The sequence below is a fragment of the Candidatus Taylorbacteria bacterium genome (genome assembly GCA_039934295.1).
Taxonomy (GTDB): domain Bacteria; phylum Patescibacteriota; class Minisyncoccia; order Phycocordibacterales; family HO2-43-120; genus HO2-43-120.
This window is the reverse complement of the sequence record JBDTMN010000002.1, coordinates 1-57,082: the sequence shown is the minus strand read 5'-3', so window position 1 is coordinate 57,082 and position 57,082 is coordinate 1. Positions and strand designations below refer to the sequence as shown.

Below are 57,082 nucleotides of genomic sequence, written 5' to 3'. Positions count from 1 at the left end.
GGAAGTGGAGAGGGTGGCGGAGGCTCGGCTGAAGTTGTTTAATAAGATGTAAATTAGTTTATTTTCCTCCTCCCATCCTCGGATGAGGAGGGGTGCCGTCCGCGGCGGGGTGGTGTGAAAATTTTTATATGCGAACTGTTCATAATCTTAATATCCTTAAAGATATGCGAAAATCTTTGCGAAGTAGCGCGACACCTCAAGAAATTATTCTCTGGTCAAGGTTGAAAAATGGACAACTCGGATATAAATTCAGAAGACAACACAGTGTCGGTCAATACATCGTGGATTTTTATTGTTCACAAAAGAAACTTGTCATTGAAATCGACGGTAGTCAGCATGATGACGATAACAATAAAGAATATGATTTTAGGAGGACAAAGTTTTTTAATAGCATAGGATGTGACGTTCTAAGGTTCTGGAATAATGAAGTAAATACAAACCTAAACGGAGTTTTGATAAAGATGCAAGAAGTTTTGGGCAGCACCACCCCTAACCCCTCCTCAACTGAGGAGGGGAGGGAAGGAATAAGAAAAACCGTCAAAGATATACTCTGACGGTCTTTCTTATTTTTCTCCCTCGTGAGAGGGCGAGCCCGAAGGCATTTGTATTACTATAATAGCTAATCAAAGAAAAAAGTCAAGCTCATACATTTCCATTGAATATCATGAAAGAAGAAATAAAACAATTTGTGAAAGGCGATGTGGCGGACGATGAGGAATCGCTCAAAAAATACAGCCACGACGCGAGTCTCCTTGAAGTGACGCCGGAGCTAGTCGTCTTTCCAAAAGATGTCGAGGATATAAAAAATCTTGTCAGATTTGTTCGAGACCGCAAAAAAGAAAATCCGACGCTCTCGATAACGCCGAGGGCGGCTGGCACGTGCATGTCGGGAGGACCTTTGAATGACTCAATTATTCTCGATGTCAACAAATACATGCAGGGGACTCTTTCTGTTTCTGCCGAAGCCGGCCACGAAGAAGCTGTTGTTCTCCCCGGAACATTCTATAGGGATTTTGAAAAGAAGACGTTGGAGAAAGGCGTGTTTCTGCCTTCCTATACCGCCTCGAAAGAATTGTGCGCCGTAGGAGGAATGGTAGGCAATAATTCGGGAGGGGAAAAAACGCTCGCTTATGGAAAAACGGAAGATTACATTAATAAGCTCAAAGTGATTTTTTCTGACGGCAACGAGTATGTTGTTAAACCACTTGCAAAACCCGAACTCGACATCAAAATGTCGCAGAACGATTTTGAAGGTAGTATCTACAAACGCGTTTTTGAACTCGTCGAAAAAAACAAAGACTTGCTTGCGAGCGCGAAGCCCAAAGTTTCCAAGAATTCCGCCGGATACTTTCTTTGGAATGTCTGGGATGGAGTGACGTTTGATTTGAATAAGCTTTTGGTCGGCTCGCAGGGGACTTTGGCGATTACGACCGAAATTACTTTCAAGCTCGTGCCGGTGAAGAAATATTCAAAACTATACGTCATCTTCCTAAAAAGCCTCGACCCTGTCGCGAAGCTTGTGAATGAAATTTTACCCTTTAAGCCGGAGAGTTTCGAATCATACGATGACCACACTCTAATGCTAGCTATCAAATTTATGCCGGACATGGTGCGCACGATGAAAACCAGTTTCTTGAAGCTTATGTGGAGTTTTCTTCCTGAAGCGTGGATGATGGTGACAGGCGGGATGCCCAAGCTCGTGGTGCTCGTCGAATTTGCGGACGATTCCGAGTCTGCCGTGAACGACAAGATGCAGAAACTTGACGCACATCTTGCGCCATTTCATTTAAAAACTCGCGTGACTGCGTCGGAGGAAGAATCAAAAAAGTATTGGACGATCCGCCGTGAGAGTTTCAATCTCCTTCGCAAACATGTGAAGAATCGCAGAACGGCGCCCTTCATCGACGACATTATTGTTCGACCCGAACACCTGCCCGAATTCATGCCGAAGCTAACGGAAATTTTGGACAGATACAAACTCGTCTATACCATTGCGGGGCATGTAGGCAACGGCAACTTCCATATTATTCCCCTTATGGACATGCGCGACCCGCGTGAAAAGGGGATTATTATGAACGTCTCAAGCGAAGTCTATAAGTTGGTCTTAGAATACAAGGGCTCGATCACGGCCGAGCATGGAGACGGCATTGTGCGGACACCCTATCTTCCAAAGATGTATGGAGAAGAAATCATGGCGCTTTTCAAGGAGGTAAAAAACATTTTTGACCCGCAAAACATTCTGAACCCAGGCAAGAAAGTCGGTAGTACCCTCCGCTATTTCAAAGACCATATCGTTGCGGAATAAGAACCAGAGTGGTAAAATAGATTATTAATCGCTATTTACATTTTTTATGTCAAACGTAGAATTCGATGAAAATAATGGAGCGCAGTCTTACCCCTCAAACCAGGTGCCTCCTATGACTGCGTGGCTTCTTAAAAAAGGAATCATCAAAGAAGAAAGTCAGGCTAAAGGCATCTTGCTCACAGTTGTGGTTGTGAACTTTATTTTGGCGATTGCGATTTTCTTCTTTTTTGTCTAGTGCTTGCCACGCATTTTCAATGGTCTCGAAGTATATAATAGGCATCGATGAAGTAGGGCGTGGTCCTATCGCTGGACCTTTGACGTTCTGCGCTCTTAAAGCGCCGGCATCAGAGAAGTTTTTTCAATTTCGAGGTTCAAAAGATTCAAAAAAACTTTCTCCCTTGAGGCGCGAGGAATGGTTTAAGAAAATAATGCGGGAGAGAAAAAATGGGGCGCTTGATTTTTCGATATCGCATATTGCTCCGAATGTTTTGGATACGATAGGGCTTTCGAAAGCCATCAAGGTTGCGGTCAAAAGATGTCTCGACAAGCTCGAAGTAAATCCCTGCGAGTGCGAAGTTCTCCTTGACGGCGGACTCAAGGCGCCAAAAGAATTTACAAATCAGAAGACGATTGTAAGGGGAGACGAAAAAATCAAAATAATCGGTCTCGCTTCGATTGTGGCAAAAGTGTCCCGAGACAGGATTATGGTTCGTTTGTCGAAGAAATATGAGAACTACGCTTTTGAGAGTCATAAAGGATATGGCACGAAAGAGCACTATAAGCTCCTGCGAAAATGGGGTCTCTCTAAGATACATAGGAGGAGCTTTCTGAAAAATGTGTAGCGTGTAGCGTATAACGTGTAACGGAAGAAAAAGGGATATTTTTTCAGGCGTTATACGTTACACGTTTTGCGTTACACATTCTTGCCTTTTCTTCCTACTTAGGTATACTATTGCCCATGGTAGTTCGAATGAGGCACACGCGATCTCACACGGCAAATCGCCGTAGCCACCACGCGCTCGGGGAGCCGCGTCTTTCGACGTGTAAGGATTGCGGACAATTGCATCTTCGCCACCGTGTTTGCGCGAACTGTGGAAAATACCGAGGCGTGCAGATCATCGATATGGAAGCAAAAACCGCAAGAAAAGAACAAAGGATGAAAGACAAGAATAAAGCATTGGGGGTAGAACCCAAGAAGTAGAACACACAACACGCAACACGCAACTTGTAACACAAGAGGATACGATCTTAAATGTTATATGTTACGCGTTACATGTTCTATGTAAAATGGCCAACAGGCACCTTTCAAGATCAATAGTTCTCCAATCGCTCTTCGAGTGGGATTTTGCCCAAAGAAAAGAGAGCGATATTGATGAGATATTAGCGAGAAATGCCAAGGAATTCGCTCCAGGCATCGGTGATTTGTCTTTCGTGGTCTCGCTTGCAAAAGATATATTAAAAAAGAGAGCAGATTTGGATCAGGTAATCGAAAAAGCCGCTCCCGAATGGCCGATCGCCAAAATTTCATACGTGGATCGCAATGTCCTTCGCATCGGGCTTTTTGAGCTACTGTTTTCGGACCGAGCTGAAGTGCCTGCCAAAGTTGCAATTAATGAGGCAATTGAGCTCGCAAAAAAATTTGGCGGAGAAAATAGTGGCAAATTTGTAAACGGCGTGCTCGGCTCTGTGTATAAGGAAATGGGGGAGCCGGGGAAAGATGAGGTTTCAAAGAAGAAAATTCGTCCCGAAATCGCTTACGAGGACATGACGATAATCAAATTGGGCGGGGCTGTTGTTTTCGCTAAAAGCAAAAAAACCATCTATCTTGCTTTTGTCCACGATATTTTCGGACATTGGACCCTTTCCAAAGGCAAGCTCGAAGGGGATGAAGACGTAAAATTGGGGACAATACGAGAGATTAAAGAAGAGCTCAGCCTCGACATTGAGATAAAAGAAGATTTGGGCAAGAATGAATATATCGCATCGGACCCCGAGAAAGGCAAAATCAGAAAAGAGGTCCACTATTTTCTGGGAGAATCGAAGTATACGCCGATTACTCTTGGGGAGTCGGGGGGTCTCAACGACGCCCGATGGTTTAAAATTGACGAGATCATCGAGCTTAACCTATATAACGACATTTTGCCGATTGTGACGAAGGCAGTCAGTATTTTACTAAAAAAATAAGCGATGCCAATCTACAAATGCATGCGAATCAACAAATGGAAGAAGTTGAATCATTTATTCGTAGCATTCGCTGATTTATTCGTAAATTCGCATCGTGTATATGGATTTCGAACAATTTGAAAAAAAAATAGGAGTCTCTTTTAAAAACAAGGGCCTTTTGAAGCAGGCTTTTACTCATCGCTCTTTCATCAATGAAAACAAGAGGATGACTCTGGAGCATAATGAACGGCTGGAATTTCTGGGAGACGCAGTTCTGGAGCTTGTTTCTACGGTTTATTTGTATAAGAAATACCCAAACAAAAACGAAGGCGACCTTACCTCCTACCGCTCGGCTTTGGTAAACGCCATTATTCTTTCTTCCATCGCAGTAGAGCTCAACATGGACGACTTTCTCCTTCTTTCGAAAGGCGAGAGCAAAGATAAGGGCAAAGCAAGACAGATTATCTTAGCGAATACGATGGAGGCCTTGATCGGCGCGATATTTTTGGATCAGGGATATAAGGAGGCGGAAAATTTTATCAACAAATATATTACCCCCCATATCGATGATATCGTGGTCAAGGGAACATGGATTGACGCGAAGAGTCTTTTTCAGGAAAAATCCCAGGAGATTGAGGGAATCACACCCATGTACAAAGTATCGAAAGAGCTCGGTCCAGACCACGACAAGTTTTTTACAGTCGGCGTTTACTTGCGCGACGCTCTGATTGCAAGTGGCGATGGAAAGTCAAAACAGGAAGCGGAACAAAAAGCGGCCGAGAATGGGTTGAAGAAGAAGGGGTGGTAGGACTGATGACTGAATAACTAATAACTGAATAACTCATAACAAAAATCTAAATTTTGTTCTGGTTATTCTGTCATTCAGTTATGGGTTATAAGTTACGTATTACATGAGTCTCATCTCTCCCATCGTCTCCTTAATCATCTCCTTGATTTCCATCACAGAGAGAAGGGTGTTTGCCTTGTGAATCGGCATCGCAAGAGTTGCGAGCAGGTCTTCCCGGCTCAGGGGCTCTCGCAAAATTTCGATAACTTTAAGCTCATCACTCGAGCAGTCCTTGTATTTTAATTCCAAAGATTGCTCTTTGTTTTCATCTGAAAATCCGAGCGCTTCAAGGAGGTCGGCTTCCTTTGTAATGGGAGTGGCGCCGAGGCGAAGTAGCATGTGGGGGCCTTCTGAATTTTTGGAAAAAATAGATCCGGGAATAGTGAACACGTCGCGGTTGTATTCCGTGGCGAACTTTGAGGTGATTAATGTGCCGGATTTTATTTCCGCTTCGACGATGAGAACTGCGTTTGACATTCCTGCCATGAGCCTGTTTCGGCGGGGAAAACTGTAGGGGGTCGCTTTGAAATTGGGCTCAAATTCTGATAGCAATGCTCCGCCCGATTCTAAAATGTCCTGGGCGAGCCTGGAATTCGTCGCGGGGTACAAAACTTTCGGGTCAAGGCCGGAACCGGGGAAAGCAAGAGTGGTGAGTCCCGCTTCGAGCGCAGTCTGGTGGGCGATCGCGTCCATGCCGAGGGCCAGTCCGGAGACTATTGCAACGGGGTATCCTCGGAGTCCCCAAATGAGCTTTTCGCAGGCTTCTCGGCCGTAGTTTGTGAACTTTCGTGAGCCCACAACGGTGAGAAATTTGAGCGAATTCCAATCGGGAAGCGCCCCTCTCACATAAAGTTTTTTTGGAGGGTCGGGAATTTCTTTCAAAAGTGGCGGAAAATGATCGGGAGCAAGTTCGAATATTGGGTGTTCCATTCCCAAATTGTAGCAATTCTGTTATGATTTAGAAAATCAAGCACGATGCGAATATACGAATAAGTCAGCGAATGAAACGAATAAAGATTTTTATTCGTAGATTCGCGTGCATTCGATGATTTGTATCGCACTATTATGTTAGACATTAAATTCATCCAAGAAAACAAAGATATTGTCGCTTCCGCGATCAAAAACAAGAATCGTGAAGTGGATCTTGACCAATTGCTGCAATTGTATGCAGACCGGAAAGCTAAAAGGCAGAAGATTGATGAAATAAACCAAAAGCGTAACGAGGCCGCGCGTTTTCGCGATATCGAAAAGGGTCTTGCGCTCAAAAGGGAAGTGGAATCCGTTGAGGCGGAGTTTGCCGATGTGGACAAAAAATATCTTGCATTAATGCTCAAAATTCCGAATATTCCCTCGGTGGATACTCCAGTAGGCGCTGATGCAAGCCAAAACAAAGTCGTGAGGCAATGGGGAGAGAAACCACAATTCGCTTTTACTCCGAAGGACCATCACGAGCTTGGCGTCGCCTTAGGGATAATTGATACGGAAACCGCGGGCACTGTATCCGGTTCTCGTTTTGCATACCTAAAAGGTGACGCGGTTCTACTCCAGTTCGGACTTTTGCAGTTTTGTCTCGGGGTGCTCACCGATAAAGCGAAGTTAGAGGAGATTGCCAAAGATGCCAAACTTTCGGTTGTCGTCACGGCATTCACTCCGGTTCTTCCGCCCGTTTTTGTGAAGCCTGCGGTCCAAAACAGAATGGCGCGCTTTTTGACGCCCGAGGAACATTACCTTTTTCCGAATGATGACCTGATGCTGGTGGGGAGCGCAGAGCACACTTTGGGACCAATGTACATGGACGCAACAGTGAATGAGCAGGATTTGCCCATACGCCTCGCGGGCTATTCATCGGCATTTCGGAGAGAAGCGGGAGCTGCAGGCAAGGACACAAAGGGCATCTTGCGCCAGCACCAGTTCGACAAACTCGAAATGGAAACGTTTTGCCTGCCGGAACATTCTCTCGCTGAACAGGATTTTCTCGTCGCTATCCAGGAATATATTTTGCGTTCTCTCAAACTGCCGTACCGTGTTGTTGCTGTCTGCACTGGCGACATGGCTTTTCCCGACTATCGCCAGATTGATATCGAGACGTGGATGCCGGGGGAAAACAACTATCGCGAAACACATTCTGCTGATTTGACGGCAAGTTTTCAGTCTCGAAGATTGAATGCCAAAGTGAAGCGAAAGGACGGCAAGAGCGAACCCTTACACATGAATGATGCAACGCTTGTTGCTATGGGGAGGATGCTCGCAGTAATTATTGAAAACTATCAGCAGGAAGACGGCTCAATTAAAATTCCCGAGGCACTCACGCCCTATATGAACGGCAAAAAGCTGATACAGAAATAATACAGATAACTCATGACTCTAAACTCTATGACTGAATAACCAAAAATGAATTTTTGCTTCGAGTCATTCAGCTATTTGTTATTCAGTGATAAGTTATAAGTCATTTGTATGTCTATCTTCAAACGATCCAGACTAAGGTCAAAAAAATACGCTAAAAAAAAGAGGAAATTTTTTTGGATTAAAATAATATTTCTGATTATCCTGTGCGCCCTTTTGATTTACTCGCTTTCATACCTTTCGAAACTTCAACAAGTTGCCATTTCGGATATCACGGTTGAGGGCAATTCTGCGGTAACCGAGGATGACATTCTTTCTCTCGTGGAGGGCGAACTTGACGGAAGCTACTATGAAATTTTTTCCAAAAGAAATATTTTTATCTATCCCAAAAGGCTCATTGAAGAGAAGATGAAGGATACGTGGAAACGGATCGATTCGGTGAAAATTGAGAGAGTCGGTCTCTCGGCGCTCGCCATTTCCGTGACTGAAAAAAAGGCGATGTTTCTCTGGTGCGGTGAAAAAATGTCTGCGGAGGTCAAAGTTTCGGATTGCTTTTTCATGGATGACACCGGGTATGTGTTTTCGAAAGCTCCTCTTTTTTCCGAAAATGTCTATTTTCGTTTCTTCGGAGCTATTGCGGAGTCTGACCCAATCGGGTCGCAGTATCTTCCTCTAGCTGATTTTCAAAAGGTGTCCGGCTTCATTAAGGAACTTGAAAACAATAGAATTTCAGCCACACGGCTTCTTTCCAAAGGTGGAGGGGAGTACGAAGTTGTTCTTTCGGATAACAACCGCGTGTTAGTAAATGAAAGAGAAGCATTTGCAAAAACTGTCGAGCACCTCAAGACACTTCTCGAGTCGGACTCGTTTAAAAAAGATGTAAAAAATTCTCCCACGAATATAGACTACATTGATTTGCGCTTTGGCAACAGGGTCTTCTACAAATTCAAATAAAAGGTAAGTATGGGAAATGCTTTTTTAAAGTATAATAAAGTTTGGCCTCGTCCTACCCCCGCAGCAAGCTGTCCCCTCGGAGTACCTCGGCAGGGTATTAGGCGAGGCATCAGGGAAACATAGTTCAAGAAGAGCGAGCTCCCCGCCCGTACCGAAACGTTACGTTCGGGCGGGCGCTCGCTCTCATTCCACTGCGGCCATTCATCCTCGTCGCAGGAGGGACGCGAGGTATTCTGTCCGCTTCCAATAAACATATTCGCTAAAAATGTATTCCAAGCGCTCAATTTTTTATTATATTTTTTGGATATTTTCGCCTCTCCTTTTTGGGGGGGCTTTGGCGTGGGGGGCAGTTACGGGAGCAAAAATTGCGTATGAGAATTTTTTTGAACATGGGCGGACTTACGTGATGAACTCGGGAGAAGACAGGGAAGCGGTTACTGGAATAGCTTCCGCTGTTACTTCTCTCGCGGAGAAAGGAAATGAGAACAAAGAATCCGACAGAGCAGAATCTTCCGCCATCGAGCTTCAGGACACTTTTGATACTAATGAGGCGGTGGCGGGAGCGGACGAGAAAAATCTTATCAAAAAAATTGAAGAGAGCCTGCCTAAGAAAATCGAACTGAAAACGACCGCCTTCTCATACGTCGCGGCCGATTTGGATTCGGGGGAAATCTTTCTCGAGAAGAACAAGGACGAGGTGCTCCCGATAGCTTCTGTCACAAAACTCGTTACCGCTTATGTTTCTCTCCAGAATCTTAAACAGGACGAAATCATAACGATTCCAAAAAGCGCCACTGACACGTATGGCGAGACAGGCGAGCTTAAGTCAGGCGAGAAAATTCGAGTAGGCGATCTCCTATACCCTCTTCTATTTGAATCATCAAATGATGCGGCAGAGACTCTGGCAAGAATCCATGGTCGAGTGGCATTTCTTGATGCCATGAATGAGGCCGTGCTCGCGATGGGTGCTACCCACACTGCATTTTCCGACGCGTCCGGGCTCTCTCCTCGCAATACTTCAACCTCTCTCGACCTTTTTAAAATCGCGGAGTTTATCTATAAAAAAGAGAAAATTATTTTCGATATTACGAAGTTGTCGTCTTACACTACTAAGACTCACACCTGGACAAATTCCGCGCTTTTCTTGAGAGTGCCTTCCTATCTTGGGGGGAAGAATGGTTACACCGACGAGGCGGATAGAACCGCGGTATCTCTATGGAACATTCCGCAAAAAAATGGGGTGAACAGAAATGTGGTGGTGGTAGTGCTTAAAAGCGAGGATCGAAACACAGACATTGCCGCCATTGTAAATTATCTTGCGGAGAATTTTACCTTTCCGGATATTCCTGCACCGACAACTTCCGACCGAGAAATGGACATCTATTAAAGGTTTGCTCAGCATAGTTTTCCAATGCTCGCAAGGCGTTTTTTCGTGCTATTCTCTAAGTCATGATAAATTTAGGATTCTGGGAAAAACTAGAGAAGCCCGTAATTGCTTTGGCACCCATGGCTAACGTTACCGATGCGGCGTTTCGGAGGGTTATTGCAACGCACGGGAAACCGGATGTAATGTGGACAGAGTTCGTCTCTGCTGACGGGCTTATTCGGGCACCAAAAGAAGGTAGGGAAAAACTCCTGCTCGACTTTATGTACACTGAAGCAGAGAGGCCGATTGTCGCGCAGATTTTTGGGGGCAACCCTGACACGATTCGTGAAGCTTCAAAATTAGTCGCGACATTAGGCTTTGATGGGCTTGATATCAATATGGGCTGTCCCGACAGAGCCATCGAGAAACAGTGTGCTGGAGCTGCCCTGATGAAAAACCCGTCGCTTGCGAGAGCCATTGTTCGTGCGGCAAGAGAAGGTCTCGAATCTGCAGGTAGCAAAATTCCCATATCGATAAAGACTCGCTTGGGCTACAACAAAAATGAGCTTCTGACATGGCTTCCAGAGCTTCTCGCCGAAGAGCCCGCAGTTATAACTCTTCACGCACGCACTCGGAAAGAGATGTCCAAAGTTCCCGCGCGGTGGGAGGACGTTCGAGAAGCAGTCGACATCCGCAATCGTCTTAAATCCAAAACGCTCATTTTCGGCAATGGCGATGTTGCGACAATTGCCGATGCTTTCGCTAAGGCGGAAGAGAGCGGGGCAGATGGAGTGATGCTCGGCCGAGCAATTTTCGGGAATCCGTTCCTTTTCTCGAATCTGGAACAGATTCGAGAAAAGGAACGTCCTGAACAGGGTGAAGGGCAGAAACGTCCCGAGGCATCCGAGGGACAAAGTTTCTTAAACGAAATCTCACTTTCCCAAAAGCTCCGCGCCCTTGTTGAGCACACCAGGCTTTTTGAAAAGCTTTTTCATGGAAAGAAAAATTTCGCCATCATGAAGAAACATTACAAAGCATATGTGCAAGGCTTCGACGGCGCGGCCGAACTCCGAGCACGCTTGATGGAAGCAAAGGACGCAGATGAGGTCTCTAGAATTGTAGAGGCTTTTACGATAAAATAATGTTCGGCTGTTGTTTCTTGGCCAAACTGACTCGAGGTGATTGTCCATAAAAAATAATGAAATCAAACTTGATTATGCAAACCACTTCGAATCGGTCATTCGCAAAGGGAGGTGATCAGGCGTAAGTTCGGATAAACGAGCCCGAATGAGCCAATCAAAAAAGGCGGATTCGTCTCACGAATCCGCCTTTCAACTATTCATCCAAAATCTGCTATACTTTTTACATGGGAGAGGAAAAAAAGGGCAAATTAGCCCTCTATCGCAAATACCGCCCTCAATCATTCCGAGATGTCTTGGGGCAGGACCATATCGTGAAGGTGTTGAAGGGCTCTATTGAAGCAGGCAAAATTTCTCATGCCTATCTTTTCGAGGGCTCTCGGGGGACCGGAAAAACTTCGATTGCGAGGATTTTTGCGCGAGAAATCGGCACCTCCGACAACGACCTCTATGAAATTGATGCCGCGTCGAATCGCGGGATTGACGACGTGCGCGAACTTCGCGAAGGGGTGAGCACTCTGCCCTTTGATTCAAAGCACAAAGTATACATAGTGGACGAATGTCTAACATCTGATCATTTAATCCAGCTTGCAGACGGAGCAGTTAAATCTATCGCTGAAATAAAAAATGGGGATGAAGTCGCCTCAGTCGATTTAAATTCGGGAACGATTGTATTTAAAAAAATCTCTAATTGGTTTTCACGCAAAACCAAAGAACTAATCAGTATTCGTACACCTCAATCAACATTAAAATGTACTCCAACGCATAAATTATGGGTGATGAGAAAGGGAGCATTTTCTCTTGTTAAGGCAGAAGATATAAATTTTTCAGATTTTCTTATAAGTCCTGCAAGTTTGCCTCATAAAGCGAAAAATCTATTGACAAAAGATCAAGCTGCTTTTCTCGCACTGATACAATGTGATGGTCATATTTCGAAAGATTCTTGCACAATTCAAGTTGAGATCTCAAAAGATGTCCAATATTTCATTTCCTCTTTTACAAATGGATGCAAAGCATGGAATTGTGGTGGGGAAGTGACTATTACGAAGACGAAACGGGGTACTACATTGCTAAGGTCGTATTCACCGCAACTAAAAAAGGAACTCATCAAATTACTCTGTCCTTCGGGAAAAAAAAGTAATTCTATCGATATTCCTGATGCGATTTTCCAAGCACCTCTTGAAAGCATAAGAGCTTATATTGATACATGTTTTTGCTGCGAGGGTGATGCAACATTTACAAAATCGACAAGACTTTTTAAATTAAGTTTTAACTCTTGCTCTCCTATTTTTTCCAAAAAACTTCAACTTCTGTTAAAAAAATTCGGCATCGGAAGCGGTGCAATGGAAATCAAGCGAAAAAATATAAAGCATCAGACAGTATATCGCTTGAACATTACGGGATATGATCTAAGAATTTTTCAAAATTCTATTGGGTTGTCTATTCAAAGAAAAGCAGATGTACTTAAAAATCAATTTGACCATGCAGAGAAGCAAGATAGTATTCCTCTCCAAGTCCCTTTTCTTGCGAGACGAAAAGAATTACGCCTTAGCCATATGATATTGAATCAACATGGTATATACCTCGATCAATTTCAGGGTCTTATGCGTGAGACCGTGAAAGAATTTATAAAGGTAGCTGAAGCACCGGAATTTAATCCGTATTTACAATTTCGATACGAAAAAATACTTACTATTGAAAGATTAGAGGAGAATGCAAGAGTATACGATTTTACCGTCGAAGATACGCATACTTTTATTGCAAATGGAATATGTTCTTCTAACTGCCATATGCTTACAAAGGAAGCTAATAATGCTCTTTTAAAAACTTTGGAAGAGCCACCGGAGCATGTTGTTTTTATTCTAGCCACAACCGAAATGGAGAAATTGCCCGAGACCATTATCTCTCGCTGTCAGGTTTTTAATTTCAAAAAGCCATCGCTCGAAGTTTTACGGGACGTGGTGTCCGTCATCTCCAAAAAGGAAGGCTATTCGCTCGAGGCGCCTTCGCTCGAGCTCATCGCACTTTTGGGCGAAGGGTCATTTCGGGACACGCAGGGGATTTTGCAGAAGGTGTTGAGTTTCTCGAAGGACAAAAAAATCACTCATGACGAGGTGGAAATGGTCACCGGCGCGCCTCGCGCGGAGCTTGTGAACGAATGTATCGAGGCCATAGAGGAGCAAAATATAGAGCGAGGCTTGAGCGCCGTTCGAAATGCCGCTGAGGCAAATATCGACATGAAAACCTATGTGAAGCTCGTCCTTTTCAAAGTCCGTCTCATCCTGCTTTTGAAATACGCCAAGGAGATGGAAGAGGAAATCAAGGAGGAGACAGGGCAGAACGATTTTAATTTTCTCAAAAAAATGAGCGCAAACCCGACCTTGAAAATTTCATCCAAAACGGTCATTGTGCTTCTCAATGCTCTGGACAAAGTGGGCTTCTCGTACCTTCCCCAGCTCCCGCTCGAGCTCGCTCTTATCAAGCTTTGCGGTAAAGAAGAATAGATACAGATGGATTTTATAACATGGATTTCAGATTTCAGATGTCGGTTTTGGATTCGGTTTCGGATTTGGTTTTGTTTTGGAATACAGATTTTACTTCTTGATACAGTCTGGTATAATTCGCTTATTCGTGAGAATAGGAGAATAGATTAAAGAGGAATGAAGAGATCAAAATGTAATGATTAAAAGGAACGACTTGGAAAAAACATTAAAAGCATTAGCGAACCGAAGGAGGCTCGCAATTCTCAAGTTGCTTCGGGACAATAAAGAACTAACGGTTGGAGAATTGGCCGAACGGATCAACTTGTCGTTCAAGTCTACGTCGCGACATTTGTCTGTATTATCGTACTCGGAGATTGTCCAAAAAGAACAAAGGGGATTGGAAATGTATTTTTCGCTTTCTCAAACACAGAAACTCGCATCAAAACATATACTTTCTATTCTCTAATTATTGCTTTCTTCTCTCACCCCTCTCACTCTTCTCTCCTGGGATCTTTTTAGCGTAAAAGTGTGAGGATGAGTCTATTCTCCTATTCGTGAGAATAAGCGAATAGATTCTTAGCTTACCTCGCTCGCTTGTGACGGGGTAGTTGATTGGGTGGTAAAAGTTTTGGGGAAACTTGGCGGGGTTACCTATAAGAAAATTTGATAAAGTCTATTATAAAAGGCATAATACAAAGACTCATCGGCGTAATAAAGGTGCCTTATATTATGGCTGTTTAAAGATTAATGTCAGAAAAAGCTCGACACTACTCCGAAGAATTTCAGGATGGATTAGAGCTATTTCCGAACAATTAAATACTTTGGGGAGTGGTGTAATTGGTAACACGTCTGCCTTTGGAGCAGAAGACTCTAGGTTCGACCCCTAGCTCCCCAGCACTTCTTTACCTCCGCGAGGCCGAAGGTTCATCCCGTTCGGGTCTGAAAGATCCTCAGGGTCTTGAAAGACAGTGTCTTTGTCCGGCTCAAAGAGAAGAAGTCCCCGAGACCATTCGGCTCTAAGCTTCAGGCTCGAAGAGAATCTTTGACGAAGGATCTAGAATTTCTATGAGTTATTTTGCATATATACTGGAATGTGCCGATACGTCTTTGTATGTCGGTTGCACAAACAATCTGGAAAGGCGTTTGAAACAGCATAATTATTCTAAAAGGGGAGCTCATTACACGAAAATTCGCAGACCGGTGAAGTTGCTTTATTCGGAACGGTTCTTAACGCTTAAGAAAGCTCGCAGACGAGAATTAGAAATACAGGGCTGGCGTAGAGAAAAGAAATTAGATTTAATAGATACGAAAGTCAGTATCACTATAAAGACAAAGAAAAATTGAAATTTCTGTCAAGGTTAAACCTTGCCGAAATGAGCTTTTTTTCGAATTCGGGCTTTAGACTCTCAAAAAGAAAGTTATTTGCAATTTTACCTCTGTGACCTATAATAGGGTTAATGATAAAACTCAACGAGGTTACTTGGTATTCGAAATTGGCTGCGATACTATTTTTCTTGGGAGTATTTCCTTTGCTCACTTTTTACATTGGTGTTCAGTATCAAAAAGCTCAAGAATCCATCTCTCTTTCAATTTCTGAACCGATTGCAGTCCCCGTCGTCAAAGTGAAAAAAGATGCGCAAAAGAATGTAATGGATAGCGCAAAAGAAGTCTTGGTAGCTTTCAAAAATAAGGATTATCAAAAACTTGAAAATCTCACAAGTTCCGACGGGTTATCGTGGAATGAAGTACCGAATCTTGATTTGACAAAAAATGACATTTTAACAAGCGAGATATCAAACATACCGAACAACCCGCAAAAATATTTATTTGGCTACACCGATGGCAAGGGCGACCCAATTTATTTGACAATTTCCGAATATTTAAGCATCTGGATTTACAACCATGATTACGCGAGCGCTCCCGAAGTTGGAGTAAATAAAATATTGGACGGGGGATCAAACAGTGTAAACACAATCCTCCAAGATTCTGGCAACCGCACTGTTGTCGCTTATCATTTCAAGGGGTTTGACCCGAAATTTGGGGGGATGGACTGGACCACCCTTTATTTGGTCTTTGACCTCCAAAATGGTGAATACAAGCTTCGGGGAATTGCAAAAAATAATTGGACAATATAGAGTATCTGACACTTACAAGTCGCGTTAATAAAAAGTATATGAAAAAAACAATCATCGCAATCGTCGTTATTATTCTTCTCGGTGCCGGAATTTATTTTATAACATGGAGTTCTAACACCAAACTGATGCAGAAAGAGAATGTGTCAACTGTTACTCCGACTCCATCGCCGACAGTCGCGATACCAGTGCCCGCAAACAAAGACATGACAGTCATCGGCAAGTCTGTCGAAGGTCGCGATATTCTCGCATACCACTTCGGCACGGGCGACACGAAGCTTCTCTTTATAGGTGGTATACATGGAGGATACGAATGGAACACAGCGCTCGTGGCATATGAGCTTAGGGATTTTCTCAAGGAAAATCCTGACGTCATACCTCAAAATGTGGAAGTGACAGTTATTCCGGTTTTGAATCCGGACGGTTTGAGCAAGGTTGTGGGCACCACCACAAGCCCTTTCGCTAAAGCGGATGTGTCCACCTCACAAACAACTCTCGTCTCCGGACGCTTCAACGCGCATACCGTTGACCTCAATCGCAACTTCGACTGCGACTGGCAGGCGAGCGCAAAATGGCAAAACAAAACGGTAAGCGGAGGAAGCGAAGCATTCTCCGAGCCGGAGAGCCAGGCAATCCGAGATTATGTGGAATTATACAAGCCGAATGCGGTTGTTGTTTGGTACAGCGCCGCGGGCGGTGTATATGCTTCGAGCTGTCACAACGGTGTTTCGTCCGACACGAGCGCTCTTACCGATATGTACTCGAAAGCTTCCGGCTATCCTGCTCACGAGAATTTTGATTTCTATGAAATTACCGGCGATATGGTAAATTGGCTTGCAAAGAAAAACATTCCAGCAATAAGTGTGCTTCTCACGAACCATGAAGATGTAGAATGGATTGATAACAAAGCGGGTATCTTAGCGGTGCTAAAAAGTTATTCTAAATAATGGGAACGTTCTCGAAGCGGGTCATTGCGGTCTGTATTGTTCTCGTCTTGCTTGGCGTAGGTGTGTTTGCATTTGTTAAACTGCGCAAAGTGGAAACAGTCTCGACTCCGGTGGTCGTGTTACAGCCGAAAGAATCTGGGACAAAACACGCGGTAATCGGCACATCAGTCGAAGGTCGCTCCATCGAGGCATTCACGTTTGGAAGCGGGGCGACGCACCTCGTATTTGTGGGCGGTATCCATGGAGGGTATGAATGGAACAGCGTGCTTCTTTCGTATCAATTCATCGACTATCTCTCGCAGAATCCGGGGGCACTGCCCGCGAGTCTCACTGTTTCGGTAATTCCTTCCGCGAATCCCGACGGAGTGTTCAAGGTAATCGGGAAAGTTGGTCGCTTTGTCCTCGCGGATGTGCCGACCACGACTCCGCAAACCACGCCCGGATTAGGGAGATTTAACGCGCACGATATCGATCTCAATCGCAACTTTGACTGCAACTGGAAGCCCACAAGCACATGGCGAGAAAAAACGGTAAGCGCTGGGACACAGGCTTTCTCCGAGCCGGAAGCGAAAGCACTCCGCGATTTTGTTCTCAAAGATAAACCGGTTGGAGTCGTTTTTTGGCATAGCCAGTCTAATGCCGTGTACGCGTCGGAGTGCAATGCAGGTATTTTGCCGAGGACTCTCGACATCATGAACGTCTACTCCAAAGCGTCCGGCTATCCTGCGGTTAAATCATTTGATGCGTACTCCATTACCGGAGACGCCGAAGGTTGGCTCGCGTCCATAAACATTCCAGCGATTACGGTAGAGCTCTCCACTCACGGCACTGTCGAATGGGAGAGGAATCTTGCCGGGGCGAAAGCACTTTTTGAATATTATAGGAATCTGAAATAGCTATCGAAAAGGCCTCTGCATTCTGCAACTCTTGCACAACATCCTTACAAACTGGAGTTTGTAAGGGTGTTGTGCTTAGGAAATTTAAGAAATAAAGTTTGGCCTCGTCCTATCCCCGCGGCAAGCCGTCCCCTCGCAAAACCTCGGCGGGGTATTAGGCGAGGCATCGGGGCAAACTTTGTTGGAGAAGAGCGAGCTCCCCGCCCGTACCGAAACGCCCGCCCGAACGTAACGTTTCGGTACAGGCGGGTTACGTTCGGGCGGGCGCTCGCTCTCATTCAACTGCGGCCATTTCCGCCTCAGGACGGATCTGCCTCAGGCATGACATCCCCGCCGCAGGAGGGACGCGAGGTATTCTGTCCGCTTCCAATAAAAAAGCCCCGTGCAACGCAAGTCGGGGCTCATACTCAACAGGCTTCGAAGACCCTTTTGAAAAACCGACCGACAAACTAAAGGGCCGCATCACCCCTTTCCTCTGTGCGAATTCGAATGGCTTCTTCCACGGAGGAGGAGAAGATCTTCCCGTCGCCAATCCTGCCGGTTTTGGCGTGCAAAATGATCTTGTCAATGGCGAGCTCGAGCTTGTCATCTGGAACGAAAAGTTCGATTTTGATTTTGGGCAAAAAGTCCACTGTGTACTCGCTTCCGCGGTAGATCTCGGTGTGGCCCTTTTGCCGGCCGAATCCTTTGACTTCGGTGACCGTCATGCCTCCACAGCCCATATCATTGAGGGCATCTTTGACTTCTTCAAGTTTGAAGGGCTTGATGATTGCTTCGATTTTTTTCATAGGACGACGTCGTTGTTGTGGTTGAGAACAGTTCAAAACTGATATTACGGATAATGGTACTTTTGTCAACTTTGGCGCGTCGACTTTGAAAACCCCAAAATCGGGATTATAATGATTCAATGAAACTCATTCTCGAAGACGATAATTATTTTGTCTGTCGGTTTGATAAAGGAGAAGAGGTGATGCAAGGGATTGCAGATTTTTGTCGTGAACGAGAGATAGGAGCCGGATTTTTTTCTGCCATTGGTTCTGTCGGTGAGTTAGTGTTGTCGTATTATAATCTTGAGAATAAAAAATATGAGGATAGGGACTTCCGGGAAAAGCTTGAAGTAACGGGCGTTATCGGTAATGTGTCTCTCATGAAAGATTTGCCGTTGATTCATGCTCACGGCACATTTTCGGATAAAGACATGCAGGTGTACGGCGGTCACGTAAAAAAACTGGTCGTTTCCGCTACCGTTGAAGTCATGTTTACAAAATTGAATGGTAAGATTATGAGAGAATTTAACGAAGAAACTGGTTTGAATCTCTTGCAATAATTTTTTACTCTTGGACGGAGCTCTAGATATCCCTATGCAATTTTTTACGAATCTCGACACAAGTGCTTTTTTTCTACTCCACAATTTTGCGGGGATAGCGGGGTGGGGGGATTTGTTAATTACCTTTTTGGCCGTGTATTTGCCTTTTATCCTGCCCATAGTATTTCTCGTGTTGCTTTTTCGTTCCGGGTATTCTCGGAGGGAGAAAACACGCATTGCCTGCGTTGCTTTCTTTTCAGCTCTTGTTTCCAGTTTTATCATTGCAACTCTTATCCATACATTCTACTTTCATCCTCGACCTTTCATTAGCTACGGGTTGGAGCCGCTATTTTTGGAGACCTCGAATTCATTTCCTTCGCTTCACGCTACTTTCTTTTTTGCCTTCTCAACGGCAATATATTTTTACAATAAAAAATGGGGTATTTCACTATTTTTTGTTACACTATTGATGACCATTGCCCGGGTGATGGCCGGCGTGCATTACCCATCCGATATTTTGGGCGGGTTCGCAATCGGTGTCGTGGTGGCATATCTATCTGTAAAATATCTTGTCCCAAAAATTAGAAAAATTACTTACTAAAAATTATTAACTATCAACTAATAGCTATCTTTATGACCAAATCAATAAAAATTCCTCTTTTTTTACTCCGAATATCCTTGGGCTGGATGTTTTTCTACGCGGGGATAACAAAGCTCGTCGACCCGAGTTGTTCGGCGGGAGGGTATTTGAAGGGCGCGAAAACTTTTGCCGGATTCTATCTATGGCTCACGAGTCCGCAGATTTTGCCCGTAATTAATTTTGTCAACGAATGGGGATTGACGCTTCTCGGTGTCGCGCTTATTCTCGGCGTTTTTGTCCGCTTGAGTTCCGTGTGCGGAGCGCTTTTGATGCTCCTCTACTATCTTCCCCTTCTCGATTTCCCCTATCCGAACGAGCACGCATTTATAGTTGATGAGCACATTATCTATATAACTGCTCTTTTACTTCTCGCTAGCCTTCGCGCCGGACGTTTTTGGGGGCTTGAAAATTGGTGCGCCAGTCTTCCCATCTGCAAAAAATTCCCCAAATTACGAAACTGGCTTGGATAAATCTTCCGCTATGAGTAATGTCATTTGGGTAGATGAAAATGATGCCGTGCTTGGGGAAGTGGATCGAGAAAAAGCGCATAAAGAAGGACTGCTCCATAGAGTGGCGGCGATTTACCTTGTAAACGATAGAGGCGAGATTTTGGTAAATGAACGAGCAAAGGATGGCTACCTTGATCACTCTTCTGCCGGGCATGTGGATGTCGGGGAAAGTTATCTTGAGGCGGCAAAGAGGGAATTGGAGGAAGAGCTGGGTGTTCTTGGTGTCGACCTTCAAGATATTGGTTTAGCAGGGTCTCAAGGTGAGGGGGAAATTTTTAAAAGATTGCATATGTTTAGAGTGTATGTTTGCAAGGCAACTCCCGTAAAGCTCAAGGAGGATGAGGTGAAAAGGGTCTTTTGGGCGAATCCAAAAGACATAGCAGAAGATATGAAGGTAAATCCAAAAAAATATACGGGAGGGTTTATGAAGACTCTGAAATTGTTTCTTTCTGCCACGTAGTCCCACGATGTGGGGAAGCAAATTACCTGATATAATTAACCCATTAGTAGCTTTCAAAAAATTATATGTCAAATGAAAATGAAAAAATTGAAGGTAAAACTTCAATTGGTATAAATTTCTCTTCACAAGATGGTCGACGCACGTGGAGAGAACGATACCAAGACGGGTCTCTCGGTCCGGTGATTCAGACGGACATAGAGACTAATGATAAGGCAGGTCTTGAGGCACTTAATGACAGGCTTCTAAGAGAACGAGGTCTCGATGACCGGTCTTCCGAGCAGTAATGTAATTGAGTATGCTCAAAGAATACATCGCATATTTGAAAGATAATCCGAAGGGATACTGGTTCAAAGCCAAGCTCTACGGTTGGGGTTGGACGCCTGCCACGTGGCAGGGCTGGCTGGTCCTGGCGGTTTTTCTTGCTCTCATTACGCTCAATTTCTTTCGCACTGATTCTACGCAAAATTCAATAAGCGATTTTCTCATAAGTTTTGTTCCCCAAACCGCAATTCTCGTTCTCGCGCTAATTGGAATCTGCTATCTTACGGGCGAAAAGCCGAAGTGGCAATGGGGATTGAATAAGCAAGAAAAGAACGATTAATAAGTGAGTTTTTTTTCGGTTTAGAATACGAGTATGGATAATGTTGCTTCGGACGAAGAACTTGCAAGACAAGTGCAGAAAGGGGATGAACGGGCGTTCGCTATTCTCATGGAACGCTATACAGGAAAGTTGCTTCGGTATGGAAGCAGGGTTCTCTCAAAGGAAAATAATGTGGGCGATGTTGTGCAGGATGTTTTTGTGACGGTGTATCAAAATATACAGGATTTCGATTCAACACGTCGTTTTTCGCCCTGGATTTACCGCATTGCGCACAATGCGTTTGTTGATGTAATTCGAAAAAAAGCCAAAGAGCCATTATACTTTTTCGACCTTGACCGAGTGATGTCCCATGCGGAATATGAGGACCCGCTTGAAAAAGAGAAAGAAGCGGAGGAAATGCGCGTACTACTAGAGAAGAGCCTGCTGGGGCTCTCGTCTTCCTATCGAGAAATCATCGGTCTCTACTATTTCGAAAATTTCAGCTACAAAGAGATAGGTGACATTTTGCATATACCGATTGGCACAGTTGGTATCCGTCTTTCCCGGGCGCGTGAGGCGCTTAAAAAGCTGTTACCCAAAAAAGAAAATGAGTGAAAAAAATATAGAACAGAATATTCAGAATATGGTGCTCGATAAAGTTCGTAAGAGCAAAGTGCATATGAAGTCGAAAGCATTTTTTGCTGTGCGCATAGCGGGCATTATTTTTACTTCGGCGCTTGTTCTCCTCCTCTCCATTTTTCTCGCGAGCTTCATCTTTTTCAGCATTCAGGAAAGCGGACAGCACTTCTTACTCGGCTTTGGGGGGCAAGGCGCGCTTGTTTTCCTCTCGCTTTTCCCGTGGGCATTTTTTCTCCTAGGTATTGCGCTCCTGTTCCTGCTTGAATGGCTCTTGCAGGCATTCAAATTCGGCTACCGGATTCCTCTCCTCCCGATCTTTCTTTTTATATTTGCGTCGAGTGCCATTTTGGGCGTTCTTGCCAATTATACTCCGCTCAATAGAATTCTTTTGAACCGCGCAGACGAAGGGGTATTGCCTTTGATTGGAGGAGCGTATGGACGTATTCGCGAGTCGCACGCTGAGAAAGGAATATTTCGGGGGAGTGTTGTTTCTAAGGAAGGGAACACTATTGTCATTTCTCATGACGACAAGGACCATGATGAAGATGACGGAACGCGCAAGGTTATTCTTCCTCCAGATTCTCCACTTCTCAAAATCGGCGATAAGGTATATGTTTTCGGGCCTTCTTTTGGCGAAGATGACGACGAAATAGAGGCAAGTGGCGTCCGAAGATTTTCTTCTGGAGAATCAGAATAGAAGGACGTAAGGTGAAAGAAATACGCGGGCGGTGCGTATAAGTAGGTATAAAGCTAGGGCATAAGCTTTAGGCCCGAAACAAAAATACCTATGAGAAAATTCATTACGTCAGCAATATTTATTGTAGCTTTTGCCGCATATGGAATGTATCGGGCGTTGGCTTATCCGAGCTCGCCTGCATTTGTCGTTACCGTCCCGATTCCGCTTTCTCGCGTCAATGACAACGGAGTCATAGTTGTGCCGACTACTCCTTCAACACCGATTCCCACGCTCACCGTCTCTCCTTCCATTTCGCCAAAGCCATTACCCAAACCTAAGCCGACACCTTTAATTATTTTCTCTCCAACTCCAACCCCAATTCCGACTCCAATACCTACTCCTATAATCATTCCAAAACCAAAACCAGCTGGCCAGTATGTTGATGGTTCGTACAATGGCAGTATTGCCGATGCGTATTATGGAAACGTCGAGGTGGCAGTTACTATTGCCGGAGGAAAAATTACTGACATATCTTTTCTTCAATATCCGAATGACCGCAGTACATCGAGGAGTATAAGTAGCCGTGCGATGCCCCGATTGGTAAGCGAAGCGATACAGGCGCAAAGCGCAAAAGTGAGCACTGTTTCGGGGGCAACCGACATAAGTGCCGCATTCCGTCAATCTCTCGCATATGCTCTTGCACAGGCAAAAATTTAAAAAATAATGAAACAAACTCGAGACATAATGGGAATGCCAGTAACCGTTAACATTGCAGACATTCCGGGAAGTCAGGAATATTTTGACCGCGTGTTCGACTATCTCGAGCATGTTGATGAAAAATTCAGCACCTACAAATATGATAGCGAAATTTCTAGAATTAACAGGGGGGAAATTTCGTCTGAAAAATTGAGCAAGGAAATGAAAGAAATTTTCACTCTCTCTGAAAAAACAAAAAAAGAAACGCTTGGATATTTCGACATACAAAAACCGGATGGCTCATACGACCCTTCGGGGATTGTCAAAGGCTGGGCAATAAAAAATGCGGCACAACTCTTGAAAAAAATGGGCTGTAAAAATTTCTTCGTAGATGTAGGAGGGGACATTGAATCGCGAGGTATCGATGAGGAGGGCAAAGAATGGAGCGTCGGTATCCGCAGTCCATTCAATCGTGATGAAATAGTTAAAGTGGTGTATCCTAAAGGCCGAGGCGTGGCAACTTCGGGAGTGTATATTCGAGGCAAGCATATCTATAATCCTCATTCTGGAAAATCGGTGGAAACCGACATGGTGAGTTTGACGGTTATTGGACCCGACGTATACGAGGCGGACCGTTTTGCGACTGCGGCGTTTGCCATGGGCAATCGAGGGATTGAATTTATCGAAAGTATTTCAGACTTTGAAGGATATGCAATAGACAAAAATGGTATTGCTGTTATGACGAGCGGATTTTTGGATTTTACCGTTGCCGGTTTTTAAATACATGATGATAAAAGCAATCGACAAAATATTAAATAGGATAACGATGTACCGACTCGTGGTGTACGAGCTTGCTTTTCTTTTGCTCGTCGCCTTCATCATGGGATTTTTTGGCGTGTTTCCGGTAAACCCTATTTTTCTTGTTTTCTCGGTGGCTTTTATTTTTTCTGTTTCTTGGATTGTGAACAAAATTTTTGCTCGGATGTTCGAGGTTCCTTCGAATCCTGAATCAACGTGGATAACCGCGCTCATTCTTGCTTTGATTATAAGTCCCCCTACTCTTTGGATCGATATGCAATATCTTCCGCTCGCATTTTGGGCGTCCGCAGTTGCCATAGCCTCAAAATATATTTTAGCCATTCGAAAGAAGCATGTTTTCAATCCCGTCGCTTTCGGTGTGGCGGCTACTAGCGTTGTTTTAGGCTTGTCAGCTAGTTGGTGGATAGGGACGCTTCCTATGGTCCCGTTTGTGCTCATTGGGGGGCTTCTCATTGTTCGGAAAATACGACGATTTGATTTGTGGTTTGCTTTCATAGGGGTGTTTACTGTGGGGATTGCCTTTTATTATTTTGGAAGAGGGCTTGATGTCGTGCGTTCTTTAAGTCAGGCGTTGCTCTATGCTCCCACGTTTTTCTTTGCAACGGTTATGCTCACGGAACCGATGACTACTCCGCCCTCGAAATTATTGCGTGTACTCTACGGAGCTCTCGTCGGCCTGCTGTTTTTGCCGAACGTGAACATCGGTTCTTTCTACTTCACGCCCGAGCTCGCGCTTCTGGTGGGAAATGTATTTTCGTATCTCGTCAGCCCGAAATATAAGCTCAATTTGAAACTGAAACGAGTAGTTCGGCTTTCCCGAGACGTGTATGAATTTGCTTTTGCGTCAGACAGGCCGGTTTCGTTTCGGCCGGGGCAGTACATGGAGTGGACACTTGCGCACTCGCATCCCGATAGCCGGAGCGTGAGGCGTTTTTTTACTCTTGCGTCCTCTCCGACCGAGCGAGAACTTTCCATCGGGGTGAAATTCTATGAACCGGGAAGCACATTCAAAAAAGCCATGCTCGCGATGAGCACAGGGAAGTCTATCGTGGCTTCCGAGATCGCGGGCGATTTTACCTTGCCAAAGAATAAAAATAAAAAGCTTGTCTTCATCGCTGGGGGAATAGGGGTCACTCCGTTTCGGAGTATGATTCAGTATCTTCTTCACAACCGCGAGGCGCGCCCTATCACTCTTTTGTATTTCAATAAAACTCCGAATGATGCCGTATATTCGGATATTTTTGAAAGGGCAAAGAAGGAGCTCGGGATTAAAACAGTCTATTCATATAGCGACGACGGCGTTCACTTGTCTCCGGAAGCGCTGTCCGCGCTTTTTGCTCAAACCGTTAAACGAGAAGTCCCTGATTTTCTGGAGCGAAAGTTTTATATTTCAGGACCGCAGGCGATGGTAACTTCGTACAAAGCAATTCTCCGAGGCATCGGTGTCAAACGCTCTAAAATCAAAACTGACTATTTTCCCGGATTCGTTTAATAAATCCGCAGAATTCCCCACAGCTCTGCTGCGGGGATGAATGCGGAGTTTGGGAAGGGGGTCGGGGAAACGGGAGTTTCCCCGTGGCGGAAAGCAGCGAGTCGGCGAGCGTTGAAAACCGAGGGGTTTTCAAAATAAAATGCGCTCGCCGAATACCCCGCTAGCTCTGCTACGGGGATAGGACGAGCACTATTTTATTTTGCATGGTTGCTGTCGGGCTATTTAAGGGGGACTCCTTTGTATTTTGTGTGATTTCTTTTTTGCCTCTGCTATAATGCAAATGAGCGAAACACCCAATGAACCACGCGCACGTAAATACGAAAATGGATTTTGCCTTGGTGATTGCAATAGTCATCGCCTTTTTGGTGAAAATTCTATTTCCTCCCGCGATTTACTTTTTGTGGCCGGTAGTGGTTTTAGGCGCTCTGCCTACGCTCATTGGTGCCGTCCAGTCGACGCTTAAGGCGCGCATTAGCATCGATTCGTTCAATATCTTTGCCATTTGCGCGGCATTCGCCTATGGCGACGTGAATTCCGCAACGTTTATTATTCTCATGCTTGCTTTTGCTCGAATGTTGAATGCCTATACGGAGTCGCGCACCCGGCGAACCCTCGAGGAACTCTTTAAATTAAAACCGCAGACTGCGCTAAGGGAAAAAGGAGCCGATACCGAGGAGATTCCGACTGACGCTATTTCGATGGGGGATACGCTCCTTATAAAAGAAGGGTCCCGAGTGCCCGTGGACGGTATTACGATATTTGGCAAAGCTCTTGTAAATGAGTCATCAGTGACCGGAGAATCAATGCCGGTAGAGAAAGTTGTGGGCGATCAAGTATTGAGCGCCACGGTCAACGAATCGGGGTTAATAAAAATTCGGGCGACACGGGTCGGAAAAGATTCTACGATTGAACGCATGGCCGCGCTTGTTGCCGATGCGGCGAAAAAGAAATCTCATTCGGAACAATTGGCGGATAGATTTGCGACGATTTTTCTTCCCATCGTTCTCGCGCTGGGAATTGGCACTTATGTCATAACTCGAAATATTGAGATGACTGCCGCGCTTTTTTTGGTAGCGTGCGCCGACGACATGGCTGTCGCCATACCGCTTGCAATTACGGCGGCTCTCGGCAGGTCCGCCAAGCGCGGTGTGGTTGTGAAAGGAGGGGAGTGGATAGAGACATTAAGCAAACTGAAGACGCTTGTTATCGATAAAACCGGGACTTTGACCTATGGCTCGTTTGAGCTTAAAGATATAGAGATCGAACCGGGCATTTCCACAGACGATTTTTGGCGCGCGGTAGGAGTAACAGAGAAGTTTTCCGAGCACCCTATCGGCAGGACGATTTTTAAGGAAGCGATAAAACATGGGAGCGATTTTCCCGACCCCGAGGAATTCAAGGTGTATAAGGGAAGCGGTGTTACGGCTCGTGTCAAGGGAGAGGCGATTGCGATTGGGGATTTCAGCATTATTTCTGACCTTGCTATCGCTCTTAGCGAAGAGGAAAAGTCTCGCATTAAGAAAAAGATTGAGGGGAGCGATAAAACGTGGGCGATTGTATTTCGAAACGGCAAAATCTGGGGATACCTTTCAATGGGTGACATGCCCCGACCTGAAGCGCGGGAGAGCATTGCTGATTTGCAGAGTTTAGGCGTGGATAATATCCAGATGTTTACAGGGGACAACAAATTGGTTGCAGGCGCTATTGCTCGGGCGATCGGCATCGACAAGGTTCTCGCGGAAATGAAGCCGGAGGAAAAACTTCGGGAACTTGAAAAACTTATTGGCGGGGGACCTGTGGCGATGGTGGGCGACGGAATAAACGATGCTGCCGCTCTTGCTAGGGCAGATGTAGGGATTGCAATGGGTTCGGGTGGAGCGGCCGTGTCGGTAGAAGCCGCCGACGTGGTGATTTTAAACGATGATTTATCCCGCCTGCCGGACACGATTTCTTATAGCCGAAAAGTTATGTCGGTTATTAGGTGGGATATGATTATTTGGTTTGCGTCGAATGTAATCGGCTTTGCGCTGGTGTTCACCGGGGTTCTCGGTCCTGCATTGGCGGCATTTTACAACTTTGTGAGCGACTTTTTCCCACTCATTAACTCCGCCAGACTATTTCGGGAAAAGTCTTAACATCTTTACCCAATACAGAATGATTCTTTGGGCAGTAGGCTATACTATTTAGTTCATCGTTTTTTTATCAAACTCCCGCTTTTTCTTCGGACTAAAATTAAGAGGCAATGGTGCGTACATCGTGAAAAGAAAAATTATTAGGCTCACCTAATATCCCACCCAGAGACAAGCCAGTTACCGCTAGATTTTTCTAGTACAATACTAATATCGTAAGTTTGAGCGTCAGAAGTGCTAACGATCCCGGTAATTTGGGCTACATTATTCTGCACTTCTCGTCCACTTATTTCATAATGATTGGCTTTAGAAAATACTGAGTCACCTTGCACAAATTCTTCAAACGATGCCTCGTCCTTGCCCTCTTTGAGTTCAGGAGAAACGAGCTCATATGCATGAGTGATGTTATGACTGATGATGGAATTCATAAAATCCGTGGCTACCTTTGCAGAAGCGTTTGTCATCCACAAAGCACCCCCGATAATGACAACGATCAGAAGGACAATGCCACCTAAGATACCTACGATCAAAGGCCAAGTCCTCCTTTTTTTAGTGGATGGCGTGAAATTTACATTTTGCACGTTTGATTCCATAAATAGTACGTTATCTTACTACTAATAAAAGTATTTTATCATTGATGTGATTACCTGAATAGACTTAGAATGTGGATAACTTTTTAGTTACCCGTTGTCATCCCGATTCATGAAGACTATCACCTTATAAGGGCAACTGTACATTGGTGTCTTTTTTAAGATAAGTGCTATACTTAAGTAACGATTTATTAATAGATAACTTTCGTCAACATTTTCTTTGAGAAAATTTTGACGGGCAAATAATATATGGCAAAAGTGAATTCCGCATTTATGAAGCCGATGACGGTGAGCGCCGATTTAGCTGTGGTGGTAGGTGCTGGGCCGATGCCTCGAAGCGAGGTGGTAAAGAAGCTCTGGGTCTACATCAAGAGCAAGAATCTTCAGGATCCGAAAAATAAGAGAAACATCATTGCCGACGAGGCTTTGAAAAAGGTATTCGGAGGGAAGGCGGTAGTGAATATGTTTGAAATGACGAAGCTTGTTTCCAAGCATCTCACCTAGTCGTAGTCATTTTATTGTTTAAAAAGCTGGTTAGAACAACCTAATCTGCTTTTTTGGCTTGGAAATACGCCGAGAAACATTTTATTCCCTACAAAGAGGTTCGCTTGATAAGACTGCGTTAATCCCAAAGTTCCATCCACCAATCAAAAGTAAGTCCTAAAAAAAGTGCCATAGGCGCATAGATGGGCGCGAGAATAACAAAAAGAATTTTACTCATGAGTGCAAAAAATTCTGCTGATAAATCTGCACTCAATTCAAAACATTAGAATGAATGCCGAGAACAATCTTACCATCTTTTTTCAAAAAACAAAAAATGCATCTGTGGAAAACATCGGATTTTTCGTGAAATGACTAAAATTTCTAATGCCTACTTTCTACATACTATTCGCAACTTCATTTCATATTGGCATTTTCATAATTGTCAAAATAAAATCCCCGCGGAATGCGCAGGGATGAAAATGCAGACGTCGGACCATCGCAGTTATGCTCGCACAACTTGAGGCATGTCTTCAAAAAACATCGCGTGGTTTTCAGAGATGTCAGCAATAGGAAACATCCATTTGTGGTACAAGCGCTTGAATTCGTCCCTCTTGGCTTTTTCAGCATCGCGCAATTCCGATTCCTTGGGTTTAGAATACGGTCTTTCCCATGTTAAATCATTTTCGTGAGTCTTAATGAATTCCGCAAGCTTTTGCTCAGCCGTCTTCACCTCTCTGGCCTTATCCTTTAGGATGGCCGTGGCCGTATTGGCAATCTTCTCGGTTGACCAATCAAGATTAAACGTTCCTGCCTTTTGCTCCAATAGCGATATCGACCTGCAAAACTTTTGGACCCTCTGCCACATCCAAATGTGATGTTGAAACGGATGATGGCGGCCATCTAGCCAAGCGGTGAGAGGCGCGAGTAGCAAACCGAGAGTTGTGGAAAGGAAACCCACAAGGATAATTGCAATCGGAAATGGATACAAAAAAACCCCCCCCACAATCCATCCAAATATAGGAATGAGAAAGGTTGCGAGAAGAATCGGCCTCAGCTCGAGTGCGCAGAATATCGGATCTCCAAAGACGTAGTGGAAGTTTTTCTCGTTCCATCTCCCCACCATCTTGATGAGGATAGATCTATCTTGCTTTTTTTTTCTTGCAAGGGTCGCCAATGTAAGCGTGTTCATACTGTATTTTTCTTTTTTCCCATCGGAATTGACAAAAAGGCTTCGTGCCTAAGAAAACGGTTCCTGGCCGCTTAATTGTTGTCGTTTGTCGCGATGCTTTGGGAGGAACATCTGAATCACAAACTATCACATTGTCTCGAATTACTCAACACCAAATGGTCACTAATGAATTAACACTGGGTGTTAATTATTAAAGCGAGGGAACTAGAGTCAATAACTTAAAATCAAACTAAAAAACGTTTGGATTTTTCGTGATATAATTTTACTTTACACTTTTTACTTTTTCCATGACCTTCTACCAAACTGGAATCGTTTTCGCGCTCACCGCCCTTGTTTGCTGGGGTTTTGGAGATTTTTTTATTCAAAAAACTGTTCGAACTCTAAGCTCCTCCAAGGCTCTTTTTTTCATCGGCATCATAGGCACAATCGCGCTCTTTCCATTTGTCGTAAATGAAATTTCAGCACTCGACGGGAGCAGTCTGATTTTCCTTACCCTCATAGGCGTTGTGGTCGTCTTTGGGGCGATTTTCAATTTTGAAGGGCTACGGCTGGGCAAGATGGCCATTGTAGAACCACTGCTTGGCATCGAGCTCCCCATTACGGTTGGCTTGGCCATGACTTTGGGAAGAGAACAGTTGTCGCTTGTCCAGATTCTGCTCATCGCGATTGTTTTCATCGGAATTATTCTTGCAATCACCATTCACCACACACATCTTGCGTATCACAAAAGAATATTCGAAAAGGGAGTTATCTTTGCTGGTATTGCGGCAATTGCCCTTGGACTCACTACTTTTCTTGTTGGAATTTCGAGCAGGGGAATCAGTCCGATTATGACCATCTGGTTTACTCATACACTGGCTGCATTCGTGTGCGCGCTGTATCTTTTGTATCGAGGAGAATTTAAAACTATCTTTAAGGATTTCAAAGCCCACCCGAGGCTCATTCTCGGGCAGAGCATTTTGGACAACGGGGCATGGGTTGCGTATGCGTTTTCGACTACGTTTATTCCAATTTCTATTGCCATGGCAGTAAGCGAGAGCTACATTGTTCTCGCTGTTCTTCTTGGAATATTTGTAAATCGGGAGAAATTGCGCCACCATCAGATTATTGGGGTAATTCTCGCGATCGGAGGCATTATAGCTCTTTCGGCATTTTCATAATGATTCGCCCGTCCGTTTTTTAAAATTTTCTAAGAGCCTGTTTGCAATCGAGAGCAGAATACGAGGAAAAAAAAGTTATGATACAATAATTATTATCTATGCGAAGTACGCGAACATATCATCCTTTCTCAACCGCGAGATCTCGAAAGCATATTGTAGCTATTTTGGGAATTTTGCTTATCCCGTTTTTTACTCTGCTCTTTTTTTCGTATGTTGCGAACATAACTTTGCCGAGCGTTCTTGCGAATCTTTCCGTTTCATTGTGGAGGATAGGTATTGCCGCTTTGGTTTCGATTATCTTAGGCTGGACGTTGGCGGTTCTTTTTTATAAAGGCAGGCGAGGAACGGTTGCGCTTCCGGTTTTCGACCTGCTTCAAAGTTTTCCGACTTCCGCCGCGCTCCCCATCGCTGTTCTCTATCTCGGAGCAAAGGGAAGCACGGTAATTTTCTTTTTGATTTTGTCGATAATCTGGCCAATTTTTTTCTCCATCTTGAGCTCTCTCCGACAGTTGCGTCACGACTGGGTGGAAGTAGTGTCTCTTTCGGGCATTCGCAGGTTTGATTATATGAGGCTCTTTTTGATACCGGTTACAACACCGGCTCTCGTGACAGGAACCATCATCGGCTTGGGCGATGGTTGGGAGGCCTTGGTGGCGACGGAAATAATCGTGGGGACGCGTTCGGGGCTGGGTAATTTCTTCAATTCATTCGGAGGGAATGCCGAGGTAACCCTTCTTGGAATCATAGTGTTTTTGACGGTTATTTTTGCAATTAATAAGATTATCTGGCTACCCCTTCTTGATTGGAGTCATCACATTACAGAGGAGTAGCACGGAAGCCATCAGTGATAAACAAAATGAACACCATCATTAAAACAGAAAACATCAGCAAAACATTCAAAGACCGCGGTCGGCGCGAAGTCCATGTGCTTTCTCAAATTTCGCTCGACATAACAAGAGGAGAATTTTTCGTCCTGCTCGGGCCGTCTGGCTCCGGGAAATCCACTCTGCTTCGCATCATGAGCAAGCTCGAAGCGCAAACCTCGGGTTCTGTTTCTTATGAAGGGCTTACACCCCGCGACATCAATTTTGTATTTCAAGATTCCGCGCTTCTCCCGTGGCTCACCGTGGCAGAGAATATCGAGATCGGCCTCATTGGACGGGGTATCGCGATATCGAAGAGAGATGAAATGGTGAGAAAGGAGCTCAAAGAATTTAATCTTGAAAAATTCACGAGGGCATTTCCGCGCGAACTTTCCGGAGGAATGAAGCAGAGGGTTGGACTTGCCCGCGCTTTTATCACCGAGCCAAAGCTCATTTTTTTGGACGAGCCTTTCTCCGAGCTCGATTTCTTTACCGCAAAAGAGCTTCGACTCGAACTGCTTCAATTGTGGAGAGCTCGCGATACTACGGTTGTTATGGTGAGTCATAATATCACTGAAGCTATTGAGCTTGCCGATAGGATTGCTGTTTTGACACATCACCCGGGTGGAATTAAAAAAATCGTCGAGAACGTACTTGCCCGTCCGCGCGACGCCCGCTCGAAAGAGTTTTTTGAAATGGAAGATGTGCTCTATTCTATAATCAAGGAAAAGTAACAACATTTTTCTATTTTCTTCTTTTTTGCTACACTATGATGGATATTCTAGAAAAGTAAAAAGATGAGTAAAAATGCCATTATTTCAATAGGTATCGGAGTGGCGGTTATTGCCGCGATTATTTTTTTCGTCTCTCTAAACGGCGGGGTGAAAGAAGATATCAAGATACAGAATTCAGTGAGCGAAGGATATCGTGCTCCAGATGTGTCAGAAATGCAAAAGCCCGCAGAGAGCGTTTTAGGGACCGGGCAAGCCCTATCAGACGGGCAGGCCCTATCAGACGGGCAGGCCACAACGAGCGCAAGCTCATTAAAAACTGTTAACAATTTTATGCATATGATAACTCTAGAAACCAATTTCGGAAAAATAGTATTTGAGACATACGACAAGGATGCCCCGAAGACAGTGGCAAATTTTATTGATTTGGCCGGAAGGGGATACTATGAAAATGTAATTTTTCATCGCGTGATCCCTGGGTTCATGATTCAGGGAGGAGATCCGACGGGTACAGGCAGAGGCGGTCCCGGCTACAAATTTGCGGATGAACTAAATCCTCTGTCTGAATCGTTCAAAAATGGGTATAAAAAAGGCGTGGTGGCGATGGCGAACGCTGGCGCAAATACGAACGGCAGTCAATTTTTTATCATGCTCGCCGACTATCCCTTGCCCAACCTCTACACGATTTTCGGAAAAGTTGTTTCAGGGCAGGATGTTGTTGACGCAATCGGAAAAGTGGAAACTGGTTCTGCTGACAAGCCTATTTCCGATGTCGTAATAAAAAAAGTTTCTGTTTCGGAAAAATAAGCATTTATGATTTTTTTGTCATTCCCGTGGAGACGGGAATCTAGATTAATCTGGATCCCCGCCTTCGCGGGGATGACAGAATCAGATTCTGCCAATTTCCTTTTTTTTCGTATTTCGTAGCAACTTATATGACCCTCGCCACGCTAATAGCAACCTACGGATACCTCGCTGTTTTTTTGGGCGCAGTATTTGAGGGCGAGACTGTTCTTGTGCTCGGAGGCCTGGCTTCGCAAGAAGGATATCTGTCACTGTCCTTAGTTTTTCTTTTTGCGTTTCTCGGCGCGTTTGTCGGGGATCTTTCGCTGTTTCTTCTTGGGAAATACCGTGGCGAAAGAATAATAAATGTCTATCCAAGAATAAAAAATAGAATGGTGAAGCCGAGAAAGCTCATCGAAAAACACCGCATCCTCATTGCCTTCGGTATGCGATTTATGTACGGTTTTCGGCATGTTATCCCTTTTTCGCTAGGTATGTCATCGCTTCCCACTCGCGTGTTTATACTCTGGGATGCGGCAGGCTCAATTATTTGGGCAATAGGGATAGGGTTCGTCGGCTACGAATTTGGCGCTTTGCTCGAAACCTTCTTGGGAAAAATTCGGCACTACGAATTTAAAATCATTTTCTTCACAATTCTTTTTCTCGGAGCGGGCTTTGTTTTCCACCGTCTCATGCGATACATTATTTACAAAATGAATCAGGAATAAATCTCTCACATCTGGTTAAAACGCGGGTTTTGCTATACTATAATGACTTATGAAAACGAAAAAAGGCCTCGCCATCGGCTTTATCGGGCAAGGCTGGATTGGAAAGCACTACGCGGACGATTTTGAAAAAAGGGGATATGAAGTGGTTCGTTATGCAAAAGAAGAGCCTTATATCGGTAATAAAAAAGAAATAGGGAAGTGCGACATAGTGTTTATTGCCGTTCCGACTCCGACCACTCCTAAAGGTTTCAGTGACTCTATTGTCCAGTCCGTTTTACCCTTGGTGGGACAGGGGAAAATCGCAGTCATTAAATCGAGCTTGTTGCCCGGGCGCACAGAGGCGTTGCAAAAAAAGTTTCCCCGTATTTCAATTGTCCATTCACCTGAATTTTTAAGGGAAGTGTCTGCGGCGTTTGACGCGGAAAACCCGAGGAGAAATATTGTGGGAATTCCAAAAGACACAAAGGCGGGGAGAGCTGTTGCGAGGAAGGTGCTTTCGGTATTGCCCCAAGCGCCATACTCTACAATTTGTAGCGCAAGAGAAGCGGAGTTTATCAAGTATGCGGGAAATTGTTTTCTCTTTACGAAAGTGGTGTACACGAATATTTTGTACGATTTAGCGCGAGAGCTCGGAATTTCATGGAAGGTAATTCAGGAAGCGATGGGAAAAGACCCGCGCATTGGTGAGAGTCACCTCGACCCTATTCATGGCAAGGGAAGGGGCGCGGGAGGACATTGTTTCATCAAAGATTTTTCGGCGTTTGCCAGCTTTCATGACGATACTATGAAAAGTGTTCAAAGTGGCAGAGTGCTTCGAGAATTGGAAAAAAAGAATATAGAACTTTTGAAAAGCACGGCGAAAGATATTGAACTTTTGAGGGAAGTGTATGGGGAGTAAGTGAGAAGTTGATTTTTGCACCACAAAAATCATGTCGAAAGATTTTTATAGCGAAGCTAAATAAAATTTTCGACTTAAAGTAAAAAGTAAAGAGGAAGAATAAGTCAAAAGTGGGATGAAGACTAAAAAAAACAGAATTCTTGTCACCGGTTCAGCGGGCTTTATGGGGAGCCACCTTTTCGATTTGCTTTTGGAGGAAGGGCACGATGTGTATGGGGTTGATGATTTGTCTGGAGGATTCATGAGAAATGTTTCGGACAAAAAAAGGTTCATTAAGCTCGACCTGCGTGACAGAAATGCAACGAGAAAAGTAATAGAGAAGCTCAAACCGGAGATAATTTTCCACCTTGCGGCTGACGCTCACGAAGGCAGGAGCCAGTTCACGCCTTTTTCGGCTTCTGACCGAAACTACTCGAGCTATTTGAATCTCCTCGTTCCCGCGATAAGGCACAATCTTAAGAAAATGATATTGACGAGCTCGATGAGTGTCTATGGAGAAGGACAAGTGCCTTTTCGGGAAAATGTTTTGCCTCGGCCGGAGAGCGTGTACGGAATTTCTAAATACGCCATGGAGTCCGTCACTCGCTCGCTCTCAAAAGTGTACGGTTTTTCATATGTAATCATTCGTCCGCACAATGTGTATGGTTCTAGGCAAAATCTTTCCGACCCGTATCGAAACGTGATTGGAATTTTTATCAATCAGCTTCTTCACGGGAAGCCCTATTACATTTACGGTGGTAATCAGAAAAGGGCTTATTCTGCGATTGAGGATGTGATACCCTACATGGCAAAGTCGGCATTTTTGTCTTCGTGCGAAGGAAAGGTTTTTAATTTGGGTTCTGATAAACCGGTAACGCTCAACACATTGAGCGATGTAGTTCTCGAAGAATTTTTTGAAGGGAAGAAAATTCCTTCAAAATGCAAGCCCCTCCATCTCCCGGACCGGCCCTATGAGGTAAAATACGCATATTGTAATCACGACGAAGCAAGAAAGTTTCTGGGGTTCAAGTCGGAGACGGATCTTAGGGGAGGTGTGCGAAACATGATTGAATGGGCAAAGGAAATGGGTCCGCAAAAGTTCGTGTACTTGAGCGAATTAGAGCTTTCCCACAAACTTACCCCCAAAACCTGGAAGGAAAAATTATACTAGTAGGGCATGAAAATTTACCAAAATCAGCCACAGGATGCTACACTTATCTCATGAAAATTCTTATCGCCACCGGCATCTATCCTCCCGAAATTGGCGGGCCGGCCACATACGCGCGGATTCTCTCGGAAGAATTGCCGAAGAGAGGGATTGAAGTCGACGTCCTACCTTTTAGAATGGTTCGCAAATACCCGAAGGTTCTCCGACACATCGTCTATTTTTTTAAAATAATTTCTAGTTCGTCAGGCGCAGAGATAATCTTCACCCAGGATCCGGTCAGCACCGGAATTCCGGCACTCTTGGCGGCATCGCTTACCCGCAAAAAACTTGTTTTGCGAGTCGCTGGCGACTATGCATGGGAGCAGTCGCGACAACGATATGGTGTCAAAGACGATATAGATGAATTCCAAAATAAAAGATATGGAAGCTCTGTGGAGTTCTTGCGGTGGCTTCAGAAATTTTCGGTTCGACATGCAGATGTCGTAATTGCTCCCAGCAGATATTTTAGCGATGTTGTGAGCGATTGGAGTAATGGAATTAAGGAAGTCGTAACCGTCTATAATGGAATTGACCTCGCATTCGAGTTCAAAAAAGATGCAAAGTTTCCTCAAAAAACGATCATCACTGCAGGACGATTGGTGCCATGGAAGGGCTTTGATACCCTGATCAGTCTCTTGTCACGTTTGCAAGGTTGGCGCCTTCTTATCGCTGGCGAGGGGCCCGATGAGGCTCGCTTGAAGGAGCTTGTACAAAAGTGTGGAGTAGGAGATAGGGTAGACTTCATTGGAAATATGCCACGCAAAGAACTTTTCGCCAGCATTTACCGCGCCCATATTTTTGCGTTACTTTCAACGTTCGAAAGTTTCTCATTCCAGGTCATCGAGGCAATGCATGTCGGGATTCCGGTTATTGCCACGAATATCGGCAGCTTGCCGGAAATTATCGAGGACGGGAAAGACGGAGTTCTCATAGATCCTCGGGATGATGCGGCATTTGCGGATTTTGTCGAACGGATCTCGACTGATCCGGGATATGCTGGGATGCTCTCAAAAAATGCCCAGACAAAAGCGGAAAAGTTTTCTCGTGCGTGGATGGTCGATCTACTGGAAGAAATCTTTAATCGGTGTGTGGCTGGTGGTGTCTCATTAGATGCGAAATAAAATGAAATTGATAATAATTTCGATCGACCGTAACCTGTTGCAGGAAAGCAGTACCGTGCGATTGCGCATGGAGCGATTTGGTGCACTAGTCGACGGGATAGAAATCATTCTCCTCGGAGCGGGAGCAGAGGCCGAGGTCATTCTAAAAAATAATGTACGTGTCCATGCGGTGTCCGGAAACAAACTAATCTCTACATTGAAGGCGGTATATCGTTCGAGAAATTATAGTACACCCGAGACCGTTATAATGACCCAGGATCCTTTCGAGCTCGGCGTGATTGGTTGGGTCGCATCGCTGATTTCGAGAAGGCCACTCAATGTCCATGTGCATATTGATTTTTTTAGCTCGTATTTCAGGTCCGAGTCGTGGCGCCAAAACATCCAAGCGAAGATCGCTCCGTTCGTACTTCGTCGCGCCAATTCGATCCGAGTGGTATCAAAAAAGATCGCCGACTATATGGTGAAAGAGCTTCGTATTCCGGTGTACAAAATCATCATCGCTCCTATCTTTGTTGAAGCTAGGAAGTTACAGAACACCCCAGTGACCGTCGATCTGCACTCATCATTCCCCAGATTTGATTTTATTGTGCTGATTGCCTGCCGATTCGTTGAGCAGAAAAATATTCCTCTGGCGATCGAGGCTTTCGAACAATTCAGAAAAAATCATCAGAATGCGGGATTGGTAATCGCAGGTAGCGGACCACTCCAAAATGAGATCAAAGGAATCGTCAACGCAAAAGGTCTGGAGAGCTCTATAATCGTTGGAGCATGGGTTGGCGATTTTGCCTCCTGCATGAAGAGTTGCGACGCATTCCTATTGTCATCTGATTATGAAGGGTGGGGAATGACTGTAATAGAAGCGGCATCACTCGGGAAGCCGATTATCATGACCGATGTCGGATGCGCGGGCGAATTTCTCGTTCATGAGAAAAATGGTTTGGTGGTGCCGGTTCGTGACCCCGTTGCTATTTCCAATGCACTCACGCGTTATTATTCCGACAGACAGTTTGCCCGCGACATGGGGGCGAATGCGAATCGGGATGCATTGTCCTACATGAGCAAATCAGAAAACGACGGCTTGTTACTTGCATCCTGGCAATCAGCAGTTGATAATCACAAAAAATAAAATGAATCTTCTTATCCTTGCTCAAAAAGTAGACCTCGATGACTCCGTGTTTAGCTTCTTTCATCGATGGATTGCAGAATTGGCGAAGCATTTTGAACAGGTTATCGTTATTTGTCTTTATGAAGGCAGGCATTCTTTACCTCCGAATGTCCGTGTGCTCTCGCTCGGCAAGGAATCGTTTCCATCGAGGATTAAGTATATCCGTAAATTCTACAGATATATCTGGCGAGAGCGCGCGCACTATGACAGGGTCTTTATCCACCAAAATCAGGAGTACTCAATTCTGGGAGGGCCTCTCTTTAAGATGTGGGGTAAAAAGATATTCATGTGGAGAAACCACTATGCTGGGAGTATCATGACTGATATCGCCGCTTTTTTTTGCAACAAAGTATTCTGCACGTCTAAATATTCCTACACCGCGAAATACAAGAAAACTGTCTTGATGCCTGTAGGTGTCGATACCGATTATTTCAAACCAGATCCAAAAGTGTCTCGCATTCCTCGCTCAATTCTATCCCTCGGGCGCATTTCACCTTCAAAAAGGATTCATTTATTTGTTGAGGCAATCGGTCTCTTGGGCAAGCAAGGCATACAATTTACCGCCTCAATATATGGAGACGCACTGGCTAAAGATGTTCAGTATCTTGAAAATCTGAAGACACGAGTCAAAGAACTCGGACTCGATGATTCAGTAACATTGCATGCCGGCATTCCGAATAATGAAGCTCCCGAGGTATTTTCACGCTATGATATATTTGTTAATCTTAGTATAAGTGGTATGCTCGATAAGACGATCTTTGAAGCAATGGCGTGCGAGACAGTTGCGCTTACATGCAATATGGATCTAGCTTTGCAGTTGGATCCAGAACATATATTTATTGAAAACGATACTGAAGATTTGACCCGTCAGCTCTCGCGTTTCTTGACTCTTTCTCATTTTGACCGAGATGTCTATGGCAAAAGACTTCGATATTTTGTGGAAGAAAATCATAGTTTGGAACATCTCGGTGTAAAGATATCAAAACAAATTATATGAAAAAAAATTATGCTCCTAGCTACTGGAACATGCTTCAGTCCCGATTGGCTGGGAAGAGTTTTATTTACGAATTCTATTTCAAGGGCAAAAAAACGCTCGATGTAGGGTGCGGTGAAGGTGAATTTCTTAAGCATGACAAGGAGCTTATCACTGGCTTTGATCCAAATCGTCGAGTCATCGAAAAGCTCAAGGGACAAGGGTTCAAAGTGATTTCAGCTACAGGTCAGGCGATACCATTTGAAGATGGGGAATTTGAAATGGCCCATTGTCATAACGTGATAGAACATCTCAATTCAACTACAGCTAATGCAATGCTCAATGAGACCGCTCGTGTTCTCAAGCTTGGTGGTTGTTTGGTCTTAAGTTCAGAAGTTGAGACTAGGAAATTTTGGGATACATTTGGCCATGTGAGGCCGTATCCTCCGGCGGCAGTGCTGAAGCTTTTGCGGCCAGAGAGTCGAGAAGAATTCGAGGGTATCAGGAATTTTGAACCTGTGGGACTTTTCTATATTGGCGATATGTTCAAGAGCAAGGTGGCGTATTTCTTATCTTTCACTCTTGGACACTTCACTCCAATTTTCCGACGGGAGTATTTTCTTGTTTTGAGGAAGAAATCGGATTAAAGAGGTGATATGAAAACAAAATCATTTTTAAGAGTTGAGGAATTACGAGCTTTGGCTAATCTTCACATAAATGGCAAGATTTTGGATGTCGGAGGTTCGAAAAAGTCAGGTTACCACGAGCTTATCGGTGGCAGTCATACGATCATAACTGGGAATATTGACCCATCCTATGGTATTGACGTCCAATTCGATGCGCAAAAAAAATGGCCCTATCCCGACTCTTCATTTGACTGCGTATTATTTGTGAATCTTTTGGAGCATCTTTATGATTACAAATCTGCGGTATCAGAATCTCACAGGGTTTTGAAGAGCAACGGCATGGTGGCGGGGGTAGTTCCCTTTATGTTTAATGTTCACGGGTCTCCAAATGATTATTTTCGATATACTCGTTCGGCATTGGAAAGGATTTTTTCTGATGCGGGTTTTACCTCCATCACAGTTGCAGAATTGGGAAGCGGGGCTTTCAGCGTCATATATCATAATTTGCTCGGGTTTATTCGTTGGAACTGGTTGGCTCGATTGGTAATGCCACTTTTCAGAATTTGCGACCGCACTCTCGCTTTTATCAAACCAAATAACAAGATGTCGCAAAAATTTATGCCACTAGGCTACTATTTTGAGGCGAAAAAATAATGTCATGCGCATATTTTACACCACAGCCAAGTCATATCCCGCGACTACTGCTGACCACATCTACATCAGAGAATTGTCCAAAGGTTTTATTACAACTGGTTCTGATTTTCAGCTTATCGTGAACCGACGGGGTGCCGACCTTTTGGGGATACCGACTATAGAATTGCTCGCGAAAGGAAGCACCACGCTCTCTTTTCTTTTCTGGCTCATACGTTTTCGTTTTTCGGGAAATCAAAAGGACTGTGTCTTTATAGCAAATGATTTCAATTTGATTACTGTACTCGTCTGGGTAAAAAGGATACTTCGCTTTAAATATAAAATCTGCTCCGATTGGCACATGATGACAGATTCCTGGAAGGATAGTCTTGTAGCAAAGGGGAGCGATATTCTCGTCACGACATCGGACAGGCTTAGAAATATTATTACATCCAAGTTTCCGATGGTCGCGAAAAAAATATTCACTGTTCGTGGAGGAGTTGACCCAAATCTATTCAAGGCAATAGAATCGAGAGCCCAGGCGGATTTGAGAAGAGAACTGCATCTGCCCGTTGACGGTTTTCTTGTGGGTTATGTAGGGCTGTTTAAAACTATTGGAATGGAAAAGGGAATAGGGACGATGATAGAGAGCATTCGCTTTGCAAAAATGCCGATAACTTACGTTTTCGTCGGAGGAACGGGCGAAGAAATCAAAGAATACTTGGAGTACGCAGAGTCACAAGGGGTTCAAGACAGATGCCTTTTCGTTTCCCGGCAAGAATATGAGAAAGTAGCTCTCTACGAAAAGGCATTGGATGTCCTCGTCATACCGTATCCCGATACTCCTCATTTTGCCGACTATGGATTCCCGATGAAGGTCTATGAATATATGGCGAGTGGCACACCTATAGTCTATTCGGATTTGGAAATCATTGGTGAGGTTTTAAAAAATTTCGGTACGCCATTTGTTCCAGGTGACCCAGAATCTCTGACGAGGGCCTTGGAAACCGCTCTCCGTTCAAGGAAAAAAAATGTTTTCGATATTGGGAATTTTACGTGGGAGGCAAAAGCGAGAGCTGTCGCTTCTCTCGTAAAGGGTCAATCATTTCCTAATCAGACTCTTTAAGAATATTTTCAGCGAATCAATGTATCTTTTCTTACCCCCAAAATCATAGAGCGGTGACGCGATAAATTTCTTCCAAACAGCCAAGCCATCTGAAGTATTGAACCCGCATATCGTTCTCCAACGCTTAAAAATCACCTTTTCAAGCGATGATTGTGAATACATCAGAGTCTTTTTGTTCGCCAACAGTATTTTTAATAACCATGCTTCTTCTTTTTTTAAAAAATCCGCAATACTTTCTTGTTCTTTTCCCCACAGAGAATTATGCAGGATAACCTCTTCGGGAGACGGATTCATACCCAAGGCGAGGAGTTGCTCTCGCCTCAAATTGTCTGCTCCAAATCTGTTTTGAAGTGCATTTATCTGGCTACTACTCTTTTTGTGAACACGATATAAGAGAAGCACTTCAGGAATGTTGGCTATTTTGGTTACTCGCGACATCTTTATCCATAGACTGTAGTCCTCAAAGTAGAATTTGTCTGCCTCATCATAACGTAAATCATTCTCTTCCAATACAGACTTTCTAATCATGACTGTCGGATGCGCAAAAGAGGTGTTAAACAGCAAATTTGCTTTTATATCATCATGGTCAGTAAGGTATTTATGAGTGTATCCGCCTTTTTCTCCGATAGTTTTTATCCATGTGCCGCATATCCCAATGTCCGGATGTTTTTCCATGAATGTTATCTGTTTTTCGAGGCGCTCGGGTACGCAAATGTCGTCACTATCCATGCGTGCAACATATTTACCTTTTGCGTTTTGGAGCCCGCGATTCAAACTATAGACGAGTCCGCGATTTTCAGCATTAGACAAAACAAAGATGCGAGGGTCGATATACGACCGTATTATCTCTGCCGAACGATCAGTTGAGCCATCGTCAATAATTAGAAATTCAAAATTGAGATATGTCTGACCAAGGATGCTCTCGATCGCATCTCCTAGGTATGTCTCGCCGTTGTAGACTGGCATCAGAACCGTTATTTTCGGTTTAGTCATATCTTTATCCATTCTGGCGGTATTAGATCAGCTTCTCCCATATTTTCTTCCACGAACCATTTTTTTGGAGTGATTACTATTTTATTTGGATATTCATTGAGCCAAGCGGCCCACCAGCTAAATGTGCTGTTTGCTGTAATATTGTGCCTGCACTGGCTCATGAGAAAAAATTCTTCCAGGTCCGCAAGTCCATTGCCCGATACAAAGTACGTTTGGATGCCGGGGGGGATTTTGAGATTTTCCTTGACCCATTCAATATCGTCGGAAAAAATAAATAGATTAAGCTTATTATTGGTCTCTCCGATTTTACCAATTGCCTTATCGTAGTAATCCAATTGGATTTGCTCGTATATTTTTTTGTGCTTGTCGGAGAGAAAGTCGGTTCGCCTGATATGAAGGGATACTGAATTGGATTTATGAATAGGCGATAAAAAAGGACTCAATTTTTCCTCATCAATTTTTTTTAGCTTAAATTCTTGGCGGATAATATTTTCTATCGGCTTGAAATATTTTTCACTTTGAAAATAACCACGAACATACATGTCTTTTCTCTTTAGTCCAACAAGTTTCTTGTCAAACCTGCCGTTTCTTTCGTGCACAAGTTTTCTTTTATAGTGAGGCAAAAACTTATCGAAGTATGAAGAAAGTTTTTTTCCTTTAAACTTGTTGATTTCTTTCTCTGTGGCTATGTTTTGAGGGATGTGAAAATAATCCAGAACGTAGCCGGGACCTCTCTCATAGTTTGACATATCGAACTTTAGATCGGTTTCTCCATCAATCGCGAATTTTTTGGCGGCCGCGTATTGAAATAGTTGATTTCCTATTCTGCCCTTGAATTGAGTGATGATCATGAGAGTTGGTTTTTTTCCCAGTTTTCCCATACGAAAGGGTACTGATAGGAGAGGTGGTGCGATTTTGACAGTTCCTTCTGTATCATCTTCATCCGTTCTTCCGCATGAGGAACGAATATGTGAAATTGCACTTGGATATTTTTAATGTTCCCTATCATGTTCGACGCAATGAGATCATCAAGAAGATCGTACTCTCCCCCTTCAATATTAATTTTCATCAAGTCAATCGTGTGGATATGATGTTCCGTGAAAAATTCTCTGGCTCTTACCATCTTCACTTTTTCCTTTGAAGAACCTTCGGTAAAAACCGAGGAAGAATTGTGGTCGAGAGATATATTAAGTTCTCCAGATTTATTTGAGAGTCCAAATTGATAAAGGGTAATATCTGGATTAGCGCTGAATCTTTTTTTTATTCTCTCCGCGAAATCTTTGACTGGCTCAAAGATCAAGATTTTGCAACGGTAGCGTGAATAGAGGTCACTGCTCCACTGACCTTCATATCCTCCCAAATCAAAGACTAAAGAATCATTGCCGAGTTCATATAAGTATCTCTTTACTTCTTCGCGGTCTCTCTTCCATTTGCCAACTGATTGCTTGTGTCGAGAGGTAAGGGAATTCGGTGAAAATTTAATCTTAAGACTGTCGATTTTCCTATTTAGGTATTTTCTCAGATTAGTCATATTTGGCTTTTGTCTTATACTCAACGAGTTTTTTCTCGTAAAGATTAATATAATGTTTAACCATTAAATCTTCTGAAAACATACTTGATACTTTTTCTCTGGATAATTTGGACATTGCCTCATGCTCATCGTGACTAAGATTAAAAATGTGCTTAATTCCCCGAATCAAGTCCGAGTTGTCTGAATATTTAGCGATATAGCCGTTATGGCCGTGAGTTATGACTTCCCTGATGCCTCCTGTATCGAAGCTTACTACAGGTAATCCGCAACTCATAGCCTCCAGAACTGTCAAAGGAAAATTTTCTGCCAATGAAGGAAATAACAAAACGTCGGAGGCGGAGTAATATTTCGCCAGCGTCATTTTATCTTTAATGTAATCAATGCTAATAATGTTCGGGGGATAATTCTCATCGCTAGAATTAACATTACCGCCAACGCAGATAAAAATAATGTCGTTGTTTTCTCGCAAATCTCTCGCAGATGCCAGGAAAAAATTCAATCCCTTAAAAACTGAATTTTTTCCTACCGCTATGAAAAGCACTATTTTTTTGTCGATAGCAATATGCAACTCTCGTCTTATCGACATTTTATCGTGTTGACGAAAAATCGAAGTATCAATTCCATTATGTATCACGGAGAGTGGCTTATTCTTTAATATCGTATTTTCAACCTTGTCTTTTAGCCAATTGCACGGAACAACAATGTGAAAATCGGAACTCCCATATATTTTTCTCTTTTTATATCGGAGGTATTTTTCATTATGCCACGCAAGACTCTGATATTCGAGCAGGCTCGGACACTCGTAAAACCCATCACGAACCGGACACGCATATGCATGGGCGCAATGTGCGGTGATGGGCCACATATCATGGAAAGTCCAAATTACAGGCTTTATTGAACATATTTTTTTGAGCGTGTTCAAATTGAAATAATTACCATGTAGGTTATGGCAATGGATGATGTCAGCCTCTTTGAATGCTGCCGTATTTAAAATGTTATCGGATGAAAAAAAATCTATGTCGTCTGAGATAAGATGCCTAATTTTACGAAAAATGTATCCGATGATATCTTTGCCAGTGATCTTTTGTACCCAGAATGATAATTTGCTTGGTCGATTTATTAAAAAAACATTTTTGTCATCGGAGATTTTGATTTTTACAAACATGCTCACATGATGCCCTAAAGTTTCCATCTTTTTTTTGATGGAGTAAGCAATTTTTGCGGCACCGCCTATATTGTCCACGGTATTTATTTCCAGGATGTTCATGGGTTTTTTTTGTATACCACTAAAATAGAGTGCCCAATGATATATTTTGAAAGTGGAATAACTACGGGCAATATCATTCTGTTAGCAAGTCTGTTTACTATGGGTGCAAAAATGCCAAATTTTTTTTGAATTTTGTCTTTCACTTCTACTTCGGCAAGTTTTTTTGCGAATCCGAAATGGTATTTCTGAAGAGGTTCAAGATGAATGGACTGAACAGTCATATCGAAATAATTTTGTAATTTTAATAGAGAATTTAGATTCCACATTCCCATGTGATGCGGGGGCAAATTTGTTATTAATTCTTTACCGTCTAAGAGTAAACAGTCATTATTCGGTACGCTCACTATCAAGAGTCCGCCGGGTTTCAGAATTTGCAGTGAGGAATAAAAAAAGTTCTTTACGAATGGGACGTGCTCCAAAACTTGAAATGAACAGATGATGTCATATGCATTTCTTTTGTTTTTTGAGAATGCCTCGATAGAGTCAGGGTAAACCACGAGGCTTTTTTCTTTGCACATCCGCAAGGCGTTGGCGTTCATCTCCAGACCTTCGGCCCGGACTCCCTTTTCATGGAGTTTTTCGATAAAACTTCCTCGCGCGCAACCGATCTCCAGAGCACGGTCGCCACTCTTTATTACTTCATAGGCTATTCCATGTTCCCACTTCCAATTCATGTAATACCATGGAAACTTTTCTAATTGCTGGTAAAAATCATCATCGCCAGAGATATTAGACGGACTATAAAAGCGATACCCAGTATCGAGGCATTTATAGATGCATATCTTATCGATTCCTGAAAAATATTTAGCAACATCGATATTCAGCTCATTTTTATACTCGCTTATTATCCGAGAAGATGGGATTTCTCTTTCTAAGACGGTGTTATTTGACCCGGTAACAGGGCTTGTTATATTGGAAGTCATTTTTTTAAATATTTTTTACGAAAGACTTGAATGATTTTGGAATATATCTCAATGAGTTATCAAAAATAAATTTGCCAAGATTTCCGTTGAAAACCTCTTTACAGGTCAAAAAATCGGCCTGGATATTGCGTCTGATCTTTCTTGGGTGAAGAAGAGGAAATTGCATTTTTTCGGTTGGCATCCGCGAAAATTTTGAATCGCCTTTGGTATGAGTCGAGTTTTCACCAAAACCGATATTCGAAACCAGATTTACATTTGGTAGTACAGCTAATCCGTTTCTTTTTCTTACCGAGATCATCCATTGTTTATCCCAAATATGTAGTCGTCGCTTCTCATCTATTAAATGAAAATCATTGTACTCCCAAGCTCTTTTCCATGTTGCCCAACCCCAATTATGGGTGTATTCGGAGAAATAATAAGACGAATTTCCTCGCTTTTTTCCACTTTGGAAATTGTTACCGCTAATATGCATTATTCTCTCATTTTCTCTGTAATACTTCAAAAGTTCCTCGCAGAACCTGAAGAAAGACTGGTCTGGGAGACAATCATCCTCAAGAATTATTCCTTCTTCTACGTTTTCAAAGAACCAGTTTATTGCGGTAGATACACCATGGCCACACCCCAGATTTTTATCCCGAAATAGTTTTTTTACTTCGCATGGCCAATCAATATATTCAACTATTTCTCTTGAAGCTCTACATTCGAGATTATCTTCTGGCTTGTCTAGTCTTGGTCCGTCGGCAGCTATAAAGAGCTGTCTCGGACGAATTTGGCGAATAGCTTCAAAAACTACTGATGTCGTGTCAGGTCGATTAAAGATTATGAGAAGTATGGGTGTTTTAAAATCCTTCATTTCTATTATTTTTAATTTATTACGACCGAATTGTCCCTATCGGATCTATGGCTCTTGAATACGTTTTTAGCCACGAAATCATCAATTTTATTCTTGACTTCTTCAAGATATTTTTCCTTCGGTTTATATAAAAATACAGCTTTGTTGAATGCGTAACACACGGGAAAGAGCGATTTTTTATAAGATGGATGCAAATGTATGGCTTCAGACAATCCTGGAAAACCAGCGTTCAGAAAGTCGTCCAAAACCAAAAAACCATCGTAGGGCAAGAGCTCATCTATCCTCTCGAGGAAACTTACTATCGATTGGTAGGTATGTTCTCCATCGACATAAATCATTTGGTACTTACACGGCTTGATTTTCTCTAGGAAATCCTTCTGTGTCATTTTCTTTACATCGATTCTATTTCCGATACCCAAGATATTACCCTTTTCTTGCAATCTATTATATCTCTCCGCACCGCTTAAATTATTAGACTTATGGCGCAGAAATTCGGTTTCAGCATTGAATGAAGTCTCATCGAAAGATTCAAAAAAAGGGTCCACTCCTACAATTTTTTTGTCCTTGTAAATTAACCCCAAGCCGAGCAAACTCATTCCACAATATACACCAATTTCGAGAATACCGAATTGTTTTACATTGCTTGAATCTTCAAGTGATATTTGTTTTAAGCAAGAAAAGAGTTTGAAAGCCTCAAAAGATAAAAAGCCGGGAACATCCGCTATCTTTTTGTATATTTCAAAATCCGGATCATTTACATATGGATTAATCGGGATTTTTACCAAATCATATCCAGAGTTTTTTAGTGCCCATTTCATTAATGTTTTTATTCTCTTTTTGATCTTGTGGGTAACTGATGGTTCAATAAAGAAAGCCTCCGGTTTCAAAGTTATCTGTTCCTTGCCTTTACTCAGCGAATCATCCACTGATTCATTAATAATTTGGCATAATTTTGGAAATATTTGGTATTTGTTCAGACATAATTCTTTTGATTCGATGACTTGTTTTCGGAATTTCTCGAAACAGTTATTTTCTATAGTTTGCTCAATAGTTTTTATTGCCTGATTGGGATCATTGATGTCTATAACTGTTAACGAATCCTTTGGAAAGTAATCAAAAATATTGGGGCAACCGAAGTATAGGGGATATGCCTCTGCCAGAAAAGCGTCGGACAGTTTTTCAGAGAAATAATCTTTGCAGGAGCTATTTTCTATAACTATGTGATATTTGTATGGCGCAATACCATCCCATTTGTCAGATATGGTATTGATTCGCGACCCGAAAACATCTAAACGATTGCCAAAGTGTCTTTGGATTCGTTCTAAAAATCTGAGCCTGGCGCGATGCCCGATGGTTCGATTTTTATTTGATGTTATGATGGAAATAAGTTTGGATTTCTCCGGAGAGCGAGCATTCGATAACTCACTATAGTTTTTTGTATATGTATCGAATCTTTTTTCATTTAAATTGAAATGAGCGCCAATGTACCAAGGAAGTAGGGGAAAATGAATTATTTTCGGAGCATTTATCTTAGTCTGTGAGGTAATGACGGTATGAAATTGTCGAACAAATTTCTTGTTATACGTTTTAATACTTGGTGGTTCTGCGGTAATGAGTATTGTGTGTTTGGGGTCACAGTAAATTATCTCATCTTTTTTAAGCGAGTCTGACACTACGCACCAGTCGCAGTCTTTGGTGTTATCATCAATCAGAAATTGGCAATTGCCCCATATTCCTTTTTCATCGGGCGTTTGGCGGGCTAGTGGCCAATTGGGATAGCTTGTGACTAGTTTAATTTTTTTCATATCCGATAATATGTTTTATGAATGACTTGCATTTTCTATAAAACCTGTCACTTTTTCTTGAGAGAGGTTCTTTGTAAGAATCAAACGCGCTATCTTTTAGAGCGTATATTTCATCGATCTTTAACTGGCTCATGAAGCGATATTTTTTAGATTCAAGAAAACGTCTTATGTTTTCATTTCCGTAATTATTTTCAACTGAAATACAACCGATTTTTACTTTATTGAAATCAATTGACTTAAGAATGCCAAGTTCTCCACCTTCTACATCTAAACTGAAATAATCTATATTTTTTATGCCATATTTGTTTAAAAGATCTTCAAGAAGAATACACGGAACGACCACAGTATTTCTTTGCGTCGATTCTTTCTCAATCCTCTCTATGTGCCTTCTATCAAATTTGTCTAGAAGTCCGCTTAATTGCGAAGAGTGTCCATCGATAGAAAGGAAGGCTTTTTCTCCGTGGACGTCGGATATACATACATTTTCGCAATAACATCTTCTATTTCTTCTTAATAAACCAAACGCTTCTTTTCGTGGTTCCACACAAATTCCATTCCAACTCCGCTCCTTTTCGAAAAATAATGTGTTGCTGTGAGTAATTCCATCGTCCGCGCCCATTTCAATAAAAAAACCACCGGTCTTTCCTTTGAAAACATTTTTATCCAGGAACTCGTCTTGCTTGTATTGGCTATAATATTTCATATTTGACTTGAATTTGATGCGGCAAATTCTGGACTCAAGAATATTGCATCGCCAGATAGTAATTTTTTTGACTCCTGGTTTGGCTCGTAGTAAGTTTTATATAGCCTGTAGTCGAATTTTTCCAGGAAGTTCTTTATATCCTCGAAAAGAGGTTGATTCAGATATAAAGGAGAATACTCCACTTCGGTATAGATGAGCGATATTTTGTGCTCGGACAAATTCTCGATTGCGCCCTCCAAAACCATCAGTTCGCCGCCCTGAACATCGAGCTTTACTATATCTATTTTATCTATACTCATTTTTTTGCAGAAAGAATCAAGTTTTTCTGTTTTAACGGTGATCTTTTCTATCATTTTATTTACTAGGGTGTCTTCTCCGTTACCCGTATTGATTGGTATAAGTGAGTTAGTATAATGATGGTCGTTAACAAAGAATTCGGAATAACCATCACTGCTTGACAAGGCCACATTCGTTGGATTTACCAGCTTGTCCTTCTCAAATTTCTTTGAGTATTTTTCAAATACAGTACTATATGGCTCAAACCCATAAATTTGCGCATTCGGGAAAATCTTTTTGTATTTTAGGGTTGTCTGACCGACATTAGAGCCGACGTCAAAAATAATTCTAACCTTCGCGTTTTTCATCAGATTTTTCTGGTCGATAAAATCCTGGTTTAATTTGACCCTGATAGTACTCAGGTCGAAACCTGTGAGATTTCTTACCGCTCGGCGGATTGTTTTTTTTATATGCTTAATCATTTTGCGTAGATGTCTCCCCAAGCGGTAATTCCTTTTTTACCTCCACACGTCGTTATTTTTTCTAGAAGCTCATCTGCTTTTACCCATTTAGAAAGCGCCATCTTTGAATTTTCTTCAATTACAAAGTTGAAGTGTTGATATCCCAAAGAAAGTAGCTTCGAAGAACAATCTTTGATTGATTTCATATCGTCTGAATGGAATTCAAAATTCAGCAGGGGAATCTTCTCGTGCAAACCCTCAATCACTTGAAGCTCATATCCCTCCACGTCAATTTTGCAAAAATACGGGAGACCATATTTATCTATCAGGTTATCTAGAGTTTGCATCGCGACCATTTCGGTTTTGTCGAAGGTGTGATATTTCGTTCCTTTTTGCCAATCTTTATTAAGACTGGAGAATCCTGGATATATTGAAGACGTATTGATGGTAGCAGAACCTTCCTTATCCCCGAGCGCAACTTGTACGACTTTGACGAATTTATTACCGGAATATTTTACCCGTAGATAGCTGGCGAAATCTTGCTGTGGTTCGATAGCCACGACAGTGCATCCAAGTTTTAAGAAAATATCGGTTTTATTTCCCATATTGGCCCCAATATCGAATATGAGCCGATTTTTGCCGGCATGCTTTCTAAAGAATCTAACCTGAAAAAAGTTATTCTTTATTTTTTTAAAAAAAATTATTACTTTCCAATTTTGGATTTTGCTGGAAAAATACAGATAAATAATCCTAACAATTTCATCAGGATTTTTATTTGAGACAAATTTGGCAATTTTGTTAACCATTGATTTCATATACTAATTTCTATTTTTCGTGTTTCATACTTTAATATGCAAGATAACTTTCCCCAGTAGTCATCTCCTTGCATTTTTTTTCTAGGATTGTTTTCGTTCTTAATATCGATGACAATATCTTTGACCATATCAACGTACCCGCTTGCTTCCGACAGATTTTTTAAGCTGACCATAAGGAAAATGGTACCAATTTGGAATAAGAATGATGGTATTAGAATTCGTGTCTTGTATTTTCCGACCTCATAGTCTTTGTATTTGCCATCGGAGTCGCCTTCGGTCGAGAAAAGAAGCAGGTCTCCTTGATAGTAAAAATGTAGGAAAATCAGTTTCTTTTCCAACTTGTTTCTTACATCTAAATCGACTTCAATGAAGAAGTTCTCTCCGACAGGTATCTTGGCATTTGGCGTCCCATCTTTATCCAAAATGCTTACTTTTGTTATCTGTGCATCTATTCTGTCTTTAATCTGGTACTCGTTTATGGCGTTCGTAGCCACCCCGCTATTTATATAGTAATTTATTACATCTGCGGTTTTCCCGATCTTTTTGATTTTTCCATCTTGAAGCAGAATAGTCTTTGAGCAGAGTCTTTCTATTGCACTCGTATTATGACTCACAAACAGGATGGTCCTTCCTTCTTTCTTCGTAACCTCCTCCATCTTGCCGAGGCATTTTTTCTGGAACTCTGTGTCGCCGACTGCGAGGACTTCATCAACGATGAGGATGTCAGGTTCCATATGGGCGGCGACCGAGAAAGCGAGTCGAACATACATTCCGCTGGAATAGTATTTAACCGGTGTGTCCAAAAATTTCGAAATTCCTGCGAACTCCACAATAGCATCGAATTTCAAGGCGATGTCCTTCCTGGTCATGCCTAGGATTGCGCCATTTAAGAAAATATTTTCACGGCCGGTGAGCTCTGGGTGGAAGCCGGTGCCAACCTCAAGGAGGGAGCCGACTCTGCCGCGCAAGATGATCTCTCCCTTCGTGGGTGGGGTAATTTGCGAGAGAATTTTGAGCAGAGTTGATTTGCCAGCCCCGTTTGGTCCGATGATGCCGATGACCTCTCCTTTGTTCACGGTGAAGCTCACATCCTTGAGTGCCCAGAATTCTTCTTTTTTCTCTAGCCCAGTGATTCTTTTTGCTTTGGTCTTTAAAAATGATACTGGATTTTTGAAAACATTTGTCAAAGTATCACGCAAGGTAATATACCCTCCGCGCTCGTGGGCGATGTTGTATTTCTTGCCGATATTTTTTACTTCAATGATTGGTTCCATGAATGATGACAATTATATTTCGCTGATGACGCCGCTCTTTTTGTCGGCAGTTGATACCGCATTTTGACCTCTGTTATTTGATTTTCTAACGACCACTATATATTGTGTCAAAAGAATGGGCCAGATAATTTTGCGGTATACTATTTCTCCATTTTTTATGCAGGTTTCCGCGACTTCGTCGAACTGAAGTGGTCTTTCGTCATGGAAAATCCACATGCGGAATAATTCCGCGAAATATCTGATTGTTTTATAGAGAAAAGTCGGCGTGGGAAAAGTTATCATCACAAGTCCGCCATCTTTTACCAGGGCAAAATGTGTCTCGATGGCTTTTTTTGTATTCTCGATCGAAAAATGCTCAATAAGCCCGACACTGTATACTAGGTCAGCTTTACCAAGCGATTCTGGTTTTATTGTCAGTACATTGTCGAGATGAGCATGAATTCTGTCAGATTTATTTCTAGCCAAATTGATGCTCAATTGATTGCTGTCAACGATATCGTATCGCTCTACATTGAATTTCTCCATAAGCAAATCACAAAAACAGCTATTGCCTCCGCCGAGTTCAATGATTGAGAGCGTATCGGATGTATAGAACCGTTTTACGGTTTTTAGCAGAACTCTCCCCGTTATTTTTCGGGTAAACGATGCTGTCTTATAAGGCTTATTATAATATCGGTCCCAATCAGTTTGTTTATTCATGGATATTTGATTTAAAGACGATTGTTTTTTGCGCCAAGAAATTGAACCCGTAAATCAACAATTCTGCCACTATCTTTGCGAAGAGGATGCTTGCGCCGATTATTCCCACAATATACTCGATGAGCAGGGATGATGCCATGCCGGAAACGATCACAAGCATAACGTATTTCGGAAATGTCCCGTTCGCCGATTGTCTTGAATGAAAGACATAGTTTCTTAGCAATAGATAGTTGATGAACAGAGCGAAAAATCTGGAGATAAATGTGGCTGTAAATACGTTTTTCGTGAACGGATATACTTGTATGAATATAACATAGTCAACTAGAGCTGTTACTATCGAGGTAATTACATATCGAAACAAGATAAAATATATTTTCATCGAATCAATCAGGGGATTGAAATGCGAAGAAGAATTATTGTCTTCGTATACGGTCTCAATCGGCACCTCGAGGATGTTCAGTTTATTTTGCGAACCCACTAGGAGCATCTCCGCCTCATATTCATAGCGGTTATAAGGAATTTTGAGAAGCGCAGGAACAAATGCCCGGGGAATGACACGTAATCCTGTCTGTGTGTCGGATATATTCAACTTAAAAAAATGTTTGAACAGCAAGCGAGTACTGCTATTTCCGATGCGGCTACGCAGGGGTACCCCACTGGTGAAAGTTCTCGCTCCAAGGATGAATGAATCAGGCTGCTTTTCGTGTGTTGAGGCAACTGTCATAATATCATCTTCCCGATGCTGGCCGTCCGCATCGGCGGTGACGATGCCTGCGCATTTGGGCAAGTGTGAATAAATATAATCAAACCCCGTCTTCAGTGCCGCCCCCTTGCCCTGGTTTTTTTCGTGATTTACCACGACGGTCTTGGACACCTTTTTCAACTCCTCGAAGATTTGCTCAAATGCCACTCCGCTCCCATCATCGATGATGACAATATTTTTGAAAGGCCGATTCGCAAGACTTTTGACGAATGAAACGAGTCTTGCGTCGGGCTTGTATGCGGGAATGAGTACGCTTATATTCATAGCTCGATATTATTAGTTTTAACCAGCACATCTTTTCCTCGGCGGAACACAAGGGAATATTTTCCTGACGAAATATTGTGATCAATGTCATCTAAGGTCCGCGAATCCGTGTAGGAAGCCGCGAAGATATAAGCTACTTTTGAACTGGCGGAGTCTTTCTTGTAGGAGGAAAAATTGTCGGCGTTCGGATCATACCCTCCGAATGGACTATACATGCGGTCGCGCGTAGCTGGTAGAAAATAGAGAATAGGGAAGTTTGTTAGGATTTGTCCCGCATCTTTTCTGGTGTCGAAATAATTGCTGATGAGCACGCTCAATTCTCGGTCATATATTTCACGCTCGTCTCTTACAAACCCCCCTGCTATTTTTCTTGAAACGAATGGACTTACGGCGATGCAAAGTATCAATGCAAGGAGAATAATCCAGATTATTTTCACTTTTGAGAACCATAGGTCGAGCGTCAATCTGAAGCGCATGGCAAATTGTTCAAGACCGATGCCTGCCGAGAGTCCCCATAAGGGCATTGCTAAAGAGAGGTTTCTGCTGTCATAACTGAAGAACAATGCCCAGATGAGGGTGTACGGAATGAGCGCTAAAACTATCACGGGACGATATTTTTTATCGCGCCAAGCGAAGAAGAGCAGAAATGTGAAAAGCAGAAAGATGCCATATGTTTTTGTCACACAAAAATATAGGGCGTCGGCTGTAACTTGGAGCGCACCTCTTCCTTCTCCATAGATGAGATTGGTTATGGCAGGGACAACCGAAGTATCCCCATTAGAGGCAATCGAGAGCTCTTTGTATATATAGAAAGGTCCGAGAAGAAAGATTGCAAGACCCACGTATATGAAAAAGTGCTTCCAGAAACGCTTTTTTAATTCGGGGTTATTTTTTATAGCCACTATCCATGCCAAAATCGGAAATATTGCAACAGTGATTAACCCCGATTGCTTCGTCATCGCGGCACCGAGAGCGAATAGTCCACCAATGAGAAGCATTTTTAGCTTGGACGAGAGTGTGTTGGCTTCACCGACGTTGAGGAGGCTTAAAATCGAGATAAAGGAAAAAAATGCCACGGCGCTGTCCACGTATCCTTCGGTCGCCATAATACCGCTACCGTTCATCAATCGCATGAATAGAACTGTTGCTGGAATGGCGGCGATATACCCCAAGGATTTTTTCCGTATGCCCGACGAAAGAAGAGCTGTGATTATGCCGAGCGGAAACAGTGGCATAATTGCCTTTGCGAAATATTGTATGGGAGCTCCGATTGAGATATAAAAAATGGACCAGTTTGCGGGAATGAGTTGAGGATACTCCCAAGTATTTCGAGGAAGCGCATTCATGCTCCATTCAACAGCCCAGCGATTCCAGGAGACAATCGGGTCCCATAGATTGAAGACAGTTCCGATATTTGTTGCAAATAAATAGAGTATGTATGCGAATGTGAAAAAAACTAGCAACAGTGTGACTGGTAAGAATAAACGGGAACTCGGTTCCAACCGCTGAATTCGGAACCAGTTTTGTATAAGTCCGGACTTTTGTTCCAAAGAAGTTTTTATGAGAGACCATAGCGTGGTCGGCGAATGTTTGAAAAATGCGCGTATGCCGTTTCTGTTGATTAAGAAAAGCATGCACATTTCGCAGACGAGAATAATGCCCAAGGCAATGATCGTATACACGTGAGCGGCAGCGAGAAAAAAAATAATCCAGTAATTAATCATTAGGCTCAAGGCGAAGGCACTCAGGAGTTTCGAGGCGAGCGTGTCTCGAAAGCGAATGAGTTGAAGCGTGATAAAGCCGGGCAGAAAAAGTACTTGCGCGAAGGCAATGCTCCCTGCAATTAACATGTATGAAGTTGATGTTGTCATTAGATTATATCCGCGAAATATCTCTCGACCTTTTTGAAAACGTAAATGCCGATGCTGGGGAACTCGATTGTCAGTTTTTCTTGGGGTTTTTTCTGCATGATTTTATTCCGAATCCTTTTACAACTTCTGCTCGATGTATTGACGGAAAGAGATGACTCTATCGGATTCCTCTGGCTTCATGAGAAAAGGCAAGACTTCGCTCGAAAGTTTCTTGAAGTCAAGTTCCTTCGTCCGTGCCATGAGCTTTTCTTTGACGGTGGACTTGTCCCAGCCACGACTCTTTTGCAGATATTCGTAGTTAGGTTCAGTAAGGCCTAGCAGATACGATACATCGTAAAAATCGCGACCCTTCTCTCGCTTTCTTTCTAGGATGGCAAGTATTTTTTGCGAAAGTATGACCGACGAAGAATTCACCAGGATTTTCCTATAGACATTGAATCTGTTCAGAATAGAAATATCCGGTTCGACAAAGCGTCCCTTTTCTACCGCGTCAACACGGATTAGAATTTTCTCGCTACTTAGGGGGCTGATTTTATTGAGAAAAAGCAAGTCTGGAAACTTTATATAGCAATGGAAAGCCAATTTTTCTATAAATCGAAATTCGATTTCGAACCCCTTTGTCGCCATGTCTTTTATGACAGCGTCGAGCAGTTTTTTGAACGCAGTGAATGTCAGGCCAAAATTGTCAAAATCCAGATCCTCGGAAAATCTTTTACTGCTGTAGACTATTCGAATAGCCGTGCCCCCGATGAATGACAGTTTTTCGCTTTGATTCTGTTTGAAAATAGAATCCAGAAGTTCGCATTGTAGG

At 43.1% G+C, this 57,082-nt stretch carries 63 protein-coding genes and 1 tRNA gene (1 of these 64 cut by a window edge); 45 read left to right on the top strand and 19 right to left on the bottom strand.

Going from position 1 to position 57,082, the window contains the following annotated elements:
* The 8 genes from ABI430_00860 to rnc all read left to right on the top strand — a co-directional run.
* A protein-coding gene (locus ABI430_00860) for a class II fructose-bisphosphate aldolase (protein ID MEO8637436.1) crosses the window boundary here: on the top strand, window positions 1–52 show its 3' end. 815 nt of this gene lie to the left of the window's left edge; the window shows 52 of its 867 coding nt (coding positions 816–867); its start codon lies off the left edge, out of view; the stop codon is at window positions 50–52.
* A gap of 76 nt (window positions 53–128) precedes the next feature.
* A complete protein-coding gene (locus ABI430_00855) occupies window positions 129–554 on the top strand; it encodes an endonuclease domain-containing protein (GenBank protein MEO8637435.1) in 426 nt (141 codons plus the stop codon).
* Between the two features lie 110 nt (window positions 555–664).
* The gene (locus tag ABI430_00850; protein MEO8637434.1) at window positions 665–2,305 is read left to right on the top strand and encodes an FAD-binding oxidoreductase; all 1,641 of its coding nucleotides are present in this window, start codon (window positions 665–667) and stop codon (window positions 2,303–2,305) included.
* A gap of 46 nt (window positions 2,306–2,351) precedes the next feature.
* Window positions 2,352–2,540 carry a hypothetical protein gene (locus ABI430_00845; protein MEO8637433.1) on the top strand — a complete coding sequence of 63 codons (189 nt, stop codon included), beginning with the start codon at window positions 2,352–2,354 and terminating at the stop codon, window positions 2,538–2,540.
* A 19-nt stretch (window positions 2,541–2,559) separates the two neighbouring features.
* Window positions 2,560–3,147: a ribonuclease HII gene (locus tag ABI430_00840; GenBank protein ID MEO8637432.1), complete on the top strand. Its 588-nt coding sequence runs from the start codon at window positions 2,560–2,562 to the stop codon at window positions 3,145–3,147.
* 116 nt (window positions 3,148–3,263) lie between these two features.
* A complete protein-coding gene (rpmF, locus tag ABI430_00835) occupies window positions 3,264–3,506 on the top strand; it encodes a 50S ribosomal protein L32 (protein MEO8637431.1) in 243 nt (80 codons plus the stop codon).
* 86 nt (window positions 3,507–3,592) lie between these two features.
* Window positions 3,593–4,489: a transcription antitermination factor NusB gene (gene nusB, locus ABI430_00830; protein ID MEO8637430.1), complete on the top strand. Its 897-nt coding sequence runs from the start codon at window positions 3,593–3,595 to the stop codon at window positions 4,487–4,489.
* Window positions 4,490–4,589: 100 nt separating this feature from the next.
* A complete protein-coding gene (gene rnc / locus ABI430_00825; protein ID MEO8637429.1) occupies window positions 4,590–5,276 on the top strand; it encodes a ribonuclease III in 687 nt (228 codons plus the stop codon).
* A 99-nt stretch (window positions 5,277–5,375) separates the two neighbouring features.
* Here rnc and dprA read toward each other — a convergent pair whose 3' ends face one another.
* Entirely contained in the window at window positions 5,376–6,245 is an 870-nt protein-coding gene (gene dprA, locus ABI430_00820) for a DNA-processing protein DprA (GenBank protein MEO8637428.1), read from the bottom strand.
* Between the two features lie 135 nt (window positions 6,246–6,380).
* On the opposite strand from dprA, the gene serS reads away from it, so the two are divergent.
* From serS to ABI430_00765, 11 genes are all read left to right on the top strand, one after another.
* The gene (gene serS / locus ABI430_00815; protein ID MEO8637427.1) at window positions 6,381–7,661 is read left to right on the top strand and encodes a serine--tRNA ligase; all 1,281 of its coding nucleotides are present in this window, start codon (window positions 6,381–6,383) and stop codon (window positions 7,659–7,661) included.
* 108 nt (window positions 7,662–7,769) lie between these two features.
* Entirely contained in the window at window positions 7,770–8,612 is an 843-nt protein-coding gene (locus ABI430_00810; protein ID MEO8637426.1) for a hypothetical protein, read from the top strand.
* Between the two features lie 265 nt (window positions 8,613–8,877).
* The gene (locus tag ABI430_00805) at window positions 8,878–9,999 is read left to right on the top strand and encodes a serine hydrolase (protein ID MEO8637425.1); all 1,122 of its coding nucleotides are present in this window, start codon (window positions 8,878–8,880) and stop codon (window positions 9,997–9,999) included.
* A 62-nt stretch (window positions 10,000–10,061) separates the two neighbouring features.
* Window positions 10,062–11,120 carry a tRNA-dihydrouridine synthase gene (locus tag ABI430_00800; GenBank protein ID MEO8637424.1) on the top strand — a complete coding sequence of 353 codons (1,059 nt, stop codon included), beginning with the start codon at window positions 10,062–10,064 and terminating at the stop codon, window positions 11,118–11,120.
* Between the two features lie 224 nt (window positions 11,121–11,344).
* Window positions 11,345–13,621, top strand: a complete 2,277-nt coding sequence (locus ABI430_00795; GenBank protein MEO8637423.1) for an LAGLIDADG family homing endonuclease — start codon at window positions 11,345–11,347, stop codon at window positions 13,619–13,621.
* A 175-nt stretch (window positions 13,622–13,796) separates the two neighbouring features.
* A complete protein-coding gene (locus tag ABI430_00790) occupies window positions 13,797–14,066 on the top strand; it encodes a metalloregulator ArsR/SmtB family transcription factor (protein ID MEO8637422.1) in 270 nt (89 codons plus the stop codon).
* Window positions 14,067–14,422: 356 nt separating this feature from the next.
* A tRNA-Gln gene (locus ABI430_00785) sits at window positions 14,423–14,495 on the top strand.
* A gap of 170 nt (window positions 14,496–14,665) precedes the next feature.
* Window positions 14,666–14,944, top strand: a complete 279-nt coding sequence (locus tag ABI430_00780; GenBank protein ID MEO8637421.1) for a GIY-YIG nuclease family protein — start codon at window positions 14,666–14,668, stop codon at window positions 14,942–14,944.
* A 113-nt stretch (window positions 14,945–15,057) separates the two neighbouring features.
* A complete protein-coding gene (locus tag ABI430_00775; protein ID MEO8637420.1) occupies window positions 15,058–15,735 on the top strand; it encodes a hypothetical protein in 678 nt (225 codons plus the stop codon).
* 38 nt (window positions 15,736–15,773) lie between these two features.
* Window positions 15,774–16,679 carry a M14 family zinc carboxypeptidase gene (locus tag ABI430_00770; protein ID MEO8637419.1) on the top strand — a complete coding sequence of 302 codons (906 nt, stop codon included), beginning with the start codon at window positions 15,774–15,776 and terminating at the stop codon, window positions 16,677–16,679.
* The gene (locus ABI430_00765) at window positions 16,679–17,575 is read left to right on the top strand and encodes a M14 family metallopeptidase (GenBank protein ID MEO8637418.1); all 897 of its coding nucleotides are present in this window, start codon (window positions 16,679–16,681) and stop codon (window positions 17,573–17,575) included. The genes ABI430_00770 and ABI430_00765 overlap by 1 nt, the downstream gene beginning before the upstream one ends.
* 449 nt (window positions 17,576–18,024) lie before the next feature.
* Here ABI430_00765 and ABI430_00760 read toward each other — a convergent pair whose 3' ends face one another.
* Window positions 18,025–18,363 carry a P-II family nitrogen regulator gene (locus ABI430_00760; protein MEO8637417.1) on the bottom strand — a complete coding sequence of 113 codons (339 nt, stop codon included), beginning with the start codon at window positions 18,361–18,363 and terminating at the stop codon, window positions 18,025–18,027.
* Window positions 18,364–18,482: 119 nt separating this feature from the next.
* Here ABI430_00760 and ABI430_00755 point away from each other — a divergent pair, with 119 nt between their 5' ends.
* From ABI430_00755 to ABI430_00700, 12 genes are all read left to right on the top strand, one after another.
* Window positions 18,483–18,902: a PPC domain-containing DNA-binding protein gene (locus ABI430_00755; GenBank protein ID MEO8637416.1), complete on the top strand. Its 420-nt coding sequence runs from the start codon at window positions 18,483–18,485 to the stop codon at window positions 18,900–18,902.
* A 34-nt stretch (window positions 18,903–18,936) separates the two neighbouring features.
* Window positions 18,937–19,482, top strand: coding sequence for a phosphatase PAP2 family protein (locus ABI430_00750; GenBank protein MEO8637415.1), 546 nt, complete (start codon window positions 18,937–18,939; stop codon window positions 19,480–19,482).
* A 32-nt stretch (window positions 19,483–19,514) separates the two neighbouring features.
* Window positions 19,515–19,991, top strand: coding sequence for a DoxX family protein (locus tag ABI430_00745; GenBank protein ID MEO8637414.1), 477 nt, complete (start codon window positions 19,515–19,517; stop codon window positions 19,989–19,991).
* A 10-nt stretch (window positions 19,992–20,001) separates the two neighbouring features.
* Complete coding sequence (locus ABI430_00740; GenBank protein MEO8637413.1) at window positions 20,002–20,490, top strand: NUDIX domain-containing protein; 489 nt, start codon at window positions 20,002–20,004, stop codon at window positions 20,488–20,490.
* Window positions 20,491–20,555: 65 nt separating this feature from the next.
* Window positions 20,556–20,774, top strand: a complete 219-nt coding sequence (locus ABI430_00735) for a hypothetical protein (GenBank protein MEO8637412.1) — start codon at window positions 20,556–20,558, stop codon at window positions 20,772–20,774.
* 11 nt (window positions 20,775–20,785) lie between these two features.
* Complete coding sequence (locus ABI430_00730) at window positions 20,786–21,091, top strand: hypothetical protein (GenBank protein ID MEO8637411.1); 306 nt, start codon at window positions 20,786–20,788, stop codon at window positions 21,089–21,091.
* 33 nt (window positions 21,092–21,124) lie between these two features.
* A complete protein-coding gene (locus ABI430_00725; GenBank protein ID MEO8637410.1) occupies window positions 21,125–21,685 on the top strand; it encodes a sigma-70 family RNA polymerase sigma factor in 561 nt (186 codons plus the stop codon).
* Window positions 21,678–22,406 (top strand): hypothetical protein, encoded by a 729-nt coding sequence (locus ABI430_00720; GenBank protein MEO8637409.1) that lies wholly within the window; start codon window positions 21,678–21,680, stop codon window positions 22,404–22,406. Before ABI430_00725 ends, ABI430_00720 begins: the two co-directional genes overlap by 8 nt.
* Window positions 22,407–22,496: 90 nt before the next feature.
* Window positions 22,497–23,102 (top strand): FMN-binding protein, encoded by a 606-nt coding sequence (locus ABI430_00715; GenBank protein ID MEO8637408.1) that lies wholly within the window; start codon window positions 22,497–22,499, stop codon window positions 23,100–23,102.
* A 6-nt stretch (window positions 23,103–23,108) separates the two neighbouring features.
* Window positions 23,109–23,861, top strand: a complete 753-nt coding sequence (locus ABI430_00710; GenBank protein ID MEO8637407.1) for an FAD:protein FMN transferase — start codon at window positions 23,109–23,111, stop codon at window positions 23,859–23,861.
* A gap of 4 nt (window positions 23,862–23,865) precedes the next feature.
* The gene (locus ABI430_00705) at window positions 23,866–25,392 is read left to right on the top strand and encodes an oxidoreductase (GenBank protein MEO8637406.1); all 1,527 of its coding nucleotides are present in this window, start codon (window positions 23,866–23,868) and stop codon (window positions 25,390–25,392) included.
* A 296-nt stretch (window positions 25,393–25,688) separates the two neighbouring features.
* Window positions 25,689–27,527: a cation-translocating P-type ATPase gene (locus tag ABI430_00700; protein ID MEO8637405.1), complete on the top strand. Its 1,839-nt coding sequence runs from the start codon at window positions 25,689–25,691 to the stop codon at window positions 27,525–27,527.
* 143 nt (window positions 27,528–27,670) lie between these two features.
* On the opposite strand, the gene ABI430_00695 is transcribed toward ABI430_00700, so the two are convergent.
* Window positions 27,671–28,114: a hypothetical protein gene (locus tag ABI430_00695; protein MEO8637404.1), complete on the bottom strand. Its 444-nt coding sequence runs from the start codon at window positions 28,112–28,114 to the stop codon at window positions 27,671–27,673.
* A 246-nt stretch (window positions 28,115–28,360) separates the two neighbouring features.
* On the opposite strand from ABI430_00695, the gene ABI430_00690 reads away from it, so the two are divergent.
* The gene (locus ABI430_00690) at window positions 28,361–28,615 is read left to right on the top strand and encodes an SWIB/MDM2 domain-containing protein (protein MEO8637403.1); all 255 of its coding nucleotides are present in this window, start codon (window positions 28,361–28,363) and stop codon (window positions 28,613–28,615) included.
* A gap of 481 nt (window positions 28,616–29,096) precedes the next feature.
* On the opposite strand, the gene ABI430_00685 is transcribed toward ABI430_00690, so the two are convergent.
* Window positions 29,097–29,783, bottom strand: coding sequence for a hypothetical protein (locus ABI430_00685; GenBank protein ID MEO8637402.1), 687 nt, complete (start codon window positions 29,781–29,783; stop codon window positions 29,097–29,099).
* 287 nt (window positions 29,784–30,070) lie between these two features.
* Between ABI430_00685 and ABI430_00680 the strand changes: the two genes are divergently transcribed.
* From ABI430_00680 to ABI430_00620, 13 genes are all read left to right on the top strand, one after another.
* Window positions 30,071–30,943 carry an EamA family transporter gene (locus tag ABI430_00680; protein MEO8637401.1) on the top strand — a complete coding sequence of 291 codons (873 nt, stop codon included), beginning with the start codon at window positions 30,071–30,073 and terminating at the stop codon, window positions 30,941–30,943.
* A 98-nt stretch (window positions 30,944–31,041) separates the two neighbouring features.
* Window positions 31,042–31,773: an ABC transporter permease subunit gene (locus ABI430_00675; GenBank protein MEO8637400.1), complete on the top strand. Its 732-nt coding sequence runs from the start codon at window positions 31,042–31,044 to the stop codon at window positions 31,771–31,773.
* Window positions 31,774–31,799: 26 nt separating this feature from the next.
* The gene (locus ABI430_00670) at window positions 31,800–32,540 is read left to right on the top strand and encodes an ABC transporter ATP-binding protein (GenBank protein MEO8637399.1); all 741 of its coding nucleotides are present in this window, start codon (window positions 31,800–31,802) and stop codon (window positions 32,538–32,540) included.
* Window positions 32,541–32,603: 63 nt separating this feature from the next.
* Entirely contained in the window at window positions 32,604–33,344 is a 741-nt protein-coding gene (locus ABI430_00665; protein ID MEO8637398.1) for a peptidylprolyl isomerase, read from the top strand.
* Between the two features lie 128 nt (window positions 33,345–33,472).
* A complete protein-coding gene (locus ABI430_00660; protein MEO8637397.1) occupies window positions 33,473–34,048 on the top strand; it encodes a DedA family protein in 576 nt (191 codons plus the stop codon).
* Between the two features lie 49 nt (window positions 34,049–34,097).
* On the top strand, window positions 34,098–34,946 hold the full coding sequence (locus tag ABI430_00655; protein ID MEO8637396.1) for a hypothetical protein: 849 nt from the start codon (window positions 34,098–34,100) through the stop codon (window positions 34,944–34,946).
* Between the two features lie 115 nt (window positions 34,947–35,061).
* Window positions 35,062–36,096 (top strand): NAD-dependent epimerase/dehydratase family protein, encoded by a 1,035-nt coding sequence (locus tag ABI430_00650; GenBank protein ID MEO8637395.1) that lies wholly within the window; start codon window positions 35,062–35,064, stop codon window positions 36,094–36,096.
* Between the two features lie 50 nt (window positions 36,097–36,146).
* Window positions 36,147–37,253: a glycosyltransferase family 4 protein gene (locus ABI430_00645; protein ID MEO8637394.1), complete on the top strand. Its 1,107-nt coding sequence runs from the start codon at window positions 36,147–36,149 to the stop codon at window positions 37,251–37,253.
* Window position 37,254: 1 nt separating this feature from the next.
* A complete protein-coding gene (locus tag ABI430_00640) occupies window positions 37,255–38,379 on the top strand; it encodes a glycosyltransferase family 4 protein (GenBank protein MEO8637393.1) in 1,125 nt (374 codons plus the stop codon).
* A gap of 1 nt (window position 38,380) precedes the next feature.
* A complete protein-coding gene (locus tag ABI430_00635; GenBank protein MEO8637392.1) occupies window positions 38,381–39,415 on the top strand; it encodes a glycosyltransferase family 4 protein in 1,035 nt (344 codons plus the stop codon).
* Window positions 39,412–40,038: a class I SAM-dependent methyltransferase gene (locus ABI430_00630; GenBank protein ID MEO8637391.1), complete on the top strand. Its 627-nt coding sequence runs from the start codon at window positions 39,412–39,414 to the stop codon at window positions 40,036–40,038. Before ABI430_00635 ends, ABI430_00630 begins: the two co-directional genes overlap by 4 nt.
* 9 nt (window positions 40,039–40,047) lie before the next feature.
* Entirely contained in the window at window positions 40,048–40,671 is a 624-nt protein-coding gene (locus tag ABI430_00625; GenBank protein ID MEO8637390.1) for a methyltransferase domain-containing protein, read from the top strand.
* A gap of 4 nt (window positions 40,672–40,675) precedes the next feature.
* Window positions 40,676–41,773, top strand: a complete 1,098-nt coding sequence (locus tag ABI430_00620) for a glycosyltransferase family 4 protein (protein ID MEO8637389.1) — start codon at window positions 40,676–40,678, stop codon at window positions 41,771–41,773.
* Here the strand turns inward: ABI430_00620 and ABI430_00615 are convergent.
* The 15 genes from ABI430_00615 to ABI430_00545 form a co-directional block, all read right to left on the bottom strand.
* Window positions 41,750–42,766, bottom strand: a complete 1,017-nt coding sequence (locus tag ABI430_00615) for a glycosyltransferase (GenBank protein MEO8637388.1) — start codon at window positions 42,764–42,766, stop codon at window positions 41,750–41,752. The two genes, ABI430_00620 and ABI430_00615, sit on opposite strands and share 24 nt — an antisense overlap.
* On the bottom strand, window positions 42,763–43,647 hold the full coding sequence (locus ABI430_00610; protein ID MEO8637387.1) for an alpha-1,2-fucosyltransferase: 885 nt from the start codon (window positions 43,645–43,647) through the stop codon (window positions 42,763–42,765). Before ABI430_00610 ends, ABI430_00615 begins: the two co-directional genes overlap by 4 nt.
* Window positions 43,614–44,297 carry an FkbM family methyltransferase gene (locus ABI430_00605; protein MEO8637386.1) on the bottom strand — a complete coding sequence of 228 codons (684 nt, stop codon included), beginning with the start codon at window positions 44,295–44,297 and terminating at the stop codon, window positions 43,614–43,616. The genes ABI430_00610 and ABI430_00605 overlap by 34 nt, the downstream gene beginning before the upstream one ends.
* Window positions 44,290–45,564: a glycosyltransferase gene (locus ABI430_00600; protein ID MEO8637385.1), complete on the bottom strand. Its 1,275-nt coding sequence runs from the start codon at window positions 45,562–45,564 to the stop codon at window positions 44,290–44,292. The genes ABI430_00605 and ABI430_00600 overlap by 8 nt, the downstream gene beginning before the upstream one ends.
* Window positions 45,561–46,487, bottom strand: coding sequence for a class I SAM-dependent methyltransferase (locus tag ABI430_00595; protein MEO8637384.1), 927 nt, complete (start codon window positions 46,485–46,487; stop codon window positions 45,561–45,563). Before ABI430_00595 ends, ABI430_00600 begins: the two co-directional genes overlap by 4 nt.
* A 4-nt stretch (window positions 46,488–46,491) precedes the next feature.
* Window positions 46,492–47,340 carry a nucleotide-diphospho-sugar transferase gene (locus ABI430_00590; GenBank protein MEO8637383.1) on the bottom strand — a complete coding sequence of 283 codons (849 nt, stop codon included), beginning with the start codon at window positions 47,338–47,340 and terminating at the stop codon, window positions 46,492–46,494.
* Window positions 47,341–47,351: 11 nt separating this feature from the next.
* Window positions 47,352–49,145, bottom strand: coding sequence for a class I SAM-dependent methyltransferase (locus ABI430_00585; GenBank protein MEO8637382.1), 1,794 nt, complete (start codon window positions 49,143–49,145; stop codon window positions 47,352–47,354).
* Window positions 49,132–49,848, bottom strand: a complete 717-nt coding sequence (locus tag ABI430_00580) for an FkbM family methyltransferase (GenBank protein MEO8637381.1) — start codon at window positions 49,846–49,848, stop codon at window positions 49,132–49,134. The genes ABI430_00585 and ABI430_00580 overlap by 14 nt, the downstream gene beginning before the upstream one ends.
* Window positions 49,845–50,606, bottom strand: a complete 762-nt coding sequence (locus ABI430_00575) for an FkbM family methyltransferase (GenBank protein ID MEO8637380.1) — start codon at window positions 50,604–50,606, stop codon at window positions 49,845–49,847. The genes ABI430_00580 and ABI430_00575 overlap by 4 nt, the downstream gene beginning before the upstream one ends.
* Window positions 50,603–51,400, bottom strand: a complete 798-nt coding sequence (locus tag ABI430_00570; protein ID MEO8637379.1) for an FkbM family methyltransferase — start codon at window positions 51,398–51,400, stop codon at window positions 50,603–50,605. The genes ABI430_00575 and ABI430_00570 overlap by 4 nt, the downstream gene beginning before the upstream one ends.
* The gene (locus tag ABI430_00565) at window positions 51,397–52,674 is read right to left on the bottom strand and encodes an ABC transporter ATP-binding protein (protein ID MEO8637378.1); all 1,278 of its coding nucleotides are present in this window, start codon (window positions 52,672–52,674) and stop codon (window positions 51,397–51,399) included. The genes ABI430_00570 and ABI430_00565 overlap by 4 nt, the downstream gene beginning before the upstream one ends.
* 12 nt (window positions 52,675–52,686) lie before the next feature.
* Window positions 52,687–53,373: a class I SAM-dependent methyltransferase gene (locus ABI430_00560; GenBank protein ID MEO8637377.1), complete on the bottom strand. Its 687-nt coding sequence runs from the start codon at window positions 53,371–53,373 to the stop codon at window positions 52,687–52,689.
* Entirely contained in the window at window positions 53,366–54,400 is a 1,035-nt protein-coding gene (locus ABI430_00555; GenBank protein MEO8637376.1) for a bifunctional glycosyltransferase family 2/GtrA family protein, read from the bottom strand. Before ABI430_00555 ends, ABI430_00560 begins: the two co-directional genes overlap by 8 nt.
* Window positions 54,397–56,271: a hypothetical protein gene (locus ABI430_00550; GenBank protein ID MEO8637375.1), complete on the bottom strand. Its 1,875-nt coding sequence runs from the start codon at window positions 56,269–56,271 to the stop codon at window positions 54,397–54,399. Before ABI430_00550 ends, ABI430_00555 begins: the two co-directional genes overlap by 4 nt.
* A 117-nt stretch (window positions 56,272–56,388) precedes the next feature.
* Window positions 56,389–57,082, bottom strand: a 694-nt coding sequence (locus ABI430_00545; protein ID MEO8637374.1) for a nucleotidyl transferase AbiEii/AbiGii toxin family protein, incomplete at its 5' end; no start/stop codon positions are given.

Coding starts and splice junctions, on each gene's coding strand:
- ABI430_00550 (MEO8637375.1), bottom strand. CDS start 56,271: ATGACAACATCAACTTCATACATGTTAATTGCAGGGAGCATTGCCTTC.
- serS (MEO8637427.1), top strand. CDS start 6,381: ATGTTAGACATTAAATTCATCCAAGAAAACAAAGATATTGTCGCTTCC.
- ABI430_00720 (MEO8637409.1), top strand. CDS start 21,678: ATGAGTGAAAAAAATATAGAACAGAATATTCAGAATATGGTGCTCGAT.
- ABI430_00735 (MEO8637412.1), top strand. CDS start 20,556: ATGTCAAATGAAAATGAAAAAATTGAAGGTAAAACTTCAATTGGTATA.
- ABI430_00770 (MEO8637419.1), top strand. CDS start 15,774: ATGAAAAAAACAATCATCGCAATCGTCGTTATTATTCTTCTCGGTGCC.
- ABI430_00665 (MEO8637398.1), top strand. CDS start 32,604: ATGAGTAAAAATGCCATTATTTCAATAGGTATCGGAGTGGCGGTTATT.
- ABI430_00555 (MEO8637376.1), bottom strand. CDS start 54,400: ATGAATATAAGCGTACTCATTCCCGCATACAAGCCCGACGCAAGACTC.
- ABI430_00635 (MEO8637392.1), top strand. CDS start 38,381: ATGAATCTTCTTATCCTTGCTCAAAAAGTAGACCTCGATGACTCCGTG.
- ABI430_00850 (MEO8637434.1), top strand. CDS start 665: ATGAAAGAAGAAATAAAACAATTTGTGAAAGGCGATGTGGCGGACGAT.
- ABI430_00680 (MEO8637401.1), top strand. CDS start 30,071: ATGACCTTCTACCAAACTGGAATCGTTTTCGCGCTCACCGCCCTTGTT.
- ABI430_00690 (MEO8637403.1), top strand. CDS start 28,361: ATGGCAAAAGTGAATTCCGCATTTATGAAGCCGATGACGGTGAGCGCC.
- ABI430_00730 (MEO8637411.1), top strand. CDS start 20,786: ATGCTCAAAGAATACATCGCATATTTGAAAGATAATCCGAAGGGATAC.
- ABI430_00595 (MEO8637384.1), bottom strand. CDS start 46,487: ATGACTTCCAATATAACAAGCCCTGTTACCGGGTCAAATAACACCGTC.
- ABI430_00625 (MEO8637390.1), top strand. CDS start 40,048: ATGAAAACAAAATCATTTTTAAGAGTTGAGGAATTACGAGCTTTGGCT.
- ABI430_00640 (MEO8637393.1), top strand. CDS start 37,255: ATGAAATTGATAATAATTTCGATCGACCGTAACCTGTTGCAGGAAAGC.
- ABI430_00695 (MEO8637404.1), bottom strand. CDS start 28,114: ATGGAATCAAACGTGCAAAATGTAAATTTCACGCCATCCACTAAAAAA.
- ABI430_00840 (MEO8637432.1), top strand. CDS start 2,560: ATGGTCTCGAAGTATATAATAGGCATCGATGAAGTAGGGCGTGGTCCT.
- ABI430_00590 (MEO8637383.1), bottom strand. CDS start 47,340: ATGAAGGATTTTAAAACACCCATACTTCTCATAATCTTTAATCGACCT.
- ABI430_00755 (MEO8637416.1), top strand. CDS start 18,483: ATGAAACTCATTCTCGAAGACGATAATTATTTTGTCTGTCGGTTTGAT.
- ABI430_00740 (MEO8637413.1), top strand. CDS start 20,002: ATGAGTAATGTCATTTGGGTAGATGAAAATGATGCCGTGCTTGGGGAA.
- ABI430_00610 (MEO8637387.1), bottom strand. CDS start 43,647: ATGGGAAAACTGGGAAAAAAACCAACTCTCATGATCATCACTCAATTC.
- ABI430_00805 (MEO8637425.1), top strand. CDS start 8,878: ATGTATTCCAAGCGCTCAATTTTTTATTATATTTTTTGGATATTTTCG.
- ABI430_00745 (MEO8637414.1), top strand. CDS start 19,515: ATGACCAAATCAATAAAAATTCCTCTTTTTTTACTCCGAATATCCTTG.
- ABI430_00580 (MEO8637381.1), bottom strand. CDS start 49,848: ATGAAATATTATAGCCAATACAAGCAAGACGAGTTCCTGGATAAAAAT.
- ABI430_00800 (MEO8637424.1), top strand. CDS start 10,062: ATGATAAATTTAGGATTCTGGGAAAAACTAGAGAAGCCCGTAATTGCT.
- ABI430_00645 (MEO8637394.1), top strand. CDS start 36,147: ATGAAAATTCTTATCGCCACCGGCATCTATCCTCCCGAAATTGGCGGG.
- ABI430_00660 (MEO8637397.1), top strand. CDS start 33,473: ATGACCCTCGCCACGCTAATAGCAACCTACGGATACCTCGCTGTTTTT.
- ABI430_00605 (MEO8637386.1), bottom strand. CDS start 44,297: ATGACTAATCTGAGAAAATACCTAAATAGGAAAATCGACAGTCTTAAG.
- ABI430_00620 (MEO8637389.1), top strand. CDS start 40,676: ATGCGCATATTTTACACCACAGCCAAGTCATATCCCGCGACTACTGCT.
- ABI430_00675 (MEO8637400.1), top strand. CDS start 31,042: ATGCGAAGTACGCGAACATATCATCCTTTCTCAACCGCGAGATCTCGA.
- ABI430_00780 (MEO8637421.1), top strand. CDS start 14,666: ATGAGTTATTTTGCATATATACTGGAATGTGCCGATACGTCTTTGTAT.
- ABI430_00575 (MEO8637380.1), bottom strand. CDS start 50,606: ATGATTAAGCATATAAAAAAAACAATCCGCCGAGCGGTAAGAAATCTC.
- ABI430_00615 (MEO8637388.1), bottom strand. CDS start 42,766: ATGACTAAACCGAAAATAACGGTTCTGATGCCAGTCTACAACGGCGAG.
- ABI430_00585 (MEO8637382.1), bottom strand. CDS start 49,145: ATGAAAAAAATTAAACTAGTCACAAGCTATCCCAATTGGCCACTAGCC.
- nusB (MEO8637430.1), top strand. CDS start 3,593: ATGGCCAACAGGCACCTTTCAAGATCAATAGTTCTCCAATCGCTCTTC.
- ABI430_00700 (MEO8637405.1), top strand. CDS start 25,689: ATGAACCACGCGCACGTAAATACGAAAATGGATTTTGCCTTGGTGATT.
- ABI430_00795 (MEO8637423.1), top strand. CDS start 11,345: ATGGGAGAGGAAAAAAAGGGCAAATTAGCCCTCTATCGCAAATACCGC.
- dprA (MEO8637428.1), bottom strand. CDS start 6,245: ATGGAACACCCAATATTCGAACTTGCTCCCGATCATTTTCCGCCACTT.
- ABI430_00710 (MEO8637407.1), top strand. CDS start 23,109: ATGAAACAAACTCGAGACATAATGGGAATGCCAGTAACCGTTAACATT.
- ABI430_00650 (MEO8637395.1), top strand. CDS start 35,062: ATGAAGACTAAAAAAAACAGAATTCTTGTCACCGGTTCAGCGGGCTTT.
- ABI430_00685 (MEO8637402.1), bottom strand. CDS start 29,783: ATGAACACGCTTACATTGGCGACCCTTGCAAGAAAAAAAAAGCAAGAT.
- ABI430_00810 (MEO8637426.1), top strand. CDS start 7,770: ATGTCTATCTTCAAACGATCCAGACTAAGGTCAAAAAAATACGCTAAA.
- ABI430_00750 (MEO8637415.1), top strand. CDS start 18,937: ATGCAATTTTTTACGAATCTCGACACAAGTGCTTTTTTTCTACTCCAC.
- ABI430_00845 (MEO8637433.1), top strand. CDS start 2,352: ATGTCAAACGTAGAATTCGATGAAAATAATGGAGCGCAGTCTTACCCC.
- ABI430_00565 (MEO8637378.1), bottom strand. CDS start 52,674: ATGGAACCAATCATTGAAGTAAAAAATATCGGCAAGAAATACAACATC.
- ABI430_00570 (MEO8637379.1), bottom strand. CDS start 51,400: ATGAAATCAATGGTTAACAAAATTGCCAAATTTGTCTCAAATAAAAAT.
- ABI430_00705 (MEO8637406.1), top strand. CDS start 23,866: ATGATGATAAAAGCAATCGACAAAATATTAAATAGGATAACGATGTAC.
- ABI430_00725 (MEO8637410.1), top strand. CDS start 21,125: ATGGATAATGTTGCTTCGGACGAAGAACTTGCAAGACAAGTGCAGAAA.
- ABI430_00790 (MEO8637422.1), top strand. CDS start 13,797: ATGATTAAAAGGAACGACTTGGAAAAAACATTAAAAGCATTAGCGAAC.
- ABI430_00630 (MEO8637391.1), top strand. CDS start 39,412: ATGAAAAAAAATTATGCTCCTAGCTACTGGAACATGCTTCAGTCCCGA.
- ABI430_00775 (MEO8637420.1), top strand. CDS start 15,058: ATGATAAAACTCAACGAGGTTACTTGGTATTCGAAATTGGCTGCGATA.
- ABI430_00560 (MEO8637377.1), bottom strand. CDS start 53,373: ATGAATAAACAAACTGATTGGGACCGATATTATAATAAGCCTTATAAG.
- ABI430_00600 (MEO8637385.1), bottom strand. CDS start 45,564: ATGAACATCCTGGAAATAAATACCGTGGACAATATAGGCGGTGCCGCA.
- ABI430_00655 (MEO8637396.1), top strand. CDS start 34,098: ATGAAAACGAAAAAAGGCCTCGCCATCGGCTTTATCGGGCAAGGCTGG.
- ABI430_00760 (MEO8637417.1), bottom strand. CDS start 18,363: ATGAAAAAAATCGAAGCAATCATCAAGCCCTTCAAACTTGAAGAAGTC.
- rpmF (MEO8637431.1), top strand. CDS start 3,264: ATGGTAGTTCGAATGAGGCACACGCGATCTCACACGGCAAATCGCCGT.
- ABI430_00855 (MEO8637435.1), top strand. CDS start 129: ATGCGAACTGTTCATAATCTTAATATCCTTAAAGATATGCGAAAATCT.
- ABI430_00765 (MEO8637418.1), top strand. CDS start 16,679: ATGGGAACGTTCTCGAAGCGGGTCATTGCGGTCTGTATTGTTCTCGTC.
- rnc (MEO8637429.1), top strand. CDS start 4,590: ATGGATTTCGAACAATTTGAAAAAAAAATAGGAGTCTCTTTTAAAAAC.
- ABI430_00715 (MEO8637408.1), top strand. CDS start 22,497: ATGAGAAAATTCATTACGTCAGCAATATTTATTGTAGCTTTTGCCGCA.
- ABI430_00670 (MEO8637399.1), top strand. CDS start 31,800: ATGAACACCATCATTAAAACAGAAAACATCAGCAAAACATTCAAAGAC.